At 68.1% G+C, this 57,671-nt stretch carries 43 protein-coding genes and 1 pseudogene (1 of these 44 running past the window's edge); 28 read left to right on the forward strand and 16 right to left on the reverse strand.

Annotation, left to right across the window (positions count from 1 at the left end):
• Positions 1-243 precede the first annotated feature (243 nt).
• The 6 genes from ACOZBP_RS15570 to ACOZBP_RS15595 all read left to right on the forward strand — a co-directional run bounded on the left by ACOZBP_RS15570 (position 244) and on the right by ACOZBP_RS15595 (position 6,855).
• Complete coding sequence (locus tag ACOZBP_RS15570; RefSeq protein ID WP_422677236.1) at positions 244-1,662, forward strand: ATP-binding protein; 1,419 nt, start codon at positions 244-246, stop codon at positions 1,660-1,662.
• The gene (locus tag ACOZBP_RS15575; protein WP_422677237.1) at positions 1,662-4,559 is read left to right on the forward strand and encodes a bifunctional [glutamine synthetase] adenylyltransferase/[glutamine synthetase]-adenylyl-L-tyrosine phosphorylase; all 2,898 of its coding nucleotides are present in this window, start codon (positions 1,662-1,664) and stop codon (positions 4,557-4,559) included. Before ACOZBP_RS15570 ends, ACOZBP_RS15575 begins: the two co-directional genes overlap by 1 nt.
• Before the next feature lie 64 nt (positions 4,560-4,623).
• The gene (locus tag ACOZBP_RS15580) at positions 4,624-5,241 is read left to right on the forward strand and encodes an EF-hand domain-containing protein (protein ID WP_422677238.1); all 618 of its coding nucleotides are present in this window, start codon (positions 4,624-4,626) and stop codon (positions 5,239-5,241) included.
• Between the two features lie 63 nt (positions 5,242-5,304).
• A complete protein-coding gene (locus ACOZBP_RS15585) occupies positions 5,305-5,877 on the forward strand; it encodes an RNA polymerase sigma factor (RefSeq protein ID WP_422677239.1) in 573 nt (190 codons plus the stop codon).
• 16 nt (positions 5,878-5,893) lie between these two features.
• Entirely contained in the window at positions 5,894-6,322 is a 429-nt protein-coding gene (locus tag ACOZBP_RS15590; RefSeq protein WP_422677240.1) for a hypothetical protein, read from the forward strand.
• Positions 6,319-6,855: a periplasmic heavy metal sensor gene (locus tag ACOZBP_RS15595; protein WP_422677241.1), complete on the forward strand. Its 537-nt coding sequence runs from the start codon at positions 6,319-6,321 to the stop codon at positions 6,853-6,855. The genes ACOZBP_RS15590 and ACOZBP_RS15595 overlap by 4 nt, the downstream gene beginning before the upstream one ends.
• 174 nt (positions 6,856-7,029) lie before the next feature.
• Here the strand turns inward: ACOZBP_RS15595 and ACOZBP_RS15600 are convergent, their stop codons facing one another.
• The 4 genes from ACOZBP_RS15600 to ACOZBP_RS15615 all read right to left on the reverse strand — a co-directional run bounded on the left by ACOZBP_RS15600 (position 7,030) and on the right by ACOZBP_RS15615 (position 12,316).
• Positions 7,030-8,544 (reverse strand): arylsulfatase, encoded by a 1,515-nt coding sequence (locus ACOZBP_RS15600; RefSeq protein WP_422677242.1) that lies wholly within the window; start codon positions 8,542-8,544, stop codon positions 7,030-7,032.
• A 180-nt stretch (positions 8,545-8,724) separates the two neighbouring features.
• The gene (locus ACOZBP_RS15605; protein ID WP_422677243.1) at positions 8,725-11,115 is read right to left on the reverse strand and encodes a PAS domain-containing sensor histidine kinase; all 2,391 of its coding nucleotides are present in this window, start codon (positions 11,113-11,115) and stop codon (positions 8,725-8,727) included.
• A gap of 113 nt (positions 11,116-11,228) precedes the next feature.
• The gene (locus ACOZBP_RS15610) at positions 11,229-11,807 is read right to left on the reverse strand and encodes a hypothetical protein (protein ID WP_422677244.1); all 579 of its coding nucleotides are present in this window, start codon (positions 11,805-11,807) and stop codon (positions 11,229-11,231) included.
• Positions 11,808-11,902: 95 nt separating this feature from the next.
• Positions 11,903-12,316 (reverse strand): CBS domain-containing protein, encoded by a 414-nt coding sequence (locus tag ACOZBP_RS15615; RefSeq protein WP_422677245.1) that lies wholly within the window; start codon positions 12,314-12,316, stop codon positions 11,903-11,905.
• A gap of 139 nt (positions 12,317-12,455) precedes the next feature.
• On the opposite strand from ACOZBP_RS15615, the gene ACOZBP_RS15620 reads away from it, so the two are divergent.
• Entirely contained in the window at positions 12,456-13,544 is a 1,089-nt protein-coding gene (locus ACOZBP_RS15620) for a flavodoxin family protein (protein WP_422677246.1), read from the forward strand.
• A 1-nt stretch (position 13,545) separates the two neighbouring features.
• Here ACOZBP_RS15620 and ACOZBP_RS15625 read toward each other — a convergent pair whose 3' ends face one another.
• Positions 13,546-15,456, reverse strand: coding sequence for a vWA domain-containing protein (locus ACOZBP_RS15625; RefSeq protein WP_422677247.1), 1,911 nt, complete (start codon positions 15,454-15,456; stop codon positions 13,546-13,548).
• Between the two features lie 179 nt (positions 15,457-15,635).
• Here ACOZBP_RS15625 and ACOZBP_RS15630 point away from each other — a divergent pair, with 179 nt between their 5' ends.
• The 3 genes from ACOZBP_RS15630 to ACOZBP_RS15640 all read left to right on the forward strand — a co-directional run bounded on the left by ACOZBP_RS15630 (position 15,636) and on the right by ACOZBP_RS15640 (position 19,460).
• Positions 15,636-17,492, forward strand: a complete 1,857-nt coding sequence (locus ACOZBP_RS15630; RefSeq protein ID WP_422677248.1) for a monovalent cation:proton antiporter-2 (CPA2) family protein — start codon at positions 15,636-15,638, stop codon at positions 17,490-17,492.
• A gap of 6 nt (positions 17,493-17,498) precedes the next feature.
• Positions 17,499-18,809, forward strand: coding sequence for a nicotinate phosphoribosyltransferase (gene pncB / locus ACOZBP_RS15635; protein ID WP_422677249.1), 1,311 nt, complete (start codon positions 17,499-17,501; stop codon positions 18,807-18,809).
• Positions 18,810-18,887: 78 nt separating this feature from the next.
• Positions 18,888-19,460, forward strand: a complete 573-nt coding sequence (locus ACOZBP_RS15640; protein WP_422677250.1) for an NADPH-dependent FMN reductase — start codon at positions 18,888-18,890, stop codon at positions 19,458-19,460.
• Between the two features lie 6 nt (positions 19,461-19,466).
• Here the strand turns inward: ACOZBP_RS15640 and ACOZBP_RS15645 are convergent, their stop codons facing one another.
• The gene (locus ACOZBP_RS15645; protein ID WP_422677251.1) at positions 19,467-20,129 is read right to left on the reverse strand and encodes a class I SAM-dependent methyltransferase; all 663 of its coding nucleotides are present in this window, start codon (positions 20,127-20,129) and stop codon (positions 19,467-19,469) included.
• Positions 20,130-20,263: 134 nt separating this feature from the next.
• Between ACOZBP_RS15645 and ACOZBP_RS15650 the strand changes: the two genes are divergently transcribed.
• From ACOZBP_RS15650 to ACOZBP_RS15660, 3 genes are all read left to right on the forward strand, one after another.
• Entirely contained in the window at positions 20,264-20,668 is a 405-nt protein-coding gene (locus tag ACOZBP_RS15650) for a hypothetical protein (protein WP_422677252.1), read from the forward strand.
• Complete coding sequence (locus tag ACOZBP_RS15655) at positions 20,668-20,865, forward strand: helix-turn-helix transcriptional regulator (protein ID WP_114817898.1); 198 nt, start codon at positions 20,668-20,670, stop codon at positions 20,863-20,865. The genes ACOZBP_RS15650 and ACOZBP_RS15655 overlap by 1 nt, the downstream gene beginning before the upstream one ends.
• Before the next feature lie 138 nt (positions 20,866-21,003).
• A complete protein-coding gene (locus ACOZBP_RS15660) occupies positions 21,004-21,927 on the forward strand; it encodes an alpha/beta fold hydrolase (RefSeq protein ID WP_422677253.1) in 924 nt (307 codons plus the stop codon).
• Positions 21,928-22,097: 170 nt separating this feature from the next.
• Here ACOZBP_RS15660 and ACOZBP_RS15665 read toward each other — a convergent pair whose 3' ends face one another.
• Positions 22,098-22,928, reverse strand: coding sequence for an RsiV family protein (locus tag ACOZBP_RS15665; protein ID WP_422677254.1), 831 nt, complete (start codon positions 22,926-22,928; stop codon positions 22,098-22,100).
• A 20-nt stretch (positions 22,929-22,948) separates the two neighbouring features.
• Positions 22,949-23,968, reverse strand: coding sequence for a UbiA family prenyltransferase (locus tag ACOZBP_RS15670; RefSeq protein ID WP_422677255.1), 1,020 nt, complete (start codon positions 23,966-23,968; stop codon positions 22,949-22,951).
• Between the two features lie 126 nt (positions 23,969-24,094).
• Between ACOZBP_RS15670 and ACOZBP_RS15675 the strand changes: the two genes are divergently transcribed.
• Entirely contained in the window at positions 24,095-24,310 is a 216-nt protein-coding gene (locus tag ACOZBP_RS15675) for a DUF4287 domain-containing protein (RefSeq protein WP_422677256.1), read from the forward strand.
• 73 nt (positions 24,311-24,383) lie between these two features.
• On the opposite strand, the gene ACOZBP_RS15680 is transcribed toward ACOZBP_RS15675, so the two are convergent.
• Positions 24,384-26,429 (reverse strand): TonB-dependent receptor plug domain-containing protein, encoded by a 2,046-nt coding sequence (locus ACOZBP_RS15680; RefSeq protein ID WP_422677257.1) that lies wholly within the window; start codon positions 26,427-26,429, stop codon positions 24,384-24,386.
• Between the two features lie 100 nt (positions 26,430-26,529).
• On the opposite strand from ACOZBP_RS15680, the gene ACOZBP_RS15685 reads away from it, so the two are divergent.
• On the forward strand, positions 26,530-28,617 hold the full coding sequence (locus ACOZBP_RS15685; protein WP_422677258.1) for a winged helix-turn-helix domain-containing protein: 2,088 nt from the start codon (positions 26,530-26,532) through the stop codon (positions 28,615-28,617).
• A 32-nt stretch (positions 28,618-28,649) separates the two neighbouring features.
• On the opposite strand, the gene nagA is transcribed toward ACOZBP_RS15685, so the two are convergent.
• The 3 genes from nagA to ACOZBP_RS15700 are packed head-to-tail and all read right to left on the reverse strand — an operon-like array spanning position 28,650 to position 31,575.
• Positions 28,650-29,804 carry an N-acetylglucosamine-6-phosphate deacetylase gene (nagA, locus tag ACOZBP_RS15690; protein WP_422677259.1) on the reverse strand — a complete coding sequence of 385 codons (1,155 nt, stop codon included), beginning with the start codon at positions 29,802-29,804 and terminating at the stop codon, positions 28,650-28,652.
• The gene (locus ACOZBP_RS15695; RefSeq protein WP_422677260.1) at positions 29,804-30,835 is read right to left on the reverse strand and encodes an SIS domain-containing protein; all 1,032 of its coding nucleotides are present in this window, start codon (positions 30,833-30,835) and stop codon (positions 29,804-29,806) included. Before ACOZBP_RS15695 ends, nagA begins: the two co-directional genes overlap by 1 nt.
• On the reverse strand, positions 30,835-31,575 hold the full coding sequence (locus ACOZBP_RS15700) for a GntR family transcriptional regulator (RefSeq protein WP_422677261.1): 741 nt from the start codon (positions 31,573-31,575) through the stop codon (positions 30,835-30,837). Before ACOZBP_RS15700 ends, ACOZBP_RS15695 begins: the two co-directional genes overlap by 1 nt.
• A 249-nt stretch (positions 31,576-31,824) precedes the next feature.
• On the opposite strand from ACOZBP_RS15700, the gene ACOZBP_RS15705 reads away from it, so the two are divergent.
• The 6 genes from ACOZBP_RS15705 to ACOZBP_RS15730 all read left to right on the forward strand — a co-directional run bounded on the left by ACOZBP_RS15705 (position 31,825) and on the right by ACOZBP_RS15730 (position 42,598).
• Positions 31,825-34,566 (forward strand): TonB-dependent receptor, encoded by a 2,742-nt coding sequence (locus ACOZBP_RS15705; protein WP_422677262.1) that lies wholly within the window; start codon positions 31,825-31,827, stop codon positions 34,564-34,566.
• A gap of 162 nt (positions 34,567-34,728) precedes the next feature.
• Entirely contained in the window at positions 34,729-36,831 is a 2,103-nt protein-coding gene (locus ACOZBP_RS15710; RefSeq protein WP_422677263.1) for a family 20 glycosylhydrolase, read from the forward strand.
• Entirely contained in the window at positions 36,828-39,362 is a 2,535-nt protein-coding gene (gene ptsP / locus ACOZBP_RS15715) for a phosphoenolpyruvate--protein phosphotransferase (protein ID WP_422677264.1), read from the forward strand. The genes ACOZBP_RS15710 and ptsP overlap by 4 nt, the downstream gene beginning before the upstream one ends.
• On the forward strand, positions 39,359-41,035 hold the full coding sequence (nagE, locus tag ACOZBP_RS15720; protein WP_422677265.1) for an N-acetylglucosamine-specific PTS transporter subunit IIBC: 1,677 nt from the start codon (positions 39,359-39,361) through the stop codon (positions 41,033-41,035). Before ptsP ends, nagE begins: the two co-directional genes overlap by 4 nt.
• 121 nt (positions 41,036-41,156) lie before the next feature.
• Positions 41,157-41,882 (forward strand): cytochrome c oxidase assembly protein, encoded by a 726-nt coding sequence (locus tag ACOZBP_RS15725; RefSeq protein WP_422677266.1) that lies wholly within the window; start codon positions 41,157-41,159, stop codon positions 41,880-41,882.
• Positions 41,879-42,598: a cytochrome b gene (locus ACOZBP_RS15730; RefSeq protein WP_422677267.1), complete on the forward strand. Its 720-nt coding sequence runs from the start codon at positions 41,879-41,881 to the stop codon at positions 42,596-42,598. The genes ACOZBP_RS15725 and ACOZBP_RS15730 overlap by 4 nt, the downstream gene beginning before the upstream one ends.
• Before the next feature lie 7 nt (positions 42,599-42,605).
• On the opposite strand, the pseudogene ACOZBP_RS15735 reads toward ACOZBP_RS15730, so the two are convergent.
• A pseudogene (locus ACOZBP_RS15735) lies at positions 42,606-43,145 on the reverse strand (c-type cytochrome); the annotation flags it as partial.
• A gap of 207 nt (positions 43,146-43,352) precedes the next feature.
• On the opposite strand from ACOZBP_RS15735, the gene ACOZBP_RS15740 reads away from it, so the two are divergent.
• The 6 genes from ACOZBP_RS15740 to ACOZBP_RS15765 all read left to right on the forward strand — a co-directional run bounded on the left by ACOZBP_RS15740 (position 43,353) and on the right by ACOZBP_RS15765 (position 49,338).
• On the forward strand, positions 43,353-43,709 hold the full coding sequence (locus tag ACOZBP_RS15740) for a c-type cytochrome (RefSeq protein ID WP_422677268.1): 357 nt from the start codon (positions 43,353-43,355) through the stop codon (positions 43,707-43,709).
• A complete protein-coding gene (gene coxB / locus ACOZBP_RS15745) occupies positions 43,699-44,676 on the forward strand; it encodes a cytochrome c oxidase subunit II (protein ID WP_422677269.1) in 978 nt (325 codons plus the stop codon). The genes ACOZBP_RS15740 and coxB overlap by 11 nt, the downstream gene beginning before the upstream one ends.
• Positions 44,673-47,219, forward strand: a complete 2,547-nt coding sequence (gene ctaD, locus ACOZBP_RS15750; RefSeq protein WP_422677270.1) for a cytochrome c oxidase subunit I — start codon at positions 44,673-44,675, stop codon at positions 47,217-47,219. Before coxB ends, ctaD begins: the two co-directional genes overlap by 4 nt.
• Positions 47,216-47,524, forward strand: coding sequence for a hypothetical protein (locus ACOZBP_RS15755; RefSeq protein WP_422677271.1), 309 nt, complete (start codon positions 47,216-47,218; stop codon positions 47,522-47,524). Before ctaD ends, ACOZBP_RS15755 begins: the two co-directional genes overlap by 4 nt.
• Positions 47,525-47,620: 96 nt before the next feature.
• The gene (locus tag ACOZBP_RS15760; RefSeq protein WP_422677272.1) at positions 47,621-48,046 is read left to right on the forward strand and encodes a DUF2231 domain-containing protein; all 426 of its coding nucleotides are present in this window, start codon (positions 47,621-47,623) and stop codon (positions 48,044-48,046) included.
• On the forward strand, positions 48,043-49,338 hold the full coding sequence (locus ACOZBP_RS15765; RefSeq protein WP_422677273.1) for a PQQ-dependent sugar dehydrogenase: 1,296 nt from the start codon (positions 48,043-48,045) through the stop codon (positions 49,336-49,338). The genes ACOZBP_RS15760 and ACOZBP_RS15765 overlap by 4 nt, the downstream gene beginning before the upstream one ends.
• A 21-nt stretch (positions 49,339-49,359) precedes the next feature.
• Here ACOZBP_RS15765 and ACOZBP_RS15770 read toward each other — a convergent pair whose 3' ends face one another.
• Positions 49,360-51,609, reverse strand: coding sequence for a glycoside hydrolase family 88 protein (locus ACOZBP_RS15770; protein WP_422677274.1), 2,250 nt, complete (start codon positions 51,607-51,609; stop codon positions 49,360-49,362).
• 157 nt (positions 51,610-51,766) lie between these two features.
• Here ACOZBP_RS15770 and ACOZBP_RS15775 point away from each other — a divergent pair, with 157 nt between their 5' ends.
• Positions 51,767-53,143, forward strand: a complete 1,377-nt coding sequence (locus ACOZBP_RS15775) for a glycoside hydrolase family 28 protein (protein ID WP_422677275.1) — start codon at positions 51,767-51,769, stop codon at positions 53,141-53,143.
• Between the two features lie 138 nt (positions 53,144-53,281).
• Here the strand turns inward: ACOZBP_RS15775 and ACOZBP_RS15780 are convergent, their stop codons facing one another.
• A complete protein-coding gene (locus ACOZBP_RS15780) occupies positions 53,282-56,020 on the reverse strand; it encodes a TonB-dependent receptor (RefSeq protein ID WP_422677276.1) in 2,739 nt (912 codons plus the stop codon).
• A gap of 350 nt (positions 56,021-56,370) precedes the next feature.
• Positions 56,371-57,671, reverse strand: partial view of an oligogalacturonate lyase family protein gene (locus ACOZBP_RS15785; protein ID WP_422677277.1) — the 3' portion only. The gene runs 160 nt beyond the window's last position; 1,301 of the gene's 1,461 nt are visible here — the last part of the coding sequence; its start codon lies beyond the right edge, outside the window — the gene reads right to left on this strand; it ends in the stop codon at positions 56,371-56,373.

Genomic DNA, 57,671 nt, shown 5'->3' on the forward strand with positions numbered 1-57,671 from the left:
TGCTTTGTTGGGGCTGGGTGGTTATGTCCCGCTGTGGGTGTGGGGGGTGGGGCTGGTGGCGGGGGGCGGGGGGGGCGCCCCCACCACAGACGCCCCGCTTGGGATTTGATGCATGGACGGCGCAGAGAGGGCAAAGGACGCGGGCGCAGCCGCCCCCTCCACCGCTTTGCGGTCCCCCTCCCCCGTAAACGGGGGAGGATCAGAAGGCTACGACCACTCTCCCCATGAAGGGGAGGGAGAGAAGTGAAACTGCCTTCCCTCTTTCGGCGGACGCCGTTTCGGCTGACGCTGCTGTTTCTGGCGCTGTTCGTGGCGACGGCGAGCGCGGTGCTGGCCTATGTCTATGTCGCCTCGGCGTCGGAGGCGCGGGCGCGGGCCGAGGCGGGGGTCAGGAGCGAGGTCGAGGCGCTGACGGCGGTCTATCGCACGCGCGGGGTGGACGCGCTGAACCAGGCCCTGGTGGACCGGACGCTGCGGGGCGGGTCCTATCTCTATCTGCTGATGGACAAGGACCGGAAGACGATCACCGGCAATATCTCGACCTCGCCGCTGGAGGCGGGCGAGGTGGTGCAGGGCGGTCGCTGGGACGATTTCCGCCTGACCGACACCGACGAGGCGGGCAAGGTGCGGCGGCGGCAGGCGATCGGGGTGGAGATGCCCCTTTCGGGCGGCGAGCAGTTGTTCGTCGGTGAGGACATCGGCGACATCGAAGCCTATCTGGCGCGGCTGACCCAGGCCCTGTGGGGGGCCATGGTCATGGTCCTGGTGCTGGGCGTCGGCGGCGGTCTGTGGATCAGCCGCGGCGTCGAGCGGGCCATGGGCGGGCTGAACCAGGTGGTCACGGCGGTGCAGGAAGGCGACCTGAAGGCGCGGGCGCCGATCCGTCATTCCGGCGACGAACTGGACGAATTGGGCCAGGGGCTGAACACCATGCTGGACCGGCTGGAGGCGTCCATGGCCTCGATCCGCCATGCCGGGGACGCCATCGCCCACGACCTGCGCTCGCCCCTGACCCGGATGCGGGCCAAGCTGGAGGTGGCGCTGATCGACGCCGAGGCGGGCAAGGTGTCGGGCGTGGACGCCCTGGGCGTCGCCCTGGACGAGGCGGACCTGTTGCTGAAGACCTTCAATACGGTTCTGGCCATCGCACGGTTGCAGGCCGGCGGGGCGCCTGATCCCAAGGTGTTCGACGCCGCCGATCTGGCGACCGACATGGCCGAGCTGTACGAGCCGGCCAGCGAGGACAAGGGGCTGGAGTTCTCGGCCGAGATCGAACGCGGCCTGATGATCGAGGGCAACCAGCCCTTCCTGGCCCAGGCCCTGGCCAACATCATCGACAACGCCGTCAAATATACGCCGTCGGGCGGGGCGGTGAAGCTGCGGGCGCGCAGGCGGTCGTCGGGCGAGATCGAGTTTTCGGTCACCGACACTGGGCCAGGCGTGCCGGACGAGGACCGCGACCGGGTGCTGCAACGCTTCGTTCGCCTGGACAACAGCCGCACCGAGCCGGGCTCGGGCCTGGGCCTGTCCCTGGTGACGGCGGTGGCCGAGGCGCACGGCGGACGGGTGCAACTGGACGAGGGACCGGGCGCCTATGGGGGGCAGGGGCCGGGCCTGCGGGTGGCGCTGGTCCTGCCGCCGGCCAGCGGGACGGTGACCTGATGAGCGATAAGCTGGGGGCAAGGCTGAAGCCGTGCGGGCCGGTGCGCGACGCGATGGCGGCGGGACGCATCCACGAACGGCTGGTCGAGGCGGCGGAGGCGAACGGCTGGCGCGCGACGCTGGACGGGGCCTGGGGCGCGCTGGAGCCGGTGTTCGCGGCCTCGCCCTACCTGGCGGGACTGGCGCGGCGCTGGCCCGAGCGGCTGCGGCAAATTCTCGAGACGGCGCCCGAGACGCGCCTGGCTGAAATCCTGGCGGCGACTGACGCCCTGGACGGTCCAGCGGACGAGGCCAAGGCGCCGCTGCGCTGGCTTAAGGCGGACCTGCATCTGCTGACGGCCCTGGCCGACCTGGGCGGGGTCTGGGATCTGGACGCGGTGACGGGCGCGCTGTCGCGGTTCGCCGACGCCACGGCGCAGGCGGCGCTGCGCTGTCTGGCCCACGATCAACGACGGCGCGGCAAGCTGACCTCGGCGGCGGATGATCCGCGCGGGCCTGTGCCCGGCCTGTTCGTCCTGGCCATGGGCAAGGGCGGGGCGTTCGAGCTGAACTATTCCTCGGACATCGACCTGTCGCTCTTCTTCGAGCCGGAGGCGCTGGAAAGCGCACTGGGCGAGGGCGTGGAGGCGCAGGGCCTGGTCAACCGGCTGGCCCAGGGTCTGGCGAGCCTGCTGAGCGAGCGGACGGCGGACGGCTATGTCTTCCGCGTCGATCTGCGGTTGCGGCCCGATCCGTCCTCGACCCCGCCGGTGGTCGCGGCGCCCATGGCCCTGGCCTACTACGAATCCGTCGGCCAGAACTGGGAGCGGGCGGCCTTCATCAAGGCGCGGGTCTGCGCCGGGGATGCGGGCGAGGGCGCAGAGTTCCTGAAGGCGCTAGTCCCCTTCGTCTGGCGGCGCAGTCTGGACTATCAGGCGGTGCTGGACATCCAGTCGATCAAGAAGCAGATCCACGTCCACAAGACGGGCGAGGGACTGGACGCGGCGGGCGCCAATCTGAAGCTGGGACGCGGCGGCATCCGCGAGATCGAGTTCTACGTCCAGACGCAGCAACTGATCCTGGGCGGACGCGATCCGGGACTGCGGTCGTCGCGGACCCTGGAGGCGCTGGACGCCTTGACCGAGCGGGGTCATGTGGCGGTCGAGGCGCGCGACGAACTGGCGGCGGCCTATGTCGAGCTGCGCGGGCTGGAGCACCGGGTGCAGATGCTGGCCGACGAGCAGAGCCACGTCCTGCCGGTCGATCCCGAGCGCCGGGCCGACGTGGCGGCGCTGGCGGGCGAGGGCGACCTGGGCCTGTTCGACGCCGGGGTCGAAAGCCTGCTGATGGGGGTTAATCAGCGCTACGGCGAGCTGTTCGAAGGCGGCGAGGAGTTGTCGTCCCCCTATGGCAGTCTGGTCTTCACCGGGGTCGAGAACGATCCGGGCACGCTGGAGACGCTGAAGCGGATGGGGTTTTCCGAGCCCGCGACCGTTTCGGACACCATCCGCAGCTGGCACCACGGGCGCATTCAGGCGACGCGGACGGCGCGGGGGCGCGAGCTGTTCACACGCCTGGCCCCGCAACTGCTGACAGCGGTGGCCAAGACCGGGGCGCCGGATGCGGCGTTTCGGCGGTTCGCGGTCTTCTTTTCAGGCTTGAGCGCCGGGGTGCAGGTGCAGGCCCTGTTCCTGAACCAGCCCCGGCTGTTCGACCTGGTGGTCGGGGTCATGGCTTTCGCCCCCAGACTGGCGCGGGCCCTGGGGCGCCAGCCGCAGGCGCTGGACGGCATTCTGGACGCCCGTTTCCTGATCGCCCTCGGCACGGACACCGGTCTGGCCGATCAGGTGGTGCGCGAGGCGCACGAGGCCGGCGATTTCGAAGGGGCGATGAACGCCGTGCGCCGCCTGCATCGCGAACAGACCTTCCGCATCGGCATGCATGTGATCACCGGCCGGACCACGGCCGAGCAGGCCGGGCTGACCAATACCTCGCTGGCCGACGCCTGTATGCGGGCCCTGGCTCCGGCCGCTCTGGCCGAGGCCGAGCGGATGGGCGGGACGTTCGAGGGGGCGGTCGCCGTCGTGGCCCTGGGCAAGGCCGGGTCGCGCGAGATGACGGCGGGATCGGACCTGGACCTGATGACGGTCTATGCGGCGGCGCCCGAGACGACGTCGGCGGGCAAGGGGTGGAGCGCGGACCTGTTCTACGGTCGCTTCACCCAGAGGCTGATCGCCGCCCTGTCGGCGCACACGGCCGAGGGCGGCCTGTACGAAGTGGACATGCGGCTGCGGCCGACCGGGTCCAAGGGACCGGTGTCGGTGCGGCTGGAGGCGCTGGACGACTACTACGCGCAGGAAGCCGAGACCTGGGAGTTCATGGCCCTGACGCGCGGGCGGCTGGTCTGGGCCAGTGATCCGGCGTTTGGCGCGCGGGTCGAGGCGACGCTGGAGGCGGCGCTGCGGCGGCCGCGTCCGGGCGTGGACGTGGCCGGGGATGTGCGCGCCATGCGTGACCTGATGGATCGCGAGCGGCGGCCCAAGGGTTTCTGGGACCTGAAGCTGTCGGCGGGCGCCCAGGTCGACGCCGAGTTTGTGGCCCAGTACCGTCAGCTGTGCGCGGCGGCGGCGGGCGAGGCGCTGACCGTCTCGACGCTGGAAGCGCTGAAGGATGATCCGATCCTGGCCGAGACCTGGCGGGCGCACCAGCAGTTGGGTCAGTTGATGGCCTGCGCCTTTGATGGACGCGGCGACCCGGACGCGGAGCCGTCGGGCTTCCAGAAGCGGTTGGCGGCGGCGGCGGGGGCCCCGGACTATGAGGCGCTGAAGGCGCAGTTGATCGCCCTGCGCGCGCGGGCGCGGCGCGCGTTCGAAGCGGCCCTGCCCGCTGTGGCCGATACGAGTCGCGACGGAAACTGATCCGGGCGACGTTTGATTTCTCGACAGGGATGTTTTCGGGCTTAGGCCCGCGGAGACCATCGAGATGAACAAGACCCTTGGCGGCGTCGCCGCTATCGCCTTTCTGACCGTTTTCGGCGGCGTGGCCGTCGCGCAAACCGCAGCGCCGCAGCGGCCTGCGCGCGCCATGGCTCAGCCGGTTTCACAAGCTGATTTCGTCCAGCGCCGCGTGGAGCGCCTGCGCGCCGCCGACGCCGACCGCGACGGCACGGTCACGGCCGAGGAGATGCGCGCCGCCGGCCAGGCCAAGCGCGTTGAACGCAGGACGGCGATGTTCGACCGTCTGGACGCCAACAAGGACGGCTCGATCAGCCGGGCCGAGTTCGAGGCGCCGCGCGCCGATGGCCAGAGGGCTGGTCGCGGCCAGCGCGCCGAACGCGCCGGTCGCGGTCATCGCGGCATGCACGGCGGCGCACAGCGCATGGGCCGGGGCGGCGAGGGCCGGTTCCCCATCGTGATCGCCGAGGCCGAGCAGAAGGCGACGGCGGCCTTTGCCCGACTGGACGCCAACCGCGACGGGACGTTGACGGGCGAGGAGCGTCGCGCGGGCATGCAGGCGCGCCGAGCCGAGATGCGCGAAAAGCGCCAGGAGCGTCGTCAGGCGGTTCCGGCGGCGTCGCCTTCGACGCCCGCTTCGGAGTAGGGTGGATGTCGGGGAAGGCGGTGCAGCCGTCGGCCCGTTTCGTGAACGGCGAAAGAGGCTGGATTGGCGAAGACCGCCGACCCCGACGAGGATCTGGTGCGGCGCGTGGGTCAGGGCGACCCCGCGGCGATCCAGGCCATGGTCGCTCGCAAGCTGCCGCGCATGCTGATGCTGGCGCAGCGGATGCTGGGCGATGCGACGGAGGCTGAGGACGTGGCCCAGGAAGCGATGCTGAGAGCCTGGCGACAGGCGCCGCGCTGGGCGCCGGGTCAGGCCAGGTTCGACACATGGCTGCACCGGGTCGGGCTGAACCTCTGCTACGACCGGCTGCGGCGTCGGCGCGAGATCGCCACGGACGCGCCGCCGGATCGGCCCGACGACGGGCCTGCGCCGGATCGGGGGCTGTTGGCGATGGAGACGGGGCTGCGGGTCGAGGCGGCGCTGGCGAAACTGCCCGAGCGGCAGCGCGAGGCCATCGTCCTGTGCCACTATCAGGAACTGGGAAATATCGAGGCGGCGGGGCTGATGAACGTCAGCGTCGAGGCCCTGGAAAGCCTGCTGTCGCGTGGACGGCGGGCGTTGCGGACGGCGCTGGCTGACATGGCGCCGAATGCGGTGATGACGGCGAATGGGTAAGGCGGGGGCTGGAACCATGACGATGACCTACGAGCGTTTCGAGTATCTGACCGACGCCTATGGCGGCGACCTTCGGCGCTGGCCGGAGGGCGAGCGTGAGGCGGCGCGCGCCCTGATGGCGGCGGACCCGCATGCGGCGGCCCTGCTGCGCGAGGCCGACGGGCTGGACGCCCTGCTGGACGCCGCGCCGCGACCGGCGCCGTCGCACGCCCTGCGCGAGGCGGTGATCGCCAGCGCAGCGGGGGCGGGCCTGCGGGCGCGTCGGCGCGGCGCCATTGGGCCGCTGGCCTGGCTTTCGGGCGCCGGATGGGCGGCGGCGGCCTGCGCCGGAGTGATGTTCGGGATCAATCTGACCAGCCACATGACCGCCGATGTCCAGGCGGACGCCGTGCTCTATCAAGCCAGTCTGATCAGCGCAGACGACACGGAGGTTCTGGGCGGATGACGTCGCGGAGTTTGAAGATCGCCCTGGCCGTCTCGGTCGCCCTCAACGTCTTCGCGCTGGCCGCCGGGGGCGCCGTCTGGGTGGCGCGCGAGAAGGTCGAGCAAAGGGTCGCCGAGGCGCAGAAACCGGGGCGCAGCGAGCCGGTCTGGGACGTCATCGAGCGGATGGATCCGGCTGTGCGGGATCAGGTCAAGCAGCGCCTGCGGGCCTCGGCCATGCAGGCGCGACCCGACTTCGAGGAAGCGCGAGCCGCGCGGCGCGAGGCCATCGCCCTGACCGGGGCGGAGACCTTTGATCCGGTGGCGGTCGCGGCCCTGCTGGAACGCTCGCGGGCGTCGGAGGCGCGCGGTCGCTCGCGGCTGGAGACCGGGGCGGTCGAGACCTTGAACCAGTTGAGCCCGGCCGACCGCAAGGCCCTGGCCCCCATCCTGTCGCGCCACAAGGCGAAGCGGGATGCGCGCAAGCCCGAGAAGGCCGAGAAGCCGATCGCGCCTGCGCCGCCGGCTGCGGCTGAAGCATCGACACGCCCTTAACCCCCTCAGACGGTTGGTTTCGGTCCGGCGCCCAGGCGTCGGCTTCGGCTACGGCCGAGCCCCGGGTACGACGATTCCGCCTCTCCACGCCGGGCGCCGCAAGCGGACACGCTGGGTATCGTCGAAGGGTGAGAAGCCGAGGCTCGGACCCAAGCCCAGCCTTACTTGACCGACCTAGTTTCCTTGCCTGTTCGCGACCGAGGCCATGACGCCAGACACGATGTCGTTGATGTCGAGCGCCCCGGATTTTTGCCGCTGCGGGAAGTCCTTGAAGGTCGCCAGATGCTGCTGAACCATTGCCGCCATCGGCAGTACCGTCCAAAGCTTGTCGACCGCATAGTTGGGATAGGCTGGCGCAGTCATGTGCTGCTCGAAAGGGTCCGCGCGCAGATTGACCGGTTGGGGCACCGTGGGCGCGTAGCTGATGCCGCCAAACCAGTCGTTCTTGATCTCGAAGTGGGCTTTCCAGTTTCGGTACCGGATCGCATAGAGCGCGGACTCTCCGTAGTAGAAGAACTCGTTGCGCGGTGACGCTTCTTCGTCGCCGGAGAGGTAGGATAGCTGGCTGTAGCCGTCGAGATGGACTTTGAAGGTCTTGTCCCCGGCATCGTGACCCTTGAGCAGCTTGTCCTTGATGTCCGGCGCGCCCGCCGCCGCCAGGACGGTCGGCAGCACGTCCTCGTGCGAGGTGATGCCATTGAGAACTCTGCCGGCCGGTATATGTCCCGGCCAGCGGATTACGAACGGCACCCGAAAACCGCCTTCCCAGCCGAGCCCTTTTTCGCCGCGGAACGGGGTGGTGCCGCCGTCCGGCCAGGTGAATTTCTCGGCGCCGTTGTCGGTTGTGAAGATCACCAGGGTGTCATCGGCGATGCCGAGGTCGTCCAGCTTTTTCAGCAGCTCGCCGACAACCCAGTCGAGCTCCTGCATGCCGTCGCTGTAGAGGCCGAGGCCGGTCTTGCCGTCCCAGCGCTCTGACAGGTGCGTCCACACATGCATCCGCGTGGTGTTGTGCCAGAGCATGAAGGGTTCGCCGGCAGCGTTGGCGCGGTCGATGAAGTCCAGCGAGTGGCTGAGCAGCTCGTCCTCGATGGTTTCCATCTTCTTGCGCGTCAGCGGCCCGAGGTCCTCGATCGTCTGCTTGCCGACCCGGCCGAACCGCTTGTCTTCCGTGGCGTCGTCCTTGTCCGTCGCCTTGCACGACAGGACGCCGCGTGGACCAAACAGGTTCTTGAACACCTCGCTTCCCTTGGGATAGTCCGCCTGCTCCGGCTCCTCCTCGGCGTTCAGATGGTAGAGGTTGCCGTAGAACTCGTCGAACCCGTGCACCGTGGGCAGGAACTCGTTGCGATCGCCCAGATGGTTCTTACCGATCTGGGCGGTCCTGTAGCCCAGGGGCTTCAGCAGGTCGGCGATGGTTGGATCCTCAAACCGAAGGCCCTGCGGCGCGCCGGGCATTCCGACGGTGCTGAGCCCTGTCCGCATCGGTATCTGACCGGTGATGAAGGCTGCCCTCCCCGCAGTGCAACTCGCCTGTCCATAATGGTCGGTCAGGAGCGCGCCCTCATTGGCGATGCGATCAATATTGGGGGTCGGTCCGCCCATGATCCCGCGATTGTAGGCGCCAACATCGAACCAGCCGATGTCGTCAGCCATGATAAGGAGGATGTTGGGACGACCGTTGGGCATGGGGTAGCTCCAGAGCGGAATGCTACCCGGGAGCGTGCCAGCACAGCCGTTCGAGGTGTATCAGGTCTTCACCTGAGCGACGGCGGGGGCAAACCCGGTCGGAAGGTCTGCTCCGCATTTTGGTCGGTCGGTATTCCTCTCGAAACGAGATCCAGACCTGTCTGCACGAAGGCGGCGTTGTCAGGCCGCTTGCGCCTGAACCCGCTGGGGAGCGGCGCCGGCGGGGGCCATGGCGCCTTCGGGGGCGCGGATGGGCAGGTCGAACCAGACGGTGGTGCCGTGGCCGGGCTCGCTTTCAATGGTCATGCGGCCGCGGTGAAGCTCGATCAGGGACTTGGTCAGGGCCAGACCCAGGCCGGTGCCTTGCGTGGTCTTGGAGTGCTGGCCCTCGACCTGCTCGAAGGGCTGGGCCAGGCGGTCGAGGTCGGCGGGGGCGATGCCGATGCCGGTGTCGGTGACGGAGAGGCGCACATGGTCCGCGCCCTGGGCTGCAATGGTCACGGTGACGGCGCCGCCCTCGGGCGTGAACTTCACGGCGTTGGAGATCAGGTTCAGCATGACCTGTTTCAGGCCGCGATGATCGGCCTCGATCTGCACCGCGTCCGGGGCGACCAGGCCTAGGGTCAGGCCGGACTCCATCGCCTTGCCGCGCATCAGGCGAATGGCGTCGTTGCACAGGCTATTCAGCGACACCGGTTCGTAGTGCAGGGTCAGCTTGCCGGCCTCGATCTTGGCCATGTCGAGGATGTCGTTGATCAGGCTGAGCAGGTGCTGGCCGGACTGGTGGATGTCGGCGGCGTAGCCCTTGTAGCGGCGGTCGCCCAGGGGGCCGAACATCTCGCCCGCCATGATCTCGGAGAAGCCGTTGATGGCGTTCAGCGGGGTGCGCAGCTCATGGCTCATATTGGCCAGGAACTCGGACTTGGCCTGGTTGGCGGCCTCGGCCCGGGTCATGGCGACCTCGTACTTGCGGGCCAGCAGCGACAGCTTGGCCTCGCGGTCTTCCAGTTCGACGACCATGGCGCGCAGTTCGTCGGCGGCGCGGCGGCGCTCGGCCTCCTGGCGTCGGATGACGGTGATGTCGGCGGCGATGACGACCGTGCCGCCGTCGCCGGTGAAGCGTTCGGCCATCTGCAGCCAGCGACCGTCCTTCAGCTCGACCTCGCGCACCCCGGCGCGGCCGCTGGCGGAAGGGTGCTCGGCCTTGACGGCCTCGGCGGCGATGAGGTTCAGGGCGTCTTTCTGAGCCCCGCGCACGACAACGCCTGCGGGGAAGGCGAAGGCGTCCTGGAAGGCCTGGTTCCACAGGATCAGGCGGCCCTGGCGGTCGAACAGGACAAAGGCGTCGGACACGCTCTCGATGCCGTCGCGCAGACGGTTCTCGGCGGCCTGGGCCTGGGCCTTGGAGCGGCGGGCCTCGGTGATGTCGAGCGCCACGCCCAGCAGGCTGGTGAAGCCGGCGTCACGACGCGGCTGGCGCGACTGGCCGCGGGCGTCGATCCAGCGGATGCCGCCTGACTTCAGCGGCACCGGAAAGGTGACGTCGAAGGCGCCGTCCGCCGCGGCTCTGTCGAGGGCGTCGACCAGGGTCTCGCGGTAGCGCGGATGAACCTTCTCGATCAGGCTCTGGGTGGTCAGGGCCTGGCCGGGTTCGACCTCCAGCATGGCGGCCATGTAGTCGGACAGGACCACCTCGCCGCGCGCCAGATCCCATTCCCAGACGCCGCAGCGGGCGGCCTCTACCGCGACGCGGAAGCGACGTTCGGTGTCGGCCCACTGGCGGCCGGCGCGCGTCTGACGCCAGTTCTGCACCGCCAGAACGGCCAGCATCAGCAGGACCAGCAACAGGGGGCCGGCCACCATCCAGGCGTCGTCCAGCCAGGCGGACAGGCCGCCGACGGCGGGCATGGAGGCGACGACGGCGTGACCGGAGGCGTCGATGGGCGCCGAGGCCGTCAGGCGCAACCGGCCCTCGGCATCCCGCGCCGGCCGGCCGGCGTCGGCGGGGACCAGACCGGCGGCGACCACGCTCAGGCTGCTCCCGGCGAGCCCGGCCTCGAGCGGCGGCAGGGGGGTGCGGGCGGACAGGGCGCGACCGTCCCCCAGCGGGCGACGGGTCAGCAGGGCGTTGTCCTGCAGCGCATAGCCGGATGCGGCGCGTGTCGGGGCGTCCGCCTTGCCGCCCGCAGCGGCCAGAACCCGCCCGGCGGCGTCACTGACCACGAACCCGGCGTCGGGGGCGACGATGCGCGCGCGGTCCAGAGCCTCGACCGCCTGCGCAGGCTGCTCGGCCAGATCGCGAGCGACGAGATCGAGGGCGCGGTCGGTCAGGGCGAGGCGGGCGCTGATCTGGCCGGCGGCGCGCTGGGCTTCCAGCCTCAAGGCCTCGACGCGGACAGCCTGGGCCTCACGGCGCGGGCGCCCGTCGTCCCGGATGACCAGCAGGGCGTAGGCGGTGATGACCAGGGCGACGGCGAGCAGCAGGACGCGCACCCACGGCAGGCTTCCGCGCGTGGTCTGATCCGAAGCCCGGCGGCCCGGCTGATAGCTGCGGCGCTCCTTGCCCTGCAAGCCGATCCTCTCATCCTCAACAGCAGAGGGGAATCTAGGCTGCGTCGCGGATTCCTGTCGAGGCCCGGCGTGGCGGGCTTTTCACCTTGCGGGCGAACAGATGCAGGAATGACTCAGGCGGCTTCCTCGCCGCCAGTGGTCGCGACGCGCGGGCTTTCGCCCGGCGCAGCCAGGACATCGGTGATCTGGCGCAGGATGTCGCGCGCGCGGCGCGCCATTCGGACGGCCTCCGGCGGCGCATCCTCGGGCGATTCCGACACGGTCTCGATCAGTTCGCGCGCCAGCTCCATCAGATCGGGCGCGGCGGCGATCAGGCGGGACTGGAACTCGATACGTTCGGGGTCGCGGTCGTATTCCGCGCCCGGCACCCGCCAGCCGCCCCAGTCGGCCTTGTCTGTGACGACCACGGGATAGCTGCCGGGGAAGGGATGATGGGCGCAGTCGGCCGGCTCCTGCCACTTGTTCCGGGCGCGCAGGATGCGCCAGTCGCCCAGGGCGGTGGCGGCGGCGTCTTCGGCCGGCGTCTGAAGTTCGGCGGCGGTGAATTCACGGCCCAGGCCGACATCGTAGGTGATGCGCACGGGCTCGTCGAAGCCCTTGGCCCAAACGGGTTGGACCTTCTCGATCTGAGCCCAGGCGCCGACGCTCTCGACCCAGACCTTCTGACCCTTCTGGAACTGCGCGCGCGCCATGCGGATTCTCCCCTGCAAGGGGGCAGCATGGCGCGCGAGCCGTTATCGTCGGGTTCCGCGACGTAGTTAGCGAGTCGTGAACGCGGTCGCGCGGGTCAGGAGGGGCGGGAAATCTCTTCCAGCGCCTCGCCGGCATAGCGTTCCTTGACCCGGGTCGACAGGTCGCCCAGCGAGACGACGCCGACCAGGCGGCCGTCCTTGTCCACGACGGGCAGACGGCGAACCTGACGCGAGCTCATCAGGTCGAGCGCGGCCTTCAGGTCGTCGTCGGCGCGCACCACCAGGGCGTCGCGGCTAAGGAATTCGACCACCCGGGCGGTGGGGGCGGCGCCCGAGGCCACGGCGCGGACCGTGATGTCCCGGTCAGTGATGGCGCCCACCAGATTGTCGCCGTCGGCCACGGGAATGAAGCCGAAATCGCCCGACGCCATGCGGGCGGCGACCTCCTGGATGGTGTCGTTGGGACGGGCCACCTGCACGTCCCTGCTCATCACGTCGCGGATTTTCATGCGTCTCTCCCTTGCCGACGGTGTGTCAGGCTTGACGGGAGGAACCCGCGCGGGCGGACCCGGTTCCGGCGGCCATCGACGCGGAACGGCGGTTGACGCCTGTCGTTTGGGTCTGGACCCGATCGTCCGGAGACCCGCCATGACCGACGCCGTGAAGACGCCCGAACCGCGCAAGGGCATGCCATCGCCCGAACTGACCCGGGAGGTCTTCGTCAAACGTTTTCTCAGCCGGTATCAGGACCCCGCCTTCGACAGGATGCGCGAGGCGCTGGATCAGGTCGCCGCTGCGGCCTGGGATGGCTATATCGAGGGTCGCAAGAGCCCCCTGACGCAGAAGGCCGGCGCCGGCTACGCCGATCCCGACTACGACCTGTCGATCGACTGGATCCATGCTCATGAGGCGATCAAGGCGGCGCAGGCGCGACACGACGACGCCGGGGGCCCTCTGCGCGCCCTGCTTGTCAACGGCTCGTCACGGTCAGAACACACCTGTCCCGGCGAGATGTCCAAGAGCTGGCGGTTGACGATGATCGCCGAAGCGACGCTGAAGGCGGCGGGCATCGAGACGACGGTGCTGGACCTGTCGCGGCTGGCCTCGGAATACGGACGCGAAATTCATCCCTGCAAGGCCTGTTTTTCGACTGCGGCGGCGCTGTGTCACTGGCCGTGCAGCTGCTATCCCAACTATTCGCTAGGCCAGGTTCATGACTGGATGAACGACATCTATCCCCTGTGGGTAGAGGCGCATGGCGTCTTCATCGTCACCCCGGTCAACTGGTACCAGACCTCCAGCTCGCTGAAGCTGATGATCGACCGGCTGGTCTGCGCCGACGGCGGCAATCCGGATCCGACCCTGACCCACGGCAAGGACGCCCGAAAGGCCAAGGCGGTCGAGCTGGCGGGCTGGGACTACCCGCGGCATCTGGCAGGACGCACGTTCGCCGTCGTGGCTCACGGCGATGTCGAGGGCGCCGAGAACGTGCGCCGTTCGGTGGCGGACTGGCTCAAGTCGATCAAGCTGATTCCGGCCGGGCCTGATGCGGAAATCGACCGCTACATCGGCTATTTCGAACCCTACGCCACCAGCCATGACGCTCTCGACAAGGACCAGGACGTCCAGGACGAGGTGAGGATCGCCGCCGAGGAACTGGCGCGGTCGATGCGGGCCCGACGCGAGGGCCGGCTGGTCTCTACCGACGAGGGGCTGGAGGGGCCGCGTCAGAAGTAGGTCAGGGCGTGCGTCGCTCTGGCAGGGTCTGGGCGGCGCGGACCAGTTGCACGAACTCGGCGCGGTCGCCGTAGGGGTCGTCGCCGCGTGCGCCCTGCGCCTGTTCGAGAATCCGGGTCCAGCCGTCGTCGCTGCTCATCCACGGATCGCCGCGCAGCTTCTGCGCAAAGGCGGCGACGGCGATGGCCCAGCGGGTGGCTTCGGGGGGCTGGGCGCTGACGGGGGAGGCGGAGGGGTTGGCGAGGACTTGCTGGATCATTTCGGAGCGGGCGGCGCCGGGCTGCTTGTAGCGCACCTGGATGAAGCCGATCTCGCCATTGGGATCGCCGCCGCCGGTCGTGATGCGGTTGTCGGGGTAGCGGCGCTCTGAGATCTGGGTCGGGCCGCCGACGGGGGTGATTTCATAGAGGGCGGTGACGGATGCGCCCGAGCCGACCTCGCCCGCATCCACGGCGTCGTTGTTGAAGTCTTCCTCGTTCAGCAGGCGGGTTTCGTAGCCGATCAGGCGCCACTCGGCGACGCGGGCGGGGTTGAACTCGACCTGGATTTTCACGTCGTCGGCGATGGGGAAGGCGCCCTTGTCGAACTGTGCGCCGAACAGACGGCGGGCCTCATTGAGGTCGTCGACATAGGCGGCGGTTCCGTTGCCGGCCTGGGCGATGGCCTGCATCCGGGCGTCCTGATAATTGCCGCGACCGAAGCCATAGACCGACAGGTAGACGCCCGTCTTGCGCTTGTCGGCGACATAGTCTTCCAGCCGCTTGTCGTCTGTGACGCCGACGTTGAAGTCGCCGTCGGTGAACATCAGGATGCGGTTGACCTTGTCGCGGCCGAAGCTGGCCTGGGCCTGATCATAGGCGTTGGTCATGCCGGTGGCGCCCGCCGTGCCGCCGGACGCCCGCAGCGAGGCGACGGCGCAGCGCAGCCTGAGCTTCTCGGCGCCAGAGGTGGGGGCCAGGGTCGTGCCCGCGCCCTCGGCGTAATAGGCGACGGCGACGCGGTCCTGAGGCCGCAGGCGGTCGATGATCAGGTTCATCGACTGCTTGGCCAGGGCCAGCTTGTCCGGGCTGTTCATGGAGCCGGAGACATCGACCAGGAAGGTCAGGTTCAGCGGGCGGCGCTGGCCCTCCGGCAGCTCATAGCCCTGAAGCCCGACATGGACGATCTGGCGCCCCGGCGCCCAGGGCGAGGCGGTGACGGCGGTGGTCACGGCGAAGGGCCGCGCCGCCGAGGTTGGGCGGGCGTAGCCATAGTCGAAATAGTTGATCATCTCCTCGACCCGGACGGCGTCGCGCGGCGGGGCGCGTCCGTTGTCGATGAAGCGGCGGACGTTGGCGTAGGCGGCGGTGTCCACGTCGATGGAGAAGGTCGAGACGGGCTGCTCGGCCGTGCGCTTGACCGGGTTGGGCGTGGCGTCGGGGTAGCGCTCGGTGGTGGCGGGCGCGGACGGGATCGGGCCGCCGGGCGTCTGCGGACCGATGCGAGAGCCGCTGACGACCACGCCATCCACCGTGGTGCGGCCGTCCGGCGTCGTTGCGATGACGGCGGGGCGCATCGGGGCCGGGGGCGCAGGCGGGGGTGGCGGAGGCGGAGGGGGCGGCGCTGGCCGGGGCGGCGGTCCGGGGAGGATGACCGGCGGGCCGCCGTATTCGACCCGGTCCTGCTTCTGGGCCGGGCTGATCGGCACGGCGACGGGCGGCGGAGGGGGGCGCACCACGGGCGGTCGCGGCGGCGCGGGCGGGGTCAGAGTGAATCCGAACTCACGGCAGGCGGCGTCGGTTGGAGCTCCGTCCCCCTGAGGTTGGGGGAAGGGCGCGGCCATGACCGGGGCAGGGGCTGCGGTCATCAGGGCGGCGACGGCGGCGAGCGTCAGGCTCGACCTGCTGCGCCTCGGCGGATTGCGGTTGGGCATCGTACGATCTCCTCCATCCCTGTCCGGCCTACTAACATGACGATGTTCGGCGGAACTGTGGCGAAGATGGAGCGCCGACATTCAACCTGACAAGGTGTGGCGCGGACGCCTCTGCGCATGGCCCCTCGCAATCGCGACGTTTCATCCCCACAATGGAGGCTCAAGCATCAGGGTGAGCCATGGCCGACGCGGCGACGGGACTGGATCTGGGCCATGTGGCGGCTCTGCTGGCGGCGGGGGTCGTGGCGGTGCCGGTCTTCCGCAAGCTCGGGCTCGGCTCGGTGCTGGGCTATCTGGCGGCGGGGGCGGCCATCGGGCCGTTCGGCCTGGCCCTGTTCCGCGAGCCCGAGGTCATCCTGCACGTCGCCGAGTTCGGCGTGGTCATCTTCCTGTTCATCATCGGGCTGGAGATGCGGCCCAAGCGCCTGTGGGGGATGCGGAACGAGATCTTCGGCCTGGGCGCGGCCCAGGTCGGGCTGGCGGGGCTGGCCCTAACCCTGACAGCCATGGCGGCGGGGGTGTCGGCGCCGGTGGCCTTTGTGGGGGCCATGGGCTTCGTCATGTCCTCGACCGCCGTCATCATGCAGATGCTGGAAGAACGCGGCGACCTGCCGACGCCGCAGGGGCAGAGGGCTGTCTCGATCCTGCTGTTCGAGGACCTAGCCATCGTGCCGCTGCTGGCTATCGTCGCCGTGCTGGCCGCCTCGATCGGGACGGCGGGCGAGAGCGCTACGCCGCTGTGGCAGACCATCGGCCTGGCGGTCGCGGCGGTGGCCGGGGTGCTGGTCGTCGGGCGCTATGGGATCAATCCTGTCTTCCGTTTCCTGGCCCAGAACGGCGGGCGCGAGGTGATGACGGCGGCGGCCCTGCTGGTGGTGGCGGGCGCGGCCTGGATCATGAACGAGGTCGGCCTGTCGATGGCCATGGGCGCTTTCCTGGCCGGGGTGCTGCTGTCGGACTCGACCTTCCGGCATCAGCTGGAGGCCGACGTCGAGCCGTTTCGCGCCATCCTGCTGGGGCTCTTCTTCCTGTCGGTCGGCATGGCGCTGGACATCGGGGTGGTCATCAATGACTGGCGCATCGTGGTGGCGGGGCTGCTGGCCTTCATGCTGATCAAGGCCCTGGTCATCTATGTCGTGGCGCGGCTGTTCAAGGCGCGGCATCACGAAGCCATCGAGCGCGCAGCCTTGTTTGCGCAGGGGGGCGAGTTCGCCTTTGTCCTCTATGGCGCGGCGGCGGCGGGCGGGGTGATCGACGGTCAGGCCAGCGCAGCCCTGACGGCCATCGTCATCCTGTCCATGGCCCTGACGCCGCTGACGACCCTGGCGATGAAGCGCTGGCTGCCCAAGGAGGCGGGCCTGTCGCCCGAGGACGCCGAGGGGGTGGATTCGGCCGAGGGCCTGGGCGGCCAGGTGCTGATCATCGGCTTCGGCCGCTTCGCCCAGGTGGTGTCGCAGCCCCTGCTGGCGCGCGACGTGGACGTGTCGATCATCGAGAACGACGTGGAGATGATCCAGGCCGCCGGCAATTTCGGCTTCAAGGTCTATTACGGCGACGGCACCCGTCTGGACACGCTGCGGGCCTCGGGCGCGGGCAAGGCCGAGGCGGTGCTGGTCTGCGTCGACAAGCCTGAGGCCGCCGACAAGATCGTGCAGCTGGTGAAGTCGGAATTCCCGGGCGTGAAGCTGTTCGTGCGCGCCTTTGACCGGGGGCATTCGCTGCGCCTGATTGAGGCGCGGGTCGATTATCACATCCGCGAAACCTTCGAATCGGCGCTGAAGTTCGGCGAGGCGGTGCTGGTCGATCTGGGCGTGGCCGAAGACGAGGCGGCCGAAACCATCGCCGACGTGCGCCGTCGCGACGCAGCGCGACTGGATCTGCAGGTCACGGGCGGGCTGACGGCGGGGCGGTCGCTGATGCGCGGCAACGCCGTGACGCCCCAGCCTGAACCCTACATCAAGCCGACGCGTGAGGGGCGGCTGGTCAACGAGAGCGAGGCCCCGCCCGAGGCTGTGATCGAGCAAGAGGCGGACTGACCGGGCATGGCGAGCGTCGATCTGGCCAAGCGGGCCTATGACCACGGCTGGCGGCTGGACCCCATCGTCCGCAGTCTGCTGGACACCGACTTCTACAAGCTGCTGATGTTGCAGCTCATCTGGCGCAGGTATCGCGACGTCCCGGTGACGTTCAGCGTCATCAACCGCACGACCACGGTGCGGCTGGCCGAGGAGGTGGACGAGGCGGAACTGCGGGCGCAGCTGGATCATGCGCGGACGTTGCGATTCTCCAACCGCGAGCTGATCTGGCTGGGCGGCAACACCTTCTATGGGGTGAAGTCGATCTTCAGGCCCGACTTCCTGGCCTGGCTGGCCGACTATCGCCTGCCGGAATACGACCTGTCGCGCGAGGCGGACGGGCAGTTCCGGCTGGAGTTCGCAGGCCCCTGGGCCGAGGTGACGCTGTGGGAAATCCCGGCCCTGGCCATCCTCAACGAGCTGCGCAGCCGGCGCGCGCTGCGGCGCCTGGGCCGGTTCGAGCTGGACGTGCTGTATGCGCGGGCCAAGACCCGACTGTGGGGCAAGGTCGAGCGGTTGAGGGTGCTGGAGCCGCTGTCGATCTCGGACTTCGGCACGCGGCGCAGGCACGGCTTCCTGTGGCAGGGCTGGTGCGTCGAGGCGCTGAAGGAGGGGCTGGGGCGCGCCTTCATCGGCACGTCGAATGTCCTGCTGGCCATGAACAACGACCTGGAGGCGGTCGGCACCAACGGGCACGAGTTGCCCATGGTGCTGGCGGCGCTGGCGGGGGACGACGACGCGGCGCTGCGGGCCTCGCCCTATCAGGTGTTGGAGGACTGGCGGGCGACCTATGACGGCAACCTGCTGGTAGCCTTGCCGGACGCCTTCGGAACGCGGGCGTTTCTGGCCGATGCGCCGGTCTGGCTGGCCGACTGGAAGGGGTTCCGGCCCGATTCCGCGCCGCCGATCGAGGGCGGGGAGGAGATCATGGCCTGGTGGAAGGCGCAGGGGCGCGATCCGCGCGAGCGGCTGCTGGTCTTCGCCGACGGCATGGACGTGGATACGATCGAGACGACCCACGCCCACTTCAAGGGCCGGGTGCGGACCAGTTTCGGCTGGGGCACCAATCTGACCAACGACTTCCGCGGCTGCGCCCCGGCTCCCATGCCGGAGCTGACGCCCATCTCCCTGGTCTGCAAGGTGACGCGGGCGGACGGGCGTTCGGCGGTCAAGCTGTCGGACAATGTCGAGAAGGCGACCGGCGACCGGGCCGAGATCGAGCGCCATCTGCGGGTCTTCGGCGAGGCGGGGCGGGGGCGGCAGGCGGTAAGGGTCTGAAGCGGAACCGCCAAGCTTGCTGAGGCATTTCGCCAGAGGCGGCGGACGGCGTCGTCTCAATCCAGCGGGATGCGCGTCATGACCACCTATAACGTCGGCTATATCGTCGGCAGCCTGGCCAAGGGTTCGATCAACCGCAAGCTGGCCAAGGCCTTGATCAAACTGGCGCCCGAGAAGCTGAAATTCCACGAGATTTCGTTCGCGGACCTGCCCCTCTATTCCTACGACTACGACGCCGACTACCCGGCTGTGGCCAATGACTTCAAGGCGGCGATCAAGGGCTCGGACGCCATCCTGTTCGTGACGCCGGAGTACAACCGCTCCATCCCCGGCGTGCTGAAGAACGCCATCGACTGGGCCAGCCGGCCCTATGGAACCAACAGCTTCGCCAACAAGCCGACCGCGGTGATCGGGACCTCGCCGGGCGCCATCGGCACGGCGGTGGGCCAGCAGGTGCTGCGGCCCATCCTGGGCTTCTTGCAAGCGCCCCAGATGAACGCGCCCGAGGCCTATATCCAGTTCAAGAAGGACCTGATCGACGACGACGGCAATGTCAGCGTGCCCGAGACCGAGCAGTTCCTGCGCGACTATATGGAGGCCTTCCACCAGTTCATGGCGCGGGTTCTGACGGTCCTGCCGCGCGACGCTTGAGGCTGGTCAGGCGGGGTCGAGCGACCAGACGCGCGAACGTTTGACCTCCTGATCCTCCAGTTCGCGCGTCGTCGGGACGGTGTATTCGGCCAGCAGGGTCAGGCCCGACTTGGGGAAGTAGGTGCGGCCGGGGTCGCCGACGATGACGCGGGTTCCGTTGGCTTGCGCCTGTTTCAGCCAGGCCAGGACCGCCTCGGCCATCGGCTTTTCATAGAAGACGTCGCCGGCGCAGATCAGGTCGGCGGGCGGGGGCGGGGCGTCGAGCAGGTTGGCGTCGGTGAAGGCGATCTCGACCCCGTTGGAAGGGGCGTTGGCGGCCACGGCGGCGGCGCAGAAGGGGTCGATGTCGGCGGCCAGGACGGAGGCTGCGCCCGCCTTCATGGCGGCGACGGCGACGAGGCCCGAGCCGGTGGCGAGGTCAATGACGCGTTTGCCCGCGACTTCGGCGGGGTGGTCCAGCAGCCAGCGCGCCAGGGCCTGACCGCCGGCCCAGGCGAAGGCCCAGAAGGGCGGGGGCAGGCCCATTTCGCCCAGCTCTTCCTCGGTCAGACGCCACAGGGGCGTGATCTCGTCCGCCAGCCACAGCGAAATTTCCGGCGCATGCGGCACGGCCTGCAGCCGGGTGTTGGCGGCGATGAAGTCGGGGGCGTTGGCGGGGGTCAGGCGCATGGCGGGTGTCTAGGGCAGACGGGCTGGCGGCGCGAGTGCTCGGAAGAAAATCATGCTGGCCTGCCAAAAAGTCAGGTTGACATGACACGCGCGTTGAGTAAGGTCAGCCTTACATTCAGTCAGGAGCGCCTTCCATGTTGACCCTGTCCAAACAGAATACGCCCGCCGGTCGCCGCTATGTGCTCCGCACCATGGCCTTCATGGGCGGCTATGTCGCCGTCATGCTGGCGACCATCGGCGGCGCTTTTGATACGATCCAGAACACGCCCGCCGCCTGGGGACTGGCGCTGGCTGTATCGGCCCCCATCGCCGGTCAGATCTGGGCCACGCTCAGCTTCATGCGCGACTCCGACGAGTTCGTGCGCGCCGTGACGGCCAAGCAGTTCATCATCGCCGCCGGGGTCGCCATGGCCCTGTTCAGCGCCTGGGGTTTCGGTGAGAGCTTCGCCGGGGCGCCGCACGCCGAGGGCTGGCTGATCTACCCGCTGTTCTGGGCCATCTTCGGCTGCGTCGCGCCTCTGGTCCGGTCGTCGAACTGATGAAGAACAAGCTGAAACTGCTGCGCGTCGAGCGCAACTGGACCCAGGAGCAGCTGGGCCAGGCGCTGGGGGTCTCGCGTCAGGCCGTGAACGCCCTGGAGACCGAGAAGCACGACCCCTCGCTGGACCTCGCCTACCGCATCGCCGCCCTGTTCGCGCGGCCGGTGGAAGAGGTGTTCGAGAACCCGCACGGCTGACGCGTATGTCAGCCTAACCTGACTTTCCATGCTTCCTTTCCGCCGTCCTCCTCGGGGCTCGACCCGAGGACCGAGCCCGGCTGCGCGCTGGGCATGGACGGCGGGGGAGGGGCTTTTCTGAACCTGAAAGGAAATCCCATGTCCAAGATCTCTGCACCCGCCAAGACCCTTCGCGCCTTCATGCTGGCCGCCGCCATTGGCTGGACCGCCGGGACTGTCTCCTCGCCCGCCCAAGCCGAGCCGGTTCGGGTCGAGGCCCCCGCCTTAGCCTCTGACCGCCTGTCGGTCGAGGTGATGGGCCAGGGCCCCGACGTCATCCTGATCCCCGGTTTCGCCTCCTCGCGCGAGGTGTGGCGACCGATGGCCGAGCGGCTGGCGGCGACGCATCGGGTGCATCTGGTGCAGTTGGCGGGGTTTGCAGGCGAGCCGTGGAGCCATGGGGACGGGGCCTTCGTCCAGCCGGCCGTCGATGAGTTGGCCCGCTATGCCGCGACGTTGAACCGGCCCGCCGTCATCGGTCACTCCATGGGCGGCTTGAGCGGGGTGATGCTGGCGCAGCAGCACCCGGAGGCGGTGGGGCGGGTGATGAGCGTCGACAGCCTGCCCTTCTTCAGCGCCATGTTCGGGCCGACCGCGACGGTCGAAGGGGCCAGACCCTTCGCCGATCAGGCGGCGGCGGCGATCCTGGGCGCGGACGAGGCGGGCTTTCGCCAGCAGCAGGAACAGACGGCGGTCGGGATGATGCGAAACGAAGCGGGGCGCGACGCCATGGTCGAGTGGTCGATGGCCTCGGATCGCCAAGCCATGGCCTCGGCCATTCGCGAGGTGATGACGACGGATGTGCGGCCGGGTCTGGCGGCGATGACCACGCCGGTCTGGGCTGTCTATGCCTCGGATGCGAACGGCGGGGCGCCGGCGGCGATGGCTGACGCGGTGTGGGGGCGGGAGTATGCGGCCCTGCCGGGGGTGAAGCTGGTGCGGGTGGACGACAGCCGTCACTTCATCATGACCGATCAGCCCGAGCGGCTGGGTGCGCTGGTGGATGAGTTCCTGGCGGATTGAGGTTTGAGCGATCCTCCCCTGCGTAGCGGGGGAGGGGGACCGCCGCAGGCGGGGGCGAGCCGCAGGCGCTGCGCCCCAATCCTATGAGCGCCAGTGTGCAGCCGCCCCCTCCACCATGCTGCGCATGGTCCCCCTCCCCCGTGAACGGGGGAGGATTTACGGCGCGGCTCTTACTTGGGCCGCAGGTCGTTGGTGACGTCGCCCGCCTTGAGCGGCTGGCCGCCGAACTCGGCGGCATAGGCCGGGGCGAGCAGGCCCTGGAAGGCCGAGGCGGGCAGGGTGATGTAGTAGGCGCCCTCGGCGTAGGGGCCGACGGCGTAGGCGTCGAGCAGGAAGGTCAGGCCGCCGGCCTTGCCCGCTGTCGCGCCGGGGGCGAGGACCATGGCCACGTCCTTCAGCCTGGGGCAGGACCAGGTGTCGGCCTTGGTGCTGAGCGGCTGGGCGCCGGGGCGGGCCTTCTTGGCGGTGTTGACGGCGGCGCACAGGCTGCGTTCCAGCGCCGTCGTGTCCGCGCCCTTGGCGAAGAGGTCGGCGGGGGTGATGCGGCGGCGCTCGGTCTTGTCCCACAGCAGGGCCGTGGCCACCGTGTTCGGATGCGCCCCGCCGGAATAGTCGAAGTCCGTGCGCATGGCGCTGAACAGGCGGCCGGTCTGGACCGGATCGCCATAGACGATGGTCTTCTCATACGGGCCCATGGCGCTGTCGCCGCCGGCCTCGGTGCGGTCGGCCTGGGCGCCCTCGGCGTATTTGGCCAGGTCGGCCACTTCCTGACGATAGAGGCTGGCGTAGAGCTCGGGCTGGGTCTTGATCGTTTCGGGCAGGGTCAGGCTGACCTTGGCCCAGGGCGTGGCGCTTTCGTAGGTCAGCGGTCCTTCGGCGGCGACTGCGACGGCGGCCTCGGAGGCTTCGGGCGCCTTCTTCTCATTGCGCTGGCAGGCGGCGAGCGAGGCCGCGACGGCGACGGTGACGAGAAGGATGCGAGCGGTACGCGAGGGGATCATGCCGGACTCCTAAGGCGAGATCAGAAAGCTAGACCGTTGAACGCGATGGCGGCCAGAAGGATCAATCCGGCCTCGCGGTTGGACTTGAACAGGCGCAGGGCCAGGACGCCGTCCTCGGGTCTCAGGGCCTTGACCTGCCAGGCCAGGTGCAGGGCGTAGGCGGCGAGGCCGAGGTAGAAGACGGGGCCGAGACCGGCGGCGAACCCTGCCGCGCCGGCCAGCAGAACGGCCAGGACGTAGAAGACCGCCACCCCCGGCTTGACCTGTGAGCCCAGACGCCGGGCCGAGGATTTCACCCCGGCCATGACGTCGTCCTCGATGTCCTGAAGCGCGTAGATGGTGTCGTAGCCGAGGGTCCAGAAGACGCCGCCGGCGTAGAGCAGCAGGGCCGAAAGGGCGAGGTGGCCCATCTGGTCCAGGCCCTCGGCCATCCAGTAGGCGTCCCCGCTGGCGCGAACCTCCAGCACATAGAGCCAACCCAGCGCGAACAGGCCGCCGGTCGCAGCGGCAAAGCCCAGCAGGGCGCCCCAGTTGAAGGTCAGGCCCAGCCAGGCCTGGGGCCACCAGGTGATGCGCTTCATGAAGGGGTAGGCCGCCACCAGACCCAGCGACAGGGCGCCGAGGATGACCGCTGTCAGGTTCATGGTCAGCAGGATGCACAGGCTGATCAGGCACAGGCCGGCGACGAAGGCCCAGGCCTGCTTGACGCTGATCTGGCCCGCCGGAATGGGGCGCAGGGCGGTGCGGGCCACCTGGGCGTCGAAGTCGCGGTCGACGATGTCATTCACGGCGCAGCCCGCCCCGCGCATCAGCGAGGCGCCGATGGCGAAGCCCGCGATCAGCCACAGCTCATAGCCGCCGAAGGGCCGGTCGTAGTGGTTCAGGGCCAGCATGATCCCCTGCCAGCCGGGCAGCAGCAGCAGCCAGATGCCTATGGGGCGGTCGAAGCGGCCCAGCTTCAGCCACGGCTTCAGCCCCTCGGGGGCGTAGCGGTCCACCCAGTTCTGGCGGGTGGCGTCGGGAAGCGGGGCTGTGCTCATGAGAGGGGTCTTAGACCCTCATGCGGGCGCGGGTGAAGACCTTGCGTCCGATCCGCGTGATGCGAGGACGCTTGCGGGCTGGGGTCAGGCTGCGCTTAGTGTGGGCGCAACTGGAGGGAGCCGCCGATGACTCACGAGCCGATCAAGGGCCCTGCGTCCTATTTCCCCTCCATCGAAAAGAAGTACGGACGGCCCATCGCCGAGTGGAAGGCCGAGGTCCGCGCCCGCTATCCCGCCAAGCACATGGAACTGGTGACCCTGCTCAAGGACGAGCACGACATGGGCCATGGCCATGCCAACGCCATTGTCGCGCATACGCTGGCGGAAGACGGGCTGAAGTAGCCCTCGCCTCGTCGCGAAAAGCCGCCCGGCGGAAGACCTCCAGGCGGCGTCGACCAGCGACCGCTGATGCGCCTCAGAAGGTCTTGCGAAGACGCAGCGAGTAGAAGGTCCTTGGGTCTATGTTGCGGGTCTCGACATAGGCGACGGGGCGGGTCGTGCGGTCGGCATAGGCGATCCGCGTCTGGTGGTATTCGTCCCAGAGGTTGACCTGGGCGCGGATGGCCAGAGTGGGCGAGGGCTTGTACTCGACCCAGCCCTCCAGGAAGTCGCGGCCGCGCCACGAGAACTGGACGTCCGGGTCGTAACTGGTTCGCCCCAGCAGCGGGACCCAGGCGAGGTTCCATTGCAGGTTCCACGACTTGACGTCCTGGGCCAGGACGATGACCGCGTGGGATTTCGGGACGTTGGAGATCGGGCGCGTCCTGCCGCTGGTCGGGTCCGTGACCTCGGTGTGATTCCAGGTGTTGCGCGCGCTGATCCGGCCGCCGCTGAAGCCGAAGCGGTCCAGCGGCGCCTGGATGTTCACGGCCAGCCGGTCCAGCGTGCCGTCGCCGATATTGCCGGTGGCCGACAGGCCGTCCTCCAGCGGGATGACGTCTATGGCGTCGGTGATCTGATCGTGCCGCAGGGTGAGGCTGATGACGCCGTCGCCCCAGAAGCGGCGTTCATAGGCCAGTTCGCTGATCCAGCGTTGTTCGGGCTCCAGGTCGATGTTGCCGCCCAGGACGTTGTCGTTCTGCAACTCGGCCGAGGCGGCGAAGGCGTTGAAGTCCAGTTGGCCCACTTCGCGCTCGAAGCGCACGCGGAACTGGTTGGCGGCGCCGGGCGTCCAGGTCGCCAGCAGGCGCGGCTTGATGAAGGTGAAGGTCTTTTCGCTCTCGGCGTCGCCCGACTGGCTGATGGTTGAACCCTCCAGGCGCAGGCCGCTTTCGACAGAGAAATTGTCGCGTATCCGCCAGGCGCCCTTGCCGAAGAGCTCCCCTCGCGTCTCCTCCACCTTCACCGAGGCTGACGGCAGGGGAACCGGGATCCCGCCGACGCTGAAAGCCTGATCGGTTTCCAGCATGTTGTAGGCGACCTCGCCGCCGGACTCCCATGTCAGATTGGCCGACTGCTCGAAGCGGACCAGACCGCGCAGGATGGTCTCGGAGGCCTTGCTGTCGGAGGCGAAACCCTGCTCCGGGCTGCCGACGCCAGACAGGGTGGTGCGACTGAGCGAAACGCCGTTGTTGTCGCTGAACTCGTGGATGAAGCGCGTCTCGGAGGTCAGGCGACTGCCGAGCGGGCGGGTGAAGACCGCGCCGAACTCGCCGCTGGAGCCCTCCTCCTGATAACGGGATTCGCGCCGCACGGTCGGCGAGGTTTGCAGGGTCAGGTTTTCGTAGTCGTTGACGCCGTAGCGGGCGGTCAGGTCGATGAGCCCGCCCAGGAAGGGGCTGGCGTAGTTCATTCGCAGGCCATGGCCGCCGCTTCTCTGGTCGTTGGAAAACTCTTCGCTGCGCAGCAATACGCCCGCGCCGTCGCGGCGTAAGACGGGGCCGACGCCATTGGAATCGTTGACGTCAAATCCATCGCTCAGCGTGAAGCCCCAGGTGCGGTCGCCGTCCCTGGCGGTAAACTGCCATGTGCCGCCGTAGGTGTCGTTGCCGGCCTCATACAGGACGGCGTTGCCGGTGAAGATCGACTGGCCGCTGGACTGGTCGCGGGTGATGACATTGGCGACGACCGAGAAGCCCTGCATGTCGATGCCAGGGGCGCCGCCGCGAACCAGCTCTATGCGCTCGACCTGTGCGACCAGGGTGCGCGACAGCACGCCAGAGCCGGTATCGTTCTTCGAGGCCGGGCGCGCGCCATTGATCAGGACGTTGCCGACCGAGCCCTGAAAACCCCGGCTGCCATCGCCGTCGACGACGCTGAAGCCCGGGACACGGCTGACCATGTCCAGGGCCGTCACCGGCTGCTGGCTGGCGAAGAAGTCCGGCATAAAGACGAGCACGCCCTGCTGGCCGGCCTCGACCTGTGGCGCGGAAGGCGCCGGCGCAGTCTGCGCCAGCGCCGGGGCGGAGAGCGCCAGCGACAGAGGGGTCAATAGGAGCAGGCGGGCGTCGAGGGTGCGCATCGGAGTCTCTTCAAGGTGGCTGGTAATGTCCGCGGCGATAGAAGAGATTGGCGTTCTGGGAGCGAGGGCGGGGGCCCGATCTTGAACCGATGATTTTCCGATGAACGACCTGTCAGCTCTGCTTCTCAGGCCGATCGACCTGGTGTCCGAACCTTCTTTCGCCCTCGGGTCGGGCGTGGTTCATCCCGCCTCTCTCGAGGTGGTCTGGTCCGATGAAAGCTGCAAACTGGAACCCCGCGTCATGCAGGTTCTGGTCGCGCTCAACCGTGGACGCGGCAGTCCGCTTAGCCGGGAAGAACTGTCCCGGCTCTGCTGGGACGGGCGGGTCGTCGGCGACGACGCCCTGGTGCGATGCATCGGCAGGTTGAGGAAGGTCTTCCAGCGCGATCCCGCTGTGGAGATCGCCAGCATTCCCAAGGTCGGCTATCGGCTGCGACTTCTCTCTGTCGCGTCGGAGACGACCGAAACGACGTCCTCCAAGCTGTCGCCTGGACCCCTTCACCGGCCTCGGCGCTGGCTGCTGGCGAGCGGCGTCGCCGCCATCGCCGCGCTGGGCGTCGGCGCTTTTCTCCTGATGAAACCGCCGGGCGCGCTCGCAACCGAGGCGGTGCGCCCCCTGACCTCGGACCTCGGCGTCGAAACCCATCCCGCTCTTTCGCCGGACGGCCGCATGATCGCCTATGCCGGCGGCGCCGGGTTCGGGACACAGAGAGACATCTTCCTGCGCGGCGTGGCCGACGGCACGCCGATCCGACTGACCCGCACGGCGCAAGACGAAATGGCGCCCGCCTGGTCGCCCGACGGGCGGCGCATCGCCTTCGTGCGCCGCATTCCCGGCGCGCCCTGTGAGATCCTGGTCGCGCCTGCGCCCCAGGGCGAACCGCGTGTCGTGGGGCGTTGCTCGGTGGAAGCCATGACGCGTCTGGCCTGGACCCGGGGCGGCGAAATCCTGCTGTCCGACCGGCCGACGCGCGAGGCCGTACGCCGCATCCGGGCCCTGAGCCCCGACACCGGACGCATGCGCGAGGTCACCGCGCCGCCCGCCACCAGTCTGGGCGACCTCGATCCTGTCGTCACCCATCGCGGCGATCACGTGGTCTTCCGGCGGGCCTTCTCCTACGGCGTCGCTGACCTCTACGCCGCCGAAGTGTCCGGCGCCGGACTGAGGCCGCTGACCCGCGACGGCTGGAAGGCCGTGGGCTACGCCTTCGCCGCAGACGACCGGACCCTGGTCTTCTCCAGCAATCGGGGCGGCGACTCCGGCCTGTGGTCGGTGGACTTCAAGCGGCCGGGGGCGCCCGTTCGCCTGAGTTTGGGCCTGCTCGAGTTCGGCCGCCTGTCCTCCGACAAGACGGGCCTGCTGGCGGCCGAGGCCGGCGATTACCGATCAAACCTGTTCGCCTGGCGCGCCGGGGCAGAACCCGTCGCCCTGACTGACGGCAACACCAGCGACTGGGACCCGGATCTGTCCCGGACGGGGCAGCTGACCTTCGTTTCCGATCAGAACGGCGGGTCGGAAATCTGGAGCAAGGCGCGTGACGGGCAACCCACACGCCTGACCGATCTGAAGGCCAGCAGCGTCTTCTCGCCCCGATGGTCGCCCGATGGCCTGACCATAGCCTTCGTCGCGTCGCGCGACGGCCGCACCGACGTCTATCTGATCAACGCCGGAGGCTCCGGCCTTCGCAACCTCACGTCGGACGGCGCCGTGCGCGACGAACTGGCCTGGGATCGCAACGGCGACCTCCTTGTTCCCACCCTGAGGGAGGGCGGCTGGCGGATCGAACGGATCAATGCTCAGGGGCGGGTCAAGGCGGTCCCGAGCAGCGCCGGAGCCCTGACCGTCAAGAGCGACGGCGTCGACGGGCTGTACGCGGTGAAGAAGGACGATGATCGGCTCTGGCGCCTGGATACGGGCGGCATGGGTCTGACCTCGCCCCTGATCCGCATCGATCCCGAGGCGGCCTGGACGCCGACCGTTGGCGGCGTCTATCACCTGACGGGCGCTCCCGGCGGCGAGGCCGTGCTGCGCCTGACGGCATGGTCTGGCGAAAGTCGCGAGGTGCAGTCCCTGGGAAGCTTTGGCCTGAAGCACAGCCTGGCGGTCTCGCCGACGCAGGACATCGTCGCCGCGAGGGTGGTTCGCGATGAAGCAGACCTGCGGGCCATTCGCCTGACGCGTCGGTGACGCCTGCCGCTTTCTCTTGCGTGGAAACCAGATCAGACAGAGGGCAGGGCGCGGCCGTCGATCCAGGTCTCCGCTGCGTTCAGGTCCTGATCCAGCCTGACCAGGTCGGCGGCGTAGCCGGGCGCGATCCGGCCGCGATCGCGGTCCAGCCCTAGAAAGGCCGCAGGCGCGCTGGAGGCCATCATGACGGCGTCGGGCAGGGCAAGGCCCAGCATGTCGCATGCGTTGCGGACCGCGGCGGCCATGTCGAGGTCGGATCCGGCCAGCACCCCGCGTTCATCCAGGCAGGCCCCGTCCCTGACCGAGATGCGGCGACCCTGAAGATAGAAGTGATCGCCCTCGGCGTTGACGCTGGGCATGGCGTCGGTGACCAGCATGAAGCGGTCGGCCGGCCGGCAACGCAGGGCGAGTTTCAGCACCACCGGATCGACATGGTGGCCGTCGACGATGATCCCGCACCAGGCGCTGGTGTTTTCCAGCGCCGCCCCGACCACGCCGGGGGCGCGGCTCTTTAGCGGCGACATGGCGTTGAAGAGGTGGGTGAAGCCGGTCACGCCCGCGTCCAGCGCCGAACGGATCGTGGGATAGTCGGCGTCCGAATGGCCCGCCGCCACCACGGCGCCGCCCTCGACCAGGGCCGCGATCATGTCGGGCGTGGTCATCTCGGGCGCGAGGGTGATCAGGGTTCGGCCCGTCTTCATCCGCGTCAGCAGGCGCACGGCCTCGCGGTTCAGCACGCGGAACTTGGCGGGGTCGTGGATGCCCTTGCGTGCAACGTTGAGGAAGGGGCCCTCAATGTGGATGCCCAGCACGCCCGGCACGCCGTCACTCATGGCCTGTTCGACGGCGTCGATGGCCCGGTCGATGACCGAAAGGTCGTCGCTGATCAGGGTCGGCAGGAAGCCCGTGGTGCCGAAACGGCGATGGGCGGCGCCGATGCGAGCTATGGTTTCGACCGTGGGGGCGTCATTGAACAGGACGCCGCCGCCGCCGTTGACCTGGGTGTCGATATAGCCCGGGACCAGGCGGTCGCCGTTCAGATCGAGGCCCGCCGCCTCGGGAAAGGTCTCGCGTATCGCGGCCAGTGGTCCGACCGCTGCAATCCTGGCGTCATCGACGACCACGGCGAAATCGTCCTGGAATCCGGCGCCCGTCAGGATCGGTCCGTTGTGCAGCAGGAAGGGCATCAAACCGTCTCGGTCACCTTGTTGAGATAGGGCGGTCGGTCGGGATCGAAGCCGCGAGCCGTCGAAAGCGTCGCGGCCAGACGATAGAAGCTCTGGATCAGCAGGATCGGCTCTACCGCAGGATGGGCGGCCACGGTCGGCAAGGAGACGACGCCCGGCGCGGTGGTGGTTCCGGCGAAGAAGACCTGGGCCCCGCGACGGGCGAAATCGGCCGCCAGATCTTCGGCGTCGTCGCGTGTCGCGTCGGACTGGGGCAGCAGCAGGACGGGGAAGCCGGTCTTGACCAGGGCCATGGGACCGTGGCGGACTTCGGCGGTCGAGAAGGCCTCGGCGTGCAGGCCGCAGGTCTCCTTCAGCTTCAGCGCCGCCTCGCGGGCCACGCCGAAGCCCACGCCGCGCCCCACGACATAGAGGCTTGTCGCCGGGATCAAGGCGGGCAGGGCGGCGGACCAGTCCTGGGCCCAGGCGGCCTCGAGTTGTTGGGGGAGCGGCTTCAGGGCGGCCGAAAGTTCGACGTCGCCGCTCCATTCCGCCACCAGATGAGCGATGGCGCTCAGGCTGGCGATGAAGCTCTTGGTGGCCGCGACCGAAAGTTCTGGGCCAGCGTGCAGGGGAATAGTCAGGTCCGCGACCTGGCTCAGCGGTGAACCTTCGACATTGACCAGGGCGATGACAAAGGCGCCGCCGGCCTTCGCGGCGGCGGCGGCGGCGACCAGGTCGGGGCTCTTGCCCGACTGCGACACGGCCAGACACAGGCCCCCGGGAATGTTCGGGGTTCGGCCATAGACGGAGCTGACGGCGAGCGGCATGGGGCTGGTCAGCACCCCGACCTCGGTCTCGATCAGGTAGCGGGCGCAGACGCCCGCATTGTCGGAACTGCCCCGGCCGCAGATCAGGGCGGCGGTCGGCGGCTGCATGCGCAGGCGCTTGGCGGCGCGGGCGACCACGCCGACGTTGGAGGCCAGCTGGGCGGCGACAATACGGCCCGAAGCGGCGGCTTCGGCGAACATCATCGTGTCTTCGGCACGCATCAGGCAGGTCCGTCGTTCAGTTCTGCGACGAAGTCGTAGGCGTCGCCCCGATAATAGGACTGGGTGACCTCCACCGGCTCGCCGTTATGAAAGGCGCGGCGCTCGATCAGCAGGCCCGGCGCGCCGGGCGCAATGCCCAGGAGCTGGCATTGTTCGGTGTTGAACAATACTGCGCGAAGGCGTTGCAGCGCGCGGTTGGGCCGGTGGCCGCTGACGGCCAGCGCCTGGTAGAGCGAGGTGGTCACCGCCTCGACGCCCGACAGGCAGGAGGCCGGCACCGTCGAATATTCCAGCGCCATCGGCGCTCCGTCGGCATAGCGGATGCGGTGGAAACGATAGACCGGCGCGCCGGGGCTGAGCCCAAGGGTCAGGGATTCCTCGGGCGTGACGGTCCCCTCGCTACGGCTCAGCCAGGAACTGGTGGCCTTGCGTCCGCGCGCCGCCATGTCCTCGGAAAATGAGGTCAGCTTGGAAAAGCTCTTCTCGACGCGGGCGGCGACGAAGGTGCCTGCCCCCTGGCGACGGGTCAGCAGGCCTTCAGCCACCAGACCGTCGAAGGCCTTTCGAATCGTGATGCGCGAGACCGACAGTTCATGGGCCAGATCCCGTTCGGGCGGCAGGGCGTCGTCGGGCTTCAGCGCGCGTCGCTCGATGGCCTGCCGCACGGCCTGCTGCAGCTGTTGATACAGCGGTGCGGGACGTTGGGCGTCCAGCGATCCGATGGCTTCAAGAAACGGCATGACGTCCTCCCCCCGAGTGCATCCCCGATGGCTCATCTGACCTCATGTTATGCAACCAATCAAGGACCAATAAGAAGAAAGTTTAGGCCCAATGTGAAATTTGGTCTTGCAGGATGCGACGCTTTGGTGAAACTCTGCCTCCAATTCCCATGTTCTCTCGATCAAAGCGAAAGAGAGTTGGGCCGAATTGGTCTTGAATTGGGTAGGTCGGACCTGCGGGGGCAGGTCTCTGGAGGGGAGTCCAGCGCTATGAATATCCGTCACGCCCTGCTTGCCGGCTCTGTCAGCGCCCTGGCGCTGATCGCCGGCGCCGCCGCCGCCCAGGACGCCGGCCCGGTCACGACTGTGGACGAGGTCGTCGTCACCGGCATCCGGGCTTCGCTGCAGCAGTCCATCACGACCAAGCGTAACGCCAACGCCATCGTCGATGTCGTCACCGCCGAGGACGTGGGCAAGTTTCCCAGTTCAAACGTGGCCGAAGCCATCACCGTCATCCCGGGCGTCACCGTCGACCGCGCCTTCGGTCAGGGTGAAAAAGTCTCGATCCTGGGCACCGACCCGGCGTTGAACCGGACGCTGCTGAATGGTCAGACGGTCGCCTCTGCCGACTGGTTCATCCTCGATCAGCCTGGACGGACCTTCAACTACGCTCTGCTGGCCCCGCAGATCGTCGGCAAGGTCGAGGTCTACAAGTCGCCCGAAGCCCGGATTGACGAGGGAAGCATCGGCGGCACCGTGGATGTCTCGACCCGCCGTCCGCTGGACCTGGGCCAGTATACCCTGTCGGGCGCCGTGACCTACCTCTACAATGACCGATCCGAGAGCGGCGACGCGCAGTTGTCTGTCCTCGGCGGCTGGCGCAACGAGGATCGCACCTTCGGCGTTCTGGTTTCGGCCCAACGCGCCAGCGACGAACTGCGGCGCGACGGGCTGGAGGCCTATGGCACCATTCCAGCCAGCTACTACGCCGGCGGCAATGCCGAGAACCCAGGCGGCAATTCGATCGCCAACGGCAACTGTGTCGGGGCTTGCGCCACGACCCTGACGGCCAATCCCAACGCCAAGGGGCTGAACTCCTTCGGCACTCACTTCTTCGAACAGCAGCGCGAGCGCAACAGCTACACCGTCGCCTTGCAATACCGTCCCAACGACAGCCTGGACCTGAACTTCGACTGGCTGCGCATCGACGCCACCTACGACAACATCAACCAGGCGCTGTTCGCCTTCCAGGGCAATACCTGGAACAGCCTGGGCGCCCTGACCGACATCCAGGTCGACGATGACGTCATCACCAGGGCCTCGTTCAAGAACGCTCTCAGCGTGCTGGATATCCAGTATCGCGAGGCGGCCATGACCTCGGACAGCTACCACCTCGACGGCAAGTACACAGGAAACGGGTGGGACCTGTCGGGCGACCTTGGCTACACCAAGGCCGACGGCGGCACTCAGCGTCAGCTGTTTGGCGAGTTCCTGAACTGGGCTGACTACACGGTCGATTTCACCGGCGCGCCGGGCTCGCCGGGCGTGCTGAGCTACGCCAACGGCAATGTCCTGAACGACGCCTCGAAATTCTCGTTCGACGGCGGCTGGGGCGGGGGCGATCCTTCGGTGGGGCCGACTGGCTATAACGCCGGCTGGGGCGGCAATATCGTTTCCAAGCCCACCATGGACGAGGAGACCTACGCCCAGGCCGACCTCGGCTTCGACCGCGATGGTTTCTTCAGCCGGTTCCAGTTCGGCTACAAATACCGCAAGCACGAGACCGACCAGAAGATGTCGGGCGTGACGGTCCAGATCTACGGCGCGCCTGACAGCGCCTCGATGTTCAACCCCAGCCCGGTGCCGGACAATTATCTGGACGGCTTCGACGGCGCCAACGACCAGATGAAGACCCGTTTCCGCATCGATGGCGCGGCGCTGGCCGACTATATCGAGAACGGCGAATATCTGCGGCCGTGGCAGGCCAAGCCGGTGCCGACCATCTTCGGCAACGCCGAGTTCACGGCCCAGAACTGGAATGTCCAGGAGACGATCAACGCTCTTTATGGCCAGACGAATTTCGAGAACGACCGGGTCCGGGGCAATATCGGCCTTCGCTATGTCCGCACCGAGTCCGAAAGCGGCGGCTATATCTGCATAAACCAGACGGCGAGCGGTTGCGGCACGACGGCCGCCGACTGGGAGTGGAACGTCCGGAGCAAGGAATACGACGACTTCCTGCCCAGCCTGAACCTCGCCATCAACGCCACGGACGACGTCATCATCCGTCTGGCGGCGGCCAAGGTCATCGCCCGTCCCAACTATGCGGACATGTCCAACTACTTCTGGCTGTCGGATCAGATCCTGACCGGCGGCGGGGGCAATCCCGACCTGGACCCCTACAAGTCGACCAATCTGAACGCGGCGGCCGAATGGTATTTCGCGCCGGACGCCATCCTGTCGGGAGAGGTCTTCTACAAGAAGATCGACAACTACATCCTGCAGGCGACCGCGCCGGAAACCCATTTCAACCAGGCCCAGAACAAGCCCACCACCTATCAGATCAGCCGTCCGACCAACGCCGGATCGGCCGAATTGAAGGGGCTGTCTGTCGCCTATCAGCAAACCTACGCCTACGGCCTTGGCCTGCTGGCCAACTACACCCTGGTCGATGGCAGCGCGGACAACGGCAGCGACCTGCCGTTCAACTCCAGGCATCAGGTCAACGTCAGCCCCTTCTTCGAGTCGGGTCCCTTCTCGGTTCGGGCGACCTACACCTGGCGGTCGAAGTACTTCACCGGCCTGGATCGTGGGGACCAGATGTACGTCCGCGCCTTTACCGGCCTGGACGCTACAGCCAGCTACGCCTTCAACGATCGGGTCAGCTTCACGGTGTCGGGCCAGAACCTGTTGGACAGCGAATACTACGCCTACGCCAACACGGTCAGCCTGCCCCGCGGCGTCTATCGTACGGGTCGCAAGCTGATGGCGACGCTGAGCGTCGACTTCTAGGACGCCGGGTTCGGAGGACGGCGTTCGTCGTCCTCTGTTCCGCCTATCGCCAAGGCCTTCTCCTGAGGCCAGACTGGCGCGGGGCGTTCACGTCCCGCGCGCTTTTTTGATGCGAGACTGCGTATGATTCAGGTCGTTCGATCGGCGAAGATGTTCGCTCCGATGCTGACGCTTGTGCTGGCCATGACGGCGGCTTCGGCCGGGATGGCCGAGGCGCAGGCGGCGTCTGTGATCCCGCGACCCGTGTCGGCGACCCCGGCCGAGGGCGTCTTCGTTCTCAATGAGGGCACGGTCCTGATTGCGCCGCCGGGCGACGCGGAAGCCATGCGTGCGGCGACGCATTTCGCCGACCTGATGCAGCGCACGCGCGGCCTGACCCTGACGGTTCGCGAGGGGGAGGCTGCGCCCGGCGCCGTCGTCTTTCGTCGTGAAACGGGGGCCGCGGCTGACGCCTATCGACTCGATGTAACCTCGCGTGGCGCGGCCATCGCCGCCAGCGATTTCGGCGGGCTCTTCTATGGCGCGATCAGCCTGTGGCAACTGGCCACCGCCGAGGCGGGGCAGGGCGCGGCGACCATTCCCGCCGTCGCCATCGCCGACGCGCCCCGCTTCGGCTGGCGCGGGGTCATGCTGGACTCCGCCCGCCACTATCAGTCGCCGGCCTTCATCAAGGGCTTCATCGACTGGATGGCCCTGCACAAGCTCAACGTCTTCCACTGGCACCTGACCGACGACCAGGCCTGGCGGCTTGAAATCAAGGCCTATCCCAGACTGACGGAGGTCGGCGGCTGGCGCGTCCATGCGGGGGCGGCGGCGCAGAAGGACATCGACCCGGCGACGGGGCGTCCGCGTCTCTACGGCGGCGTCTATACCCAGGATCAGGTTCGGGACATCGTCGCCTACGCCGCTGCCCGCAACATCGTCGTGGTGCCGGAGGTCGACGTGCCGGGGCACGCCAGCGCGGCGGTCGCGGCCTATCCCGAACTGGGGGTGACGGATGCGCCGGGCGCCGCCGTGCCGGCCGTGCCCGCCGACTGGGGCGTCTATCCGACCCTGTTCAACGTCGAGGAGCCGACCCTGGTCTTCCTCGAGAACGTCATGGACGAGGTCGTCGATCTCTTCCCCGGCGAGTACGTCCACATCGGCGGCGACGAGGCGGTCAAGGATCAGTGGAAGGCCTCGGCCCGCGTCCAGCAGCGGATGCGCGAACTGGGCCTGGCCGACGAAGAGAAGCTGCAGTCCTGGTTCGTCGCCCGTCTGGAGAAGCGGCTGAACGACCATGGCCGTCGCATGATCGGCTGGGATGAAATCCTGGAAGGCGGCATCAATCCCAACGCCAGCGTCATGTCATGGCGCGGCGTGGAGGGCGCCATAGAGGCGGCGCGGCTGGGTCACGACACGGTCATGTCGCCCGCGCCCGTCCTCTATTTCGACAACCGCCAGAGCGCTGACGACGGGGTGCCCGGACGCGGCTTCACCTCGACCCTGCGCGATGTCTACAGCTTCGATCCCACCCCGGATGTCCTGACGCCGGATCAGGCGCGGCGCGTCCTGGGGGTCCAGGGCAACCTCTTCACCGAGCACATGAGGACCGAGGAGCGGGTCGAGTACCAGGCCTTTCCACGCATCTCGGCCTTGGCCGAAATGGCCTGGACCCCGCATGAGCGGATGGACTTCGCCGACTTCCGGACGCGTCTTGAGCCGCAACTGGCGCGCTATCGCACGCTGGGCGTCGACTATGCGACCAGCGGCCTGACCGAAACGCCGGCCCCGACACCGCCGGACGGCCAGAAGCGCTACGACCATCAGATGAAACTGTGCAGCGCGGCCTTGCCGCTGTCGCTGATCGACGACGCGCCGCTGGACGGCGAACGTGCGGCGCTGCTGATGGATATCCTCAACCCCTGCTGGATCTATCAGGCGGCCGACCTCAGCCAGGGCGTGCGCCTTGAGGCGGCCGTGGGTCAGGTCCCCTTCAACTTCCAGATCGGCGCCGATCGCGAGAAGATCCGTCTGGGAACCCCCCGCACGCCTGAGGGCGAATTGGAGGTGCGCATCGACGGATGCGAGGGCGAGCCGGTCCTGGTCATTCCTTTGGCCGAGGCCGCGGGCGACGACGGGATCACCACCCTTTCCGGCCGTCTGCCTCCCCGCGCGGGTCGACATGACCTCTGTCTGCGATTCACCCAGAAGACCCTCGATCCGATGTGGGGCGTCGACTGGGTGCGCCTGTCCGATCCGATGCAGGCGGGAGGCGACAAGTGACCTCCGAACTGATTGTTCACGCGCCGGTCGACGGCTGGGTCTGTTCGCTGGACGCGGTGCCTGACGCCGCCTTCGCCGGACGCATGGTCGGCGAGGGCCTGGCCATCGACCCCGCCGGGGTGACGGTCCGCGCACCGTTCGACGGCGTGGTGTCGAGCCTGGCCCGCACCAAACACGCGGTAAGCATTCGCGCAGACGCGGGGCCGGAAATCCTGATCCATCTGGGGCTGGAAACCGTGTCTCTCGACGGCATGGGCTTTACCGCCCATGTCGCCTCAGGGACGCGCGTCAAGACCGGCGACTTGCTGCTGACGCTGGACCTCGAAGTCCTGGCGGCGGGGGCCAGGAGCTTGATCTCGCCCATCCTTCTGACCGGTGAAGGCGAAGTCCGTCTGTTGCCGCTGAACCGACTAATCGCAGCGGGCGAGCCGATCATGGCGGTGTGTCCGATCAGGGTCGCCGCGTCCTCAACCCGCGAGGCGGCGCCGACGCTGACCCGGACGGTGCGCGCGCCCCTGCCTCATGGCCTGCACGCTCGCCCGGCGGCGCGGATCGCCGCCAGCGCCAAGGGTTTTGACGCCCGCGTGCGGCTGATCCTCGGCGACCGCAGCGCCGACGCGGCCAGCCTGACGGCCATGATGACCCTGGGACTGAAGGATGGGGATGAGCTGATCCTGAGCGCCAGCGGCCCGCAGGCCGAGCCGGCGTTAGAGGCGATCCACGCCCTGATCGCTTCCGGGCTCGGCGAAGGCGGCGCCCACGCGGGGCCCGCCGAAGCGCCGACCACGGCGCCCGCTGGTCCCGCCGCGGGGGAAGAAGGCGAACTGATCTTCTCGGGCGTCATGGCGGCGCCGGGTCTGGTCATCGGCCGCGCCGTTCGACTGCGCCTGGCCGAGATCGACGCGCCCGAGCACGGACGCGGCGTCGGGCGGGAACAGGCCGCCTTGCACCAGGCCTTGAGCGCCGTGCGCGCCCGGATCGAGGCTTCGGTCGCGTCCGGCGGCGCCCATCGTCGCGCCATCCTGGCCGCCCATCTGGCCTTTCTCGACGATCCCGGCCTGATCGCCACGGCGCAGGAGGCCATTGAGGCGGGCCGCAGCGCCGGCTTCGCCTGGCGTATGGCGACGCAAGGGGGCGTGGCCCTTTTCCGTTCGCTGGGCGACGCCCGCACCGCCGAGCGCGCCGACGACCTGATGGATCTTGAGCGCCAGGTTCTGGTCGAACTGTCGGGGGAGGCCGCGCCCGCGCCAGTGGTGCTGGGGGCCGGGTCGGTCATTCTGGCCGACGACCTCCTGCCGTCGCAGTTGATCGCGCTGGATGCGGTCAAGGTGGCGGGTATTTGCACCGCGCGGGGCGGGCCGACTTCGCACGTCGCCATACTGGCCGCGGCCATGGGCGTGCCGGCCCTGGTCGCCGTGGGGCCGGGTCTGGATCGGGTTGAGGACGGAGCCCTGGTGGTGCTGGACGCCGACGGGCGACGGCTGGTCGCCAGTCCCTCCGCCTCGCGTCAGGCTTGCGCCCAGAGCGCCGCCGCCGCTCGTAATCGCCGCCGCGTCGAGGCCCGCGCCCTGGCCGCCGAGGATTGCCGCACGGCCGACGGAGTCCGCATCGAGGTCTTCGCCAACCTGGGCGACGTGGCCGAGGCTGCAGCCGCCGTGGCCGGGGGCGCCGAGGGCTGCGGGCTGCTGCGTACCGAATTCCTCTTCCTCGAACGCCAGAGCGCCCCGACCGAGGATGAGCAACTGGCCCAGTATCAGGCCATCGCCGACGCCCTGGACGGGCGGCCGCTGGTCATCCGCACGCTGGATGCGGGCGGCGACAAGCCCTTGCCCTATCTGCCCATGCCGCATGAGGACAATCCGGCTCTGGGCTTGCGCGGGGTGCGCGCCAGCCTGCACCGACCCGACCTGCTTCTGATCCAGCTGCGCGCCATCTGCCGGGTGCGCTCCAGCGGGACCGTCGCCGTGATGTTGCCGATGATCGCCTCGGCGTCTGAGGTGCGTCAGGTCCGCGCCCTGCTGGACATCGCCGCCTCCGATAGCGGCGGAACGGCGCCCCTGCTGGGGGTGATGATCGAGACCCCGGCGGCGGCCATGACGGCTGACCTGTTGGCGCCCCACATCGATTTCGTCTCGGTGGGCACCAATGATCTGACCCAGTATGCGCTGGCCATGGATCGCCAGAACGCCCAACTGGCGTCCCAGTTGGACAGCCTCCATCCCGCAGTTCTGCGCCTGATCGCCCAGGCGGCGGCCGGGGCCGCCGGCGCACGCTGGATCGGGGTGTGCGGCGGTCTGGCCTCGGATGTCGTGGCCGCACCCATCCTGATCGGTCTCGGCGTCACCGAGCTGTCTACGGCGCCGTCGATGGTGGCGGAGATCAAGGCGGCGGTGCGTGGCCTGACCCTGACCGACTGTCGCGCCCTGGCGGGCGAGGCTCTTGCGCTGGACAGCGCCGAGGCCGTGCGCGCCTTGGCGGACATGCGTCTGGCCGCCCTTCATAAATCCCATGTCGTCGGAGCGGTCGCATGAAGATCGGACTGTCCAGCCTGCAGCCGCTCGGCCGCGCGCTGATGCTGCCCATCGCCGTCCTGCCGATCGCGGGGCTGTTGCTGCGTCTGGGACAGCCGGATTTGCTCGACGTCGCCTTCATCTCGGCGGCGGGTCAGGCGGTGTTCGCCAACCTCGGCCTGCTGTTCGCGGTCGGCGTGGCGGTGGGGCTGGCCAGGGACAATAACGGCGCCGCCGGGCTGGCGGGCGTGGTCTGTTTCCTGATCTCGGTCGAGGCCTCCAAGGTGCTGCTGGCCGTCCCGCCCGAGGTGGTCGCGGGACTCAGCGGCGAGGCGGTCGGTGCAGCGTCAAAGGTGTTCAAGGATCAGGCCCTGTCGCGGCTGGGCGTGCCCATCGGCATCGTCGCCGGCCTGATCGCCGGGGCCTGCTACAACCGCTTCTCGACGTTGAAGCTGCCAGACTACCTGGCCTTCTTCGCCGGGCGCCGCTTCGTGCCGATCGTGGCGGGGGTGGCGGGGCTGGTCGTGGCCGCCGCCGTGGGACTGACGTTCGCGAGCATCGACCACGCCATCGACGTCTTCAGCCGCGCCGTCGTCGGCTCGGGCGAGTTGGGCCTGTTCGTCTATGGCGTGCTGAACCGACTGCTGATCGTCACCGGCCTGCACCATATCCTGAACAATGTCGCCTGGTTCATCGTCGGCGACTTCAACGGCGCGACGGGCGATCTGAACCGTTTCTTCGCCGGCGACCCCAGCGCGGGGGTCTTCATGAGCGGCTTCTTCCCCGTCATGATGTTCGGCCTGCCCGCCGCCTGCCTGGCCATGTATCACGCCGCTCGGCCGGATCGCCGCAAGGAGGTCGGCGGGATGCTCTTCTCCCTGGCCCTGACCGCCTTCCTGACCGGGGTGACCGAGCCGATCGAGTTCACCTTCATGTTCCTGGCGCCCGTCCTTTACGCCATTCACGCCGTGCTGACCGGCGTTTCGATGGTGGTGATGGATCTGTTGGGATCGCGGCTGGGCTTCACCTTCTCAGCGGGCCTGTTCGACTATGTGCTGAACTTCGGCAGATCGACCCGGCCATGGTTGCTGCTGCCGGTCGGTCTGATCTACGGCGGTCTCTACTACGGCCTGTTCCGCGTCGCGATCTCGGTCCTGAACCTGAAGACGCCGGGACGTGAAGATCAACCGGCCGCTGCTACGCCGACCCTAGATGTCGCAGGGGACCGAGCCGGCGGCTTCGTCGCGGCGCTGGGCGGAGCGGGCAACCTGAAGACCGTCGCGGCCTGCACCACGCGGCTGCGCCTGGAAATCCGTTCGCGGGAGGCGATTGACGAGGCGGCCTTGAAGCGGCTGGGCGCGCGGGGCGTCATCGCGCCTGGCCCCAACCAGTTGCAGGTCGTGCTGGGACCGATCGCCGACGCCGTGGCCGATGAAATCCGGCGCCGGATCGCCGCTCCCGGCGCACAGCCGGCGGCAGCCGTCGGCGGACATGAGCGCCACCCGACCCTGTCGCGCCCGCTGGCTGAGGCCTTGGGCGGTCCGGACAACGTCGCCGAGGTCAGCGCCAGGGCGGGGCGACTGTGCGTTCGACTGGCTTCATCCGATCCGATTGATCTGGCGGCCTTGCGGACCCTGGCCCCTCGCGGCTTCGTCCGTACCGGTGATCGCACCCTGCAGCTGCTGGGCTTCTAGCGCCGCACCCTGAACCTGGCGTAGCGCCGGGCGTCATGAGCGTATCCGGGAACCGCTGGGCGTCCGAACCCTTTCCAACAGGAAGCTTGAGGGGGACCGACGTGCTGAACGGAACAAGGCGATGCTGAGCCCGGCGGCGGCCTGGGCGCCCTATTGCGGGCCGGCGCCGGATTTCGGCGAGTGGCGCTGGAACCTCGACCCGGTGCTGCTTTTCGTTCTGGTCGCCGCCACCGCCGTGATCGGATCGCGGCTGGAGGGACGTCGGCGCGGCCTGGGACTGGCGGCCGTGGCGGTTCTGGCGGTGGGATTCGTCTCGCCGCTGTGCGCCCTGAGTTCGGCCCTGTTTTCCGCGCGGACCGTGCACCACGTCCTGCTGGTCGCCGTCGCCGCGCCGCTGCTGGCGGGGGCCCTGCCGGTGCGTCGCCCAGGCTTGCTGGGTCTCGCGACAGCGGTGCAGGCGATGGTGTTCTGGATCTGGCACGCCCCGGAGGCCTATTCCGCCGCCTTGTCCAATGACGGCGTCTACTGGATCATGCAGGTCAGCTTGCTGGCCAGCGCGGTCTGGTTCTGGGGAAGAGTGCGGGCGGCGTCGGCGCCGGCGGCGGTCGTCGCCCTGTTGGCGGCGATGCTGGCCATGGGGTTGCTGGGCGCGGTGCTGACCTTCGCTGGTCAGGCCGTGTATGAGCCGCACGCCTATTCGACCCTGGCCTGGGGCATGACGCCGCTGGAGGATCAGCAGGCGGCCGGCCTGATCATGTGGGCGCCGGCGGCGGCCCTCTATCTTCTGGCGGCCCTGTGGCGCCTGGGCGGCATCCTGGGTCCGGACGCCGAGGCGCGGACGGCGTGATCGAGCGGCTGTTCAGGCAACTGCTCGAATGGGCGGCGGGGCACCACGACGAGGGACACTATTCGCCCGTCGGCATCCTGTTTCACTGGAGCATGGCGGCGCTGGTGATCTTCCAGCTTGGGTGGGGCTGGTGGATGGGACGCCAGCCGGTAGGCGGCGCCATGCTGGCCGCCTACGACCTGCACTTTGCGGTCGGCCTGCTGATGCTGGTTCTGGTGATCGGACGGCTGTCGTGGCGGATGATGGCCCCGGATCTGATCAATGACGCTGACAAGCCGGGGTGGGAAAGCATGGCGGCCCATGTCACCCACTATGTCTTCTACATCTGCCTGTTTGGCCTGCCGCTGTCAGGCTGGGCCATGATTTCGGCGACCGATCGCACACGCCAGCTTGAGGTCCTGGGCTTCATCAAATGGCCGTTGCTGCCGCTGCAGGACCTGTCCAACACCCAGTTGTGGGCCATTGAGGCGGCGGCGGAATGGCTGCACTGGGGCCTGATCCTCGCCCTGCTGCTGATGATTCCGATCCACGCGGGCGCGGCGCTCAAGCACCATCTGATCGATCGGGACGACGTGTTTCACGCGATGCTGCCGGTCGTGCCGCAGCTGCCGCCGAAACGGACGCGCTGGCAGCGGCGCTGGCGGGCGCTGGAGAAGCGGGTTGCGTCGACAGCCAAAGCGCTATGGCGCGGGCTTCGGGGTCAGAAAGCGGTTTGACGGCGGCCGCCATGACGCCGCGCGGGTCGTTGCGACGCGTGCCGGACTTCCAGCGGTCGATCTGTTCCAGGGTGAAGGCGACCGGCTGACCGGCGATCGCGGGATTGCCGCCGCGACCAGAGCCCTGTCCCTCGGCGCCGTGACAGGACGCACAGGCCACGACGCCGCGCGAGGCGTCGCCATTCAGGTAGATGGCCGGGGCCGCGCCGCCGGACGTCGGCTGTCGTGGCGGCAGGGGCATGGCGGCGTAGTAGGCTGCAACCTTTCGCCGCCCGTCCTGATCCAACCCCTTGGCGATCCGGGTCATGGCGTCGTCGGGGCGGAGGCCCGAAGCGTAGTCCTCCATCTGTTTTTGCAGGTAGCCGGCTTCCATCCCCGCCAGGCGAGGCGCCGCGACGCCGTCGCCGTCGCCGTCCAGGCCGTGACAGGTGAAGCAGGCGTTGGCCGCTCCGCCGGCCCCTCCGCTCATGGCGATGACATGGCCGCTGGCCGTGAAGGCGCGATCTGTCCTGCCCGGCGAGGAATCGCAGGCGGCCAGAAGGGCCATCACGCCAAGCGCGGGCAGGAGGGGGGCTGAAGCGGTGACGCGCACCGGGGTCCAACACCTGCTTACGGCGGAGGTTCCTGACGCGTCGGCGGCGGGGCTCCATGTCGCATGGATGGAACCTCCATCCGCAGACGGGATTGGGTCTGATGGAGCTTCGGGGGGCGGATGGGATTTCGACGGACGGGCGCGACGGCGACGAAGCTGGCTATGGTCGGCTTGATCCTGCCTGCCTTGAGCGCCTGCGTGGACAAGGCCGACCTGCCGCGTCCGATGGTCCAGGCGGATTCCGCAGCGGGCCTGGCGGTCATCAAGGAGGTCGGATGCGCCGCCTGTCACGCCATACCGGGCGTCGCCTGGCCGCACGGACGGTCAGGCGGAAACCTGGCGGGGTTCGGCGCGCGTCCGCTGATCGCCGGGCGGGCGCCCAATCAGCCCGATGTCCTGATCCGATGGCTGATTGATGCGCCGTCCCTGGATCCTGGCACAGCCATGCCGCCCATGCCCCTGACGCAAGACCAAGCCCGCGATGTCGCGGCCTATCTGTATACGCTCAATGACCACTGAAGCCCCTCCCGGAACCGCCGGCTGGCCGCCCCCCGTGCTGGATCCGGCCGGGCCGTTCGCGGGACCTATCCAGACCGTCGCCTTGGTGTTGTTCATCATGGCGGCCGTGGTGATGGTGGTGGTGCTGGTCGCCCTCGGCCTTGCTCTTTTCGGACCGCGCAAGTGGAAGAAGCGAGTCGGAGGCGAGCGCCTGATCTGGGCCGCCGGCCTGGTGTTTCCCGCAGTCGTGCTGACGGGGCTGCTGATCTACGGCCTGACCACGACGGCGCGGGTTTCTGACGCGCCGAAACCCGGCGAGATGCGGGTAAGGGTGACCGGCGAGATGTGGTGGTGGCGCGTGGCCTATCTGGACGCGCAGGGCCGGGAGATCATCCAGGACGCCAACGAGGTGCACATCCCGACCGGCCAGCCCGTGGTGTTCGAGCTGGAAAGCGCTGATGTGATCCACAGCTTCTGGGTCCCGCGACTGGGCGGCAAGACCGACATGATACCCGGACGGCGCAACTTCATGCGGTTGCAGGCGGACGCGCCCGGAACCTATGGCGGCCAGTGCGCCGAATACTGCGGCGGCGCGCACGCCCTGATGGGACTGGTGGTCGTGGCCCATGCGCCGGACGCCTATGAGGCCTGGCGGGCGCGGCAGGCGCAACCGGCGGCGGCCGTGCCGTCGGTCCAGGCCTCGCCTGCGCTGATCGCCCGGGGGCGGGACGTCTTCGCCGCCTCGGGTTGCGCCGCCTGTCACACCATCCGCGGGACGGATGCGAACGGACTTGCGGGACCGGACCTGACCCACGTCGGGTCGCGCCTGTCCCTGGGCGCGGGCATTCTTCCAAACAATCAGGGCACGATGGCGGGCTGGATTTCCGATAGCCAGAGCCTGAAACCCGGCAACCGGATGCCCTCCTATCCGGTGCTGAGCGGACAGGATTTGCGCGCCACGGCGGCCTATCTGGAAAGCCTGAAATGAGTTCGGAAACCGGGTTTGATCCCGAACTCTACAAGCGTTTTCCCACACAGGAGCCGCGGCCTGAGGGCGAGCTGGAGAAGCTGGAAGAGGTCTGGTGCGGCCCACGCAAGCCGTGGGAGTGGATCACCGCGATCAACAACAACTACATCGGCGTCTACTATGTGGGCGCGGCCATGCTGTTCTTCGTGCTGGCGGGGGTGCTGGCCCTGCTGATGCGCACCCAGCTGGCGCTGCCGATGACGGGCTTCCTCGCGCAGGAGACCTACAACCAGATCTTCACCATGCACGGCACGGTGATGATGTTCCTGTTCGCGGTGCCGGCGGTGGAAGCCCTGGGCGTGCTGTTGCTGCCCCAGATGCTGGGCGCGCGCGACCTGCCGTTCCCGCGCCTGTCGGCCTACGCCTTCTGGGCCTATCTGATCGGGGGGCTGTGCTTCTTCGCCTCGCTGTTCTTCGGCCTGGCCCCCGATGGCGGCTGGTACATGTATCCGCCCCTGACCTCGACCGCCTATTCGCCGGGGATCAACGCCGACTTCTGGCTGCTGGGCATCGGCTTCATCGAGATCTCGGCCATTGCGGGCGCGATCGAGATCATCGTCGGGGTGCTGAAGACGAGGGCGCCAGGCATGACCCTGGACAAGCTGCCGATCTTCGCCTGGGCCATGCTGATCTTCGCCTGCATGATCATCATCGCCTTCCCCTCGATCATCCTGTCGACCCTTCTGCTGGAGCTGGAGCGCGCGCTGGGGTGGCCCTTCTTCGACCCCGCCAAGGGCGGCGACCCCATGCTGTGGCAGCACCTGTTCTGGTTCTTCGGCCACCCCGAGGTCTACATCATCTTCCTGCCCGCCGCCGGGGCGATGTCGACCATCATCCCGGCCATCGCCCAGACCAAGCTGGTCGGCTATCGGCTGGTCGTGCTGGCCATGCTGGCGACAGGCTTCATCAGCTTCGGCGTCTGGGCGCACCACATGTTCACGACGGGCATGCCGCAGATATCGATCAACTACTTCAGCGCCGCCTCGATGGCCGTCAGCGTCCCGGCCGGCGTGCAGGTCTTCGCCTGGATCGCCACCCTGGCGGCGGGCAGGATGCGGTTCAACACGCCCGGACTATTCGCCGTCGGCGGGCTGGTCATCTTCGTCATGGGCGGATTGACCGGGGTGATGGTGGCCATGGTGCCGTTCGACTGGCAGGCCCACGACAGCTATTTCATCGTCGCCCATCTGCATTACGTCCTGATCGGCGGCATGGTCTTCCCCCTGTTCGCCGCCATCTACTACTGGACCCCGATGTCGAGCCGGCGACCGCTCAGCGAACGGTGGGGCAAGTGGATATTCTGGCTGATGTTCGTGGGTCACAACCTGACCTTCATGCCCATGCACCTGACCGGACTGATGGGCATGCCGCGCCGGGTCTACACCTACTTGCCGGACCGGGGATGGGAGCTGCCGAACATGATTTCGACGGTGGGATCCTTCCTGTTCGGTCTGGCCGTGCTGCTGTGGATGATCGACATGATCCGCAACTTCCGCCCCTTCGGCGAAAAGGACGCGGGCAATGTCTTCGGCGGGCCGGGGCTGGAGTGGCTGCCGTCGGGCCGCTATTCGCTGCGCTCCATCCCCGTGATCCGGAGCCTCTATCCCGTCTGGGATCAGCCGAATCTGGCGCGCGACGTGCCCGCCGGCCGCTATTTCCTGCCGGGCGCGCCGCGGGGACAGCGCGAAACCATCGTCACCAGTCCGATCAACGCCGAGCCCCAGTATCTGCAGCGCATGCCCCGGCCTTCGAGCTGGTATGTCTGGGGGGCGATCTTCACCGCAGGCTTTTTCCTGATCCTGACCATCCAAGCCTACGCCGTGTCGGTCGTGAGCGGGATACTGGCCGTCTTCTGCATCTTGAAGTGGTGCTGGAGCCTGGATCGTCCCAGCGGCCCGGCCACCGTGGCGGTCGGCGGGGGGGTGAGGCTGCCCACCTATGTCTCGGGCCCCAGCAGCCACGGCTGGTGGGCCATGGTCATCACCCTGATCGTCGCGGGCATGGTCGCGATCATGGCCTGTTTCTCCTACATCTTCCTCTGGAGCCGCCGACCTGATCTTTGGCAGGCGCCGCCGGATCTGGCGTCCCTGCCTCTGACCCTTGGCCTTCTCGCTGCGGCGGGCGTCGGCGGCTGGATGGCGCAAGGCGTGCTCAAGCGGGGGCAACCGCGCAGCGCGGCCCTGTCCGCCGTCCTGATGCTGGCGGCGACGCTGGCGGCGGGCGGCGCCTTTGCCAACGAGGCGGCAGCCTGGTGGGGATCGGGGCTGCGCCCCGACGCGTCCAGCCAGGGCGCGACCGTCTATGCGTTGCTGGCCTGGCAGGGGACGTTCGTCGGCATTGCCCTTTTGATGGGGCCTTTCGCCGTGCTGCGCTGGCTCTTCGGTCATCTGTCGCCACGCCATCCCGCAACCTTCGAGCTGATCGCGCTGTTTGTCGCCTTCACGGCCGTTCAGGGAACGGCGACCAGTCTGTTGGTCCGGCTGTTCCCCGGAGCGGGCGCGTGAGGTTCTGGGTCCTGATGACGGGCGGGCTGCTGATCTGGGCCGCGCATTTCCTCGGCCTCTACCTGCTGGCCAGCGCCGCCGACGTCGCACGGGGCGATGCGGGCGCGTGGAACCTGGCGGGCCTGATCTTCAGCCTGGTCTGCCTGCTCGGCGTCGTCGTCCTGTGCTGGCGCGGCTTGGCCGGGCTGAGAATCCCGCCTGCCGATGAGACCCGCGCCTTTGGCCTGAGACTCGCGATCGCGGGCGGCGTCCTGGGCGGGATCGGGGTGGTGTTCCAGAGTCTCGTCCTGCTGACGCCCGCCTGACGCGTCGCGGCGGAAATGACGCAGCCTCCGCGCAAATAACGGTGAACCATTTCGCAAGCGGATGGTTAGCCAAAGCCAGACAGGGAGAGGGCAGGCATGGACATCCGAGGTTTAGCAGGCGCAACGGCGCGGCCGTTACACGGTATCTTGCTGGCGTTCCCCATCGCCTTGTTCACCTTCGCGCTGTTCACGGACATCGCCTATCTGAAGACCGCCGAGATTCAGTGGAGCAACTTCTCTGCCTGGCTGATCACAGGCGCTCTTGTCTTCGGCGGCGTCGCTGGCGTGTTTTCCATTGTCGATCTGGTGCTGGGCCTGCGCCGGGGGGGATCGCGCCGCGTCATCATTCACGTCGCCGCGCTCGCGCTGGCCTGGGTGCTGGGTCTGGTGAACGCCTTCAAACATAGCCAGGACGCCTGGAGTTCGGTCGGCGGCTTCGGTCTGACCCTCTCCATCCTCTGCACGCTTCTGGTTCTGGTCGCCGGCTGGACCGCCTTTTCCGCGCGGGAGATCGCTCGATGATCAAGCACCTTCTGACCGCCAGCGCCGTCGCTCTGACCGTCGCAGCCTGCGGAAACGCCAGCGATCCGAAGCTGAACCAGACCGGCGTCAATCCCGACCTGCCCAAACCGAACGAAACCCTGGCGCCGGCCATGAAGATCAGCCCCCCTGCGGGCTGGAACGGCGAAACGCCGACCGCGCCCCGGGGCTTTACGGTCACAGCCTTCGCAACCGACCTGAAGATTCCGCGCCAGATGCTGGTCCTGCCCAATGGCGACGTGCTGATCGCCGAAGGGCGAGGCGGCGGCGCACCCCCGCTTCGTCCCAAGGACGTGATCGCCGGCTCTATCAAGAAGCAGGGAAACACCCGGATCGACGGGGGTAACCGGATCACCCTGCTGCGCGATGCGAACAATGACGGCGTCCCGGAACTGCGCACCGTGCTGGTCGAGAACCTGAACGCGCCCTATGGTCTCGCCTATGTCGACGGCTATCTCTATGTCGCCGAACAGGACGCCCTGGTTCGCTTCGCCTTCCAGCCGGGCCAGACCGGGATCGCGACGCCGGCCGAGAGGGTGACCGACTTGCCCTCGCGGCTGAACCATCACTGGACCAAGGCCATGGCCGCCAGCGCGGACGGCGCCAGGCTCTATGTGGGCATCGGCTCCAACTCCAATATCGGCGAGCGCGGCATGGCGGTCGAAGAGGAGCGGGCCGTTGTCTGGGAGATTGATCGCGCAACCGGCGCGCGGCGCACCATCGCTACCGGCATCCGCAACCCGACCGCTCTCGCCATTGAGCCAGGCACGGGCCTGCTGTGGTCGGTCGTCAACGAGCGTGACGAGCTGGGTCCGCAACTGGTGCCCGACTATCTGACCCAGGTCCGCGACGGCGCCTTCTACGGCTGGCCCTACAGCTACTGGGGCCAGAATATTGATCCGCGCGTCATGCCGCAGAAGCCTGATCTGGTCGCCAAGGCCATCAAGCCGGACTACGCCCTGGGTTCCCACGTCGCAGCCCTGGGCCTGGACTTCGCCCGCGATGGCGGTTTTGGGGGGGCGTTCGCGAACGGCGCCTTCATCGGCATGCACGGCAGCTGGAACCGTCAGGATCCGTCCGGCTACAAGGTTGTCTGGGTTCCGTTCAGCAACGGCCGGCCGGCGGGGCAGCCGATCGACTTCGTGACCGGTTTCCTCAAGGATGGCGGCGCGCGCGGGCGACCCGTGGGGGTCGCCTTCGACTCTGCGAAACGGGTCCTGCTGGTGGCCGACGACCTGTCCAACACCGTCTGGCGTATCGCCCCGGCAGCCTGACGCCGCGCGGGGCATGGCGCGCTAGAACCGGAAGGTCTGGCCCTGGGCGAAGCTCTCCCAGGCCTCACGCGTCTTGAAGTCCAGGCCGCCGTCCCAGGCGGAGCCCATGTAATAGGTGAAGGGCCTGCCCGGCGTGACGCGGACCAGGATCAGATAGTTGTCGGCGTCCTCGGCGAAGCCCTCGACCAGGGCCGGATCGACGGCGATGGCGATGCCGATGGAGCCGTGCTCGGGGTTGGCGGGCTCCCAGAACATCAGGCGGCCGTTGGCGGCGTCACGGGTGACGGCGCCTGCGCCGGCGGCGTTGCGGCGCTTGGAGATGCCGATGCCGACGATCAGGGGCTCGGTCGTGTCCGAGTTGAGGGTGGAGGTCATGCGGGTGAAGTTCGAACCCAGCGGCAGGGAGAAGTCGCGCGTCTCCCACACCTTGCGGGCCACATCCACGGGCCAGGGGCGGTAGTCGACGCTGAAGCGGGCCTCGTCGCCGCCGGTTTCATCGATGCGGTAGGTCGAGAAGTTGCGGCTGGTCCACAACTTGTTCTCGAACCAGACGCCCAGACCGCCCGAGCCGCGGCCACGTCCGACGTCGTAGTAGTCCAGGCCCTCGCCGCGATCGACGTGGTAGTTGGGGAAGCGCAGCTGGCGGTCCATGTAGGGATAGCGGACGCGCTTGGCCCAGACATCGACGCCCGAGCCCGACGGCGCCTCGCGCGCCTCCAGCGCCGGGCCGTAGATGCGGTGGGCGACGCGGTCGTTCTCCCAAAGCAGGTCGTCCAGACGGTCGGGGGCGAAGCGGACGACGGCGCGCGGTTGCTGCTCGTCGGCGGGGGGCGGCGTCAGGCGCTCGACCTCGGCTGGACGGGCCAGGGCGGTCGGGTCGTAGGAGAGGGCGCGGGTGGCGTGCATTTCCTCGGCGCGGCGCTTGATCTCGGCCTCTCCGACGACGGTGACGGGGGCGGGCGGCGTCGGGGTGGTGGCGGCGATGACATCGGGCGCATCGCGCGCGGGCTCGGCCAGGGGCAGGGCCTTTTGCGCCCCGTTCAGATCGGCGACCTCCAGCCCGGCCAGCAGGTAGGTGCCGGTGGTGTAGAGGCCGACCTCGTTCGGATCGGTCGCCACCGGCATGTCGCCGGTCTTCTGCGTGGCGCCGACCAGGCCGCTGGGCAGGACGTGGCGGTTCAGGGCGGCCCAGCCCTTGAGCACGGCGGGCTCATAGACAGCGCGATCCAGCAGGCCGTGGTTGACGCCCCAGGCCATGGCGTAGACATAGAAGACCGAGCCCGAGGTCTCGGCCTGCGGATAAAGCTCGGGCGCCAGAAGGCTGGCGCGCCACAGGCCGTCGTCCTGTTGCAGTTCGCGGATGCGCCCGGCCATGGCCTGGAAGATGTCGACGTAGTCCTGACGACCTTCGAAGTCGGCGGGCATGGCCTCCAGGGTGCGGGCCAGACCGCCCATAACCCAGCCGTTGGCGCGGCTCCAGTAGATGGGCTGGCCGTTGGCCTCGGTGCGGCCCTTGAAGCGCTGGTCGCGCAGGAAGAGGCGTTGCTCGGGGACCCACAGGCGGTCGATGGTGCGGCGGAACTCCTTGTCCATGGCGCGCAGGTATTTGGGATCGCCGGTCACCGCCGACATGCGCGCCAGCACCGGCGGCGCCATGTAGAGGGCGTCGGCCCACCACCAGATCGAGGCCTCGGTCTCGGCCGTGCGGTTCAGGTGCGGCACCATATAGTCCAGCCGCTGGCGTAGCGGCATCAGCACCCCGTCCTGACCCCGGCGCGAATAGAGCTCCAGATAGAGGTCGCCTATGGTCTGGTCGTCGGCGTTCAGCATGGTCGGGCCGGAGCGGGCGCCGCGCAGGCTGTAGTTGTAGTGCTCGGCCACCGCCGTCAGGAAGCGCAGGGTCTCGGGATCGTCGGACACGCGCGCCAGCCGCGCGGCGCCGATATAGAAGGTGGCGGCGACCCAGTTGGACGACATCTGCGTCAGGTTGCTGCCGGTCGACAGGGCCAGGGGACGCTGCGCCATGTCCTTGATCTGGGATGCGGCCACGTATTCCACCGCCGCCATGGTCTGTTCGCGCGAGGGGCGGACGTCGGCGCGGAAGGTCAGGTCCGGCCGGGGCTTGCCGGCCAGCCACTCGGCCTCGACGCCGGGGTTGGACTGCGGCGCCCAGGGCTGACCGGCGGCGGACTGGGAAAGGGCGGGAGAGGTCAGGACTGTGCTGGCCAGCAGGAAGGCGGCAATCGTCGGCACGGCGCGGCGTAGCGTCACAGGCGTTCTCTCCGGTACGAACCCCGATGGGTTTGGGGTTTCACTATTTGCTTTGTCGTACCATAAAATGGTGATCGAGCAGCGCAAGTCGGAATGACACCGGTGACGCGCGACAAGACGTCGTCATTCAAGACGGCCAGTATCACGAGGAACGCCCATGCATCGCCGCTCCCTGCTACAACTCGGCCTGACCGGGGCCATCGCCACCGCCGCGCCGCCGGCTTTCGCCCAGACTGTCGGGCGCACGTTTGACGCCGCCGACTTCGGCGCGGTCGGCGACGGCGAGGCGATCAACACCCGCCCGATCCAGGCCGCCATCGACGCGGCGGCGGGCGCGGGCGGCGGGACGGTGGTGCTGAAGCCCGGCGTCTATATGTCCGGTTCGCTGTTCGTGAAGTCGAACGTGACCCTGCTGATCGGGCGCGGCGCGACGCTGAAGGGCCTGCGCGATCTGGCCGCCTATCCCATGGTTCGCACCCGCGTCGCCGGGATCGAGATGGACTGGCCGGCGGGGCTGCTGAACATCTACCAGCAGAAGAACGCCAAGATCACCGGCGAGGGTCTGGTGGATGGCGACGGCAAGGTCTTCTGGGATAGCTACTGGGCGCTGCGCCGGGAGTATGATCCCAAGGGGCTGCGCTGGGCCGCTGACTACGACTGCCGCCGTCCGCGCCTGATCCACGTCTATGACGCCGACGCCGTCGAGGTGTCGGGGCTGAACCTGGCGCGGTCGGGCTTCTGGACCGTGCACGTCTGCTATTCGCGCGACGTGAAGGTGTCGGACCTGATCATCCGCAACAACCTGGGCGGACGCGGCCCCTCGACGGACGGCATCGACATCGACTCGTCGGAACGGGTGCTGGTCGAGCGCTGCGACCTGTCGGTCAACGATGACGCCATCTGCATCAAGGCGGGTCGCGACTGGGACGGTCTGCGCGTGGCGCGGCCGTGCCGTCAGGTGAAGATCAGGGACTGCATCGTCCGCGACGCCCTGGCCGGCATGACCTTCGGCAGCGAAACCTCCGGCGGGTTCGAGGAGATCGAGGTGTCTGGCCTGCGGATCGAATATCCGGTGCCGTTGGGCATCTTCTTCAAGTCGGGCCACACGCGCGGCGGGGTGATCAACAACATCGCCCTGAAGAACATCCACCTGCAGGACGTGGCGACCCTGTTCCGGGTCAATCTGAACTGGTACCCGAACTACTCCTACGCCGAGATACCGGAGGGGATGACTGACATCCCGGACTACTGGCGGGCGCTGGCGACGCCGGTGCCGCGCGAACAGGGCATCCCCCGCATTCGCGACGTGCGCCTGTCGGACATCAAGGCGGTCGGGGGCAAGATGGGCTTCGAAGCCGCCGCCTATGAAGAAGCGCCGCTGCGCGACTTCACCTTCGACCGGCTGGACTGGGACGTGCGCGAGGCGGGCAGCATCGCCAACGCGGACAACTGGCGCTTCAGGGACTGCAAGATCGACACCCTGGACGGCACGGGGCCGAAGGTGACGGCGTCGCGGGGCGTGGTCGGCCTCTAGGCCGCTTTCCCGCTTCAGGACTTCAGAGCCCCGGCGCCCCAGGCGTCGGGGCTTTTTGCTGGGCCGCAGGTCAAAAAAAGAGGCCCGGAGCGAGATGCTCCGGGCCAAGTGATGCGCTGAAAGGTTCAGGGAGGAAGATCAGTATTTCCAGCGCAATCCGATAGCGACCTCGCGGCCGGTGTGGCGGTAGTCGGACACGCGGTCCGCCACGTCGACGTAACGATCGTTGTATTCGTCGGTCAGGTTGATGCCTTCCAGCGAGACCGTCAGGTTGTCGGTGAAGGCGTAGGACATGGACGCGTCGATGTTGGTCGTCGCGTTCATGCCTTCTTCCGAGTTCCCGTTGCTGCCCGGATAGGACATCAGGTAGCCGCTGCGATAGGCCGCCGAGACACGGGCCTGGAACGGACCGTCCTCGTAATAGAGGGTCGTGTTGAAGGTGTTTTTCGACGACCCCGTCAGGCGGTTCTTGCCGGCGGCGCCGTAGTCGACTTCGGAGTCGACATAGGTGAAGTTGCCGATGAAGCCGAAGTTGGACCAGGCGCCCGGCAGGAAGGTGAAGGGCTGCTGGTACTGGATTTCCAGTCCGTGCAGCGAACCGCCTTGGCCGTTCAGCTTGCGCGTCACCTGGAAGACGTCGGTCGGACGCGCGGCGCCCTGCAGCAGTTCGTCGGGCAGGCCCAGATCGCTCCAGACGACGGACTCCGTCACCGAGGTGATGAAGCTGTCGATGTCCTTGTAGAAGACGGCGGCGGCCAGCAGGCCCTCGTTCTGGAAGTACCACTCGACCGACAGGTCATAGTTGGTGGCGCGGAAGGGATCCAGCAGCGGGTTGCCGTAGGAGACGGTGCGCGTCGTCGGCGACACGCCGCCGCCCGGCGTCAGGTCGCCCAGCGAAGGGCGCGACATGACCTTGGCGGCGCCCAGGCGGACGACCAGGTCGTCGCGCGGCTCGATGGCCAGATTGAACGAGGGCAGGACGTCGTCATAGTCGTTGGTGGCCGTGACGTAGTTGTAGCTCGGCGCCCCACCCGGGGTGGTGACCGTCTGCCAGCCCTTGGATTCGACCTCGGTCTGGGCGTAGCGGACCCCGACATTGCCGCGCACCACCATGTTGGCGACGTCGGTATTGAAGTCGGCCTGAACGAAGAGGCCCTTGTCCGTTTCGTCGACTTCACGCTCGCTGCGGTTGGAGACCAGCGGATCGTCATAGACGCTGAGGAAGTCGTTGATCTTCGAAATATCGGGCACGATGAAGTTCATGCTCGAGCCGGCCGGGACGCCGATCTTGCCGTCGATGCTGACGATCTTGCCCAGGGCGTCCACGCCCGTGATCCGGTCGGCGCCCGTGGTGTTGGTGGCGGCCCGCGCCAGGCCCCAGGTGCTGAAACCGTAGGTGCGATATTCACCGCCGGCCTTGAACGTCAGCGACGGGGTCCAGTCGTATTCCAGCGCGCCGGCGAAGACATTGTTGTCGAAGTCGCCGCCGCTGGTGCTGCGGGTGCCCTGGACGAGCGTGAAGTTCTGGCCCGAGGTGATGTCGAAGCCGTAGTTGATCATCGGCAGACGATCATTGTTGCGGAAGTCGATGGTGTAGCCGTTCACGCCTGCCTGTTCGAAGGCATAAGTGACGTTGATCGGCGTGCGGGCTTCCGACTTGTTGGCGCCGATCTTCAGGTTGCCGCGCAGGCGGTCAGTGAAGTCGTGGCGGACGTTCAGCGAGGCCTGGGCAAAGGTGCTTTCGTTGCGGGTGAAGCCGTTTTCCGAACGCACCAGCATGTTGTCGAACACGCCATAGGACAGGGCGTTCTTCTCGGCGTCGATCGCATAGTCGCGCACGATGACGTTGTTGACGGCGGCGCGGCTGAAAGCCCAGGCCTCGACGTTGGGGCTCTCCAGCTCAGAATTCAGGCGCGACCAGAGCAGGTCCAGCACGACCTCGGTGCGGTCGCTGGGGCGCCATTGCAGGGCGCCGGTCAGGCCCAGACGGTCTTCCTGCGTGTTGCCGAAGGTGTAGCGCGGGATGCGCGGATAGAAGGCGTTCAGCAGTTCGGTGCGCTGCTCGGTGGTCGAGCAGGGGACGCAGCCGCCGAAGTTCTGGCCGACGCCGTAGGCGCGGGTCGGATCACCCTTCTGCCAGCGCGTGGTGTTGAAGCTTTCGAGGATCGGCGCGCGCTCGGAATAGGCGACCGAGCCCAGGATGCCGAAGGTCTTGTCCGCGTTCGACCAGCTCAGCAGGCCGGCGGTGCGCGGGACGGTCTTTTCCGACAGGTCGTTGTAGGAGGCCTGGACCGACAGGGCGGAGTTGAAGCCGCTGTTGGCGAAATCGAGCGGGCGGCCGGTCTGCAGATCGACGGTGGAGCCCAGCGAGCCCTCTTCGATCTCGGCCGACTGGGTCTTGCGGACCTTGATGCTGTTGAACAGCTCCGACGCGAACATCGAGAAGTCGAAGCTGCGGTTGCGGTTGCCGCCGGAGGCCGCCTGGGCCTCCAGGCCGTTGATGCGGGTGCGGGTGAAGTCGCCGCCCAGGCCGCGCACCGAGATGGTGGTGCCCTGGCCGTTGACGCGTTCGATGGTCACGCCGGGCAGGCGCTGGATGGCCTCGGCCAGGTTCTGGTCGGGGAAGTCGGCCATGTCTTCGGCGAAGATGGCGTCCACGGCGCCGGCCTCGCGGCGCTTGATGTTCAGCGCCTGTTGCAGGCTGGAACGGAAGCCGGTGACGACGATCTCGTCGACGGTGGTGGCCTCCTGCTCGTCGGCCGGAGCAGGAGCAGGGACGGCGTCCTGGGCGAAGGCGGGCGCGGCGGCCCAAAGCAGGGCGGTCGCCGAAACGCCGGCGATGCACAGAGTCCGGGCGTGGTTGAAGGGCCGTTCCATGTTTCTCTCCCCGCACCGAGGCCAGTGGCACCGGTGTCATTTGTTGGTATGGTGTTGCGCATAATCGGACTTGTCGCGTGCCACTTCTTGCAACAGCTTCCCGCCTTTTGCAACACCACGGAAAGTTCGTGCGGCTGAGCGAGGGGTCGATTTCAAGAAATCGCCCTATTAAACAATATTGTGACACAAGGTGTCGGGTCGGACCTTTGTCCGACGCCGCTGGATTGGGGCTGCGTCTCGCGGTTTGATGGGACGCGATTTCGAATGCCGGAACGATGATATCCAAGGCGAAACGAAGAAAGGCCCCGGTGCGATCCGGGGCCTCGTATCTGTCGGTGCGGCGCGACGGCTCAGGCGGCGCGCGCCACCTCGACGGCATAGACGTGGTTCTTGCCATGCATGTTGGAGACGAAGACGATCCACTGGCCATCGGGGGTGAAGGTCAGGTTGGGTTCCAGCCGGTAGTCGTGGTTGGACAGGTCCACCAGTCGTTCCGAGCGCAGGTATTCGACGCTGATCTGGTCGTCCTTGTCGCTTGACGGGTCCTCATCGACGATAGGTTCGGGGCGCAGCAGGACGATCCATTTGCCGTCCGGCGCGTGGGCCACCATGTCGCCGTCGCCGCCGTCGCCTGCGAACATCTTGCCGTCGGGCGAGACGTTGAAATGGACGGACCAGTCGTTCTGCTCGACCCGGCGATAGACGCGCTTGCCGGTCTCCAGATCCACCGAGGCGACCCAGAAGACCTGACCCCGGGGGGTTTGCAGGTCATAGAGGACCTGCTTGCCGTCGGGGCTGAACCACTCGTGGCCGAAGATCTCGAAATTCATCGTCCGCGTGTGGGTCTTGCGCAGGTCCGAACCATCGACCTTCATCGTCCACATCCGATCCACACGGTGCCAGGGGCCCTCGTGGCAGAAGATGATGCGATCGGGATCGGTCGGCGAGAACTGGGTGTGGCCGATCCATTCGTTGGTCGAGTGGATGACGCGGCGCTCGCCCGTCGCCATGTCGATGACGAAGATCTCCATCGGATAGCGGGCCGCCCAGCGTTGCAGCATCCGCACCCCCTTGGCGCGGGCGAAGTTCAGCGGCTTTCCGTCCGGTCCGTTGGCGGCGTACTCCGCCTGATCGAAGCGGCGGTTGCGGGGATCGCCCACGCCGGGCTGAAGCGGCTCGGACCCATGGGCGACGAAGCCCAGCAACATCGTCTCGTCGGCGTTGACCGAGTTGATGTTGCCGTTGGGAACGCGGGCGATCTGGCGCACGCGTCGGGTGTCCGCGTCGATGACATAGATCGTCTTGGCGCGGTCCATCAGCTGGGCTTCGCCAGGCTCCGTGACCGAATAGTAGATGTTGCGGCCCTTGCGACCGGTGAACATCAGGTCGGCGTTGTGGTCGGGGACCAGGAGGTTCAGCGCCCAGGTTTTCAGGTCCACCGTCGAGATGCCCTGCGGCGTCGAGATGACCATCAGGTCCGGCGCGCCCGCCTTCGCGGGCAGGAACATGTTCTTGTAGAAATAGGGTTTGCCGCCCCCGTCGGGCGTCAGGCGGCGGATGCGGTGGCCGGTCTTCGGATCGACCCAGTCGGTCGGCACGGGGCCGGACCAGGACGGCGGCTGGTGCGGCGTGTCCTGGGTCGAGGGCGGGG

It is taken from the genome of Brevundimonas sp. NPDC058933, assembly GCF_049315965.1.
In the GTDB taxonomy this organism is placed as follows: domain Bacteria; phylum Pseudomonadota; class Alphaproteobacteria; order Caulobacterales; family Caulobacteraceae; genus Brevundimonas.

What these genes read in the sequence shown, in the direction of transcription:
- ACOZBP_RS15575 (WP_422677237.1), top strand. Translation starts at nt 1,662, where the DNA reads ATGAGCGATAAGCTGGGGGCAAGGCTGAAGCCGTGCGGGCCGGTGCGC.
- ACOZBP_RS15580 (WP_422677238.1), top strand. Translation starts at nt 4,624, where the DNA reads ATGAACAAGACCCTTGGCGGCGTCGCCGCTATCGCCTTTCTGACCGTT.
- ACOZBP_RS15590 (WP_422677240.1), top strand. Translation starts at nt 5,894, where the DNA reads ATGACGATGACCTACGAGCGTTTCGAGTATCTGACCGACGCCTATGGC.
- ACOZBP_RS15595 (WP_422677241.1), top strand. Translation starts at nt 6,319, where the DNA reads ATGACGTCGCGGAGTTTGAAGATCGCCCTGGCCGTCTCGGTCGCCCTC.
- ACOZBP_RS15600 (WP_422677242.1), bottom strand. Translation starts at nt 8,544, where the DNA reads ATGCCCAACGGTCGTCCCAACATCCTCCTTATCATGGCTGACGACATC.
- ACOZBP_RS15610 (WP_422677244.1), bottom strand. Translation starts at nt 11,807, where the DNA reads ATGGCGCGCGCGCAGTTCCAGAAGGGTCAGAAGGTCTGGGTCGAGAGC.
- ACOZBP_RS15615 (WP_422677245.1), bottom strand. Translation starts at nt 12,316, where the DNA reads ATGAAAATCCGCGACGTGATGAGCAGGGACGTGCAGGTGGCCCGTCCC.
- ACOZBP_RS15620 (WP_422677246.1), top strand. Translation starts at nt 12,456, where the DNA reads ATGACCGACGCCGTGAAGACGCCCGAACCGCGCAAGGGCATGCCATCG.
- ACOZBP_RS15625 (WP_422677247.1), bottom strand. Translation starts at nt 15,456, where the DNA reads ATGCCCAACCGCAATCCGCCGAGGCGCAGCAGGTCGAGCCTGACGCTC.
- ACOZBP_RS15630 (WP_422677248.1), top strand. Translation starts at nt 15,636, where the DNA reads ATGGCCGACGCGGCGACGGGACTGGATCTGGGCCATGTGGCGGCTCTG.
- pncB (WP_422677249.1), top strand. Translation starts at nt 17,499, where the DNA reads ATGGCGAGCGTCGATCTGGCCAAGCGGGCCTATGACCACGGCTGGCGG.
- ACOZBP_RS15640 (WP_422677250.1), top strand. Translation starts at nt 18,888, where the DNA reads ATGACCACCTATAACGTCGGCTATATCGTCGGCAGCCTGGCCAAGGGT.
- ACOZBP_RS15645 (WP_422677251.1), bottom strand. Translation starts at nt 20,129, where the DNA reads ATGCGCCTGACCCCCGCCAACGCCCCCGACTTCATCGCCGCCAACACC.
- ACOZBP_RS15650 (WP_422677252.1), top strand. Translation starts at nt 20,264, where the DNA reads ATGTTGACCCTGTCCAAACAGAATACGCCCGCCGGTCGCCGCTATGTG.
- ACOZBP_RS15655 (WP_114817898.1), top strand. Translation starts at nt 20,668, where the DNA reads ATGAAGAACAAGCTGAAACTGCTGCGCGTCGAGCGCAACTGGACCCAG.
- ACOZBP_RS15660 (WP_422677253.1), top strand. Translation starts at nt 21,004, where the DNA reads ATGTCCAAGATCTCTGCACCCGCCAAGACCCTTCGCGCCTTCATGCTG.
- ACOZBP_RS15665 (WP_422677254.1), bottom strand. Translation starts at nt 22,928, where the DNA reads ATGATCCCCTCGCGTACCGCTCGCATCCTTCTCGTCACCGTCGCCGTC.
- ACOZBP_RS15670 (WP_422677255.1), bottom strand. Translation starts at nt 23,968, where the DNA reads ATGAGCACAGCCCCGCTTCCCGACGCCACCCGCCAGAACTGGGTGGAC.
- ACOZBP_RS15675 (WP_422677256.1), top strand. Translation starts at nt 24,095, where the DNA reads ATGACTCACGAGCCGATCAAGGGCCCTGCGTCCTATTTCCCCTCCATC.
- ACOZBP_RS15680 (WP_422677257.1), bottom strand. Translation starts at nt 26,429, where the DNA reads ATGCGCACCCTCGACGCCCGCCTGCTCCTATTGACCCCTCTGTCGCTG.
- ACOZBP_RS15685 (WP_422677258.1), top strand. Translation starts at nt 26,530, where the DNA reads ATGAACGACCTGTCAGCTCTGCTTCTCAGGCCGATCGACCTGGTGTCC.
- nagA (WP_422677259.1), bottom strand. Translation starts at nt 29,804, where the DNA reads ATGCCCTTCCTGCTGCACAACGGACCGATCCTGACGGGCGCCGGATTC.
- ACOZBP_RS15695 (WP_422677260.1), bottom strand. Translation starts at nt 30,835, where the DNA reads ATGCGTGCCGAAGACACGATGATGTTCGCCGAAGCCGCCGCTTCGGGC.
- ACOZBP_RS15700 (WP_422677261.1), bottom strand. Translation starts at nt 31,575, where the DNA reads ATGCCGTTTCTTGAAGCCATCGGATCGCTGGACGCCCAACGTCCCGCA.
- ACOZBP_RS15705 (WP_422677262.1), top strand. Translation starts at nt 31,825, where the DNA reads ATGAATATCCGTCACGCCCTGCTTGCCGGCTCTGTCAGCGCCCTGGCG.
- ACOZBP_RS15710 (WP_422677263.1), top strand. Translation starts at nt 34,729, where the DNA reads ATGCTGACGCTTGTGCTGGCCATGACGGCGGCTTCGGCCGGGATGGCC.
- nagE (WP_422677265.1), top strand. Translation starts at nt 39,359, where the DNA reads ATGAAGATCGGACTGTCCAGCCTGCAGCCGCTCGGCCGCGCGCTGATG.
- ACOZBP_RS15725 (WP_422677266.1), top strand. Translation starts at nt 41,157, where the DNA reads ATGCTGAGCCCGGCGGCGGCCTGGGCGCCCTATTGCGGGCCGGCGCCG.
- ACOZBP_RS15740 (WP_422677268.1), top strand. Translation starts at nt 43,353, where the DNA reads ATGGTCGGCTTGATCCTGCCTGCCTTGAGCGCCTGCGTGGACAAGGCC.
- coxB (WP_422677269.1), top strand. Translation starts at nt 43,699, where the DNA reads ATGACCACTGAAGCCCCTCCCGGAACCGCCGGCTGGCCGCCCCCCGTG.
- ctaD (WP_422677270.1), top strand. Translation starts at nt 44,673, where the DNA reads ATGAGTTCGGAAACCGGGTTTGATCCCGAACTCTACAAGCGTTTTCCC.
- ACOZBP_RS15760 (WP_422677272.1), top strand. Translation starts at nt 47,621, where the DNA reads ATGGACATCCGAGGTTTAGCAGGCGCAACGGCGCGGCCGTTACACGGT.
- ACOZBP_RS15765 (WP_422677273.1), top strand. Translation starts at nt 48,043, where the DNA reads ATGATCAAGCACCTTCTGACCGCCAGCGCCGTCGCTCTGACCGTCGCA.
- ACOZBP_RS15775 (WP_422677275.1), top strand. Translation starts at nt 51,767, where the DNA reads ATGCATCGCCGCTCCCTGCTACAACTCGGCCTGACCGGGGCCATCGCC.
- ACOZBP_RS15780 (WP_422677276.1), bottom strand. Translation starts at nt 56,020, where the DNA reads ATGGAACGGCCCTTCAACCACGCCCGGACTCTGTGCATCGCCGGCGTT.